This is a genomic window from Candidatus Nitrotoga fabula, from assembly GCF_905221025.1.
Taxonomy (GTDB): domain Bacteria; phylum Pseudomonadota; class Gammaproteobacteria; order Burkholderiales; family Gallionellaceae; genus Nitrotoga; species Nitrotoga fabula.
On the sequence record NZ_CAJNBL010000005.1, the window covers coordinates 172,149 to 228,120 of the forward strand.

Annotated in this window: 61 protein-coding genes and 1 other RNA gene (1 of these 62 running past the window's edge); 32 read left to right on the top strand and 30 right to left on the bottom strand. The window is 47.2% G+C overall.

All coding sequences use genetic code 11. The features are described from left to right. From KJA68_RS01755 to KJA68_RS01770, 4 genes are all read left to right on the top strand, one after another. Positions 1-51 carry the final stretch of a cbb3-type cytochrome c oxidase subunit I gene (locus KJA68_RS01755; RefSeq protein WP_213035191.1) on the top strand. Its footprint begins 462 nt before the window's first position, so only the last 51 of its 513 coding nucleotides appear in the window; its start codon lies beyond the left edge, outside the window; it ends in the stop codon at positions 49-51. Further along, positions 48-587, top strand: coding sequence for a TlpA family protein disulfide reductase (locus tag KJA68_RS01760; protein ID WP_213035192.1), 540 nt, complete (start codon positions 48-50; stop codon positions 585-587). The genes KJA68_RS01755 and KJA68_RS01760 overlap by 4 nt, the downstream gene beginning before the upstream one ends. Positions 588-593: 6 nt before the next feature. Next, positions 594-1,043 carry a hypothetical protein gene (locus KJA68_RS01765; RefSeq protein ID WP_213035193.1) on the top strand — a complete coding sequence of 150 codons (450 nt, stop codon included), beginning with the start codon at positions 594-596 and terminating at the stop codon, positions 1,041-1,043. A gap of 110 nt (positions 1,044-1,153) precedes the next feature. Beyond that, positions 1,154-1,576, top strand: a complete 423-nt coding sequence (locus tag KJA68_RS01770; protein ID WP_213035194.1) for a hypothetical protein — start codon at positions 1,154-1,156, stop codon at positions 1,574-1,576. A 28-nt stretch (positions 1,577-1,604) separates the two neighbouring features. On the opposite strand, the gene KJA68_RS01775 is transcribed toward KJA68_RS01770, so the two are convergent. After that, the gene (locus tag KJA68_RS01775) at positions 1,605-1,814 is read right to left on the bottom strand and encodes a hypothetical protein (protein ID WP_213035195.1); all 210 of its coding nucleotides are present in this window, start codon (positions 1,812-1,814) and stop codon (positions 1,605-1,607) included. A 130-nt stretch (positions 1,815-1,944) separates the two neighbouring features. Then, a complete protein-coding gene (locus KJA68_RS01780) occupies positions 1,945-3,402 on the bottom strand; it encodes a hypothetical protein (protein ID WP_213035196.1) in 1,458 nt (485 codons plus the stop codon). Between the two features lie 236 nt (positions 3,403-3,638). Here KJA68_RS01780 and KJA68_RS01785 point away from each other — a divergent pair, with 236 nt between their 5' ends. From KJA68_RS01785 to KJA68_RS01830, 11 genes are all read left to right on the top strand, one after another. After that, positions 3,639-3,920, top strand: a complete 282-nt coding sequence (locus KJA68_RS01785; protein WP_213035197.1) for a hypothetical protein — start codon at positions 3,639-3,641, stop codon at positions 3,918-3,920. A gap of 71 nt (positions 3,921-3,991) precedes the next feature. Beyond that, entirely contained in the window at positions 3,992-4,198 is a 207-nt protein-coding gene (locus KJA68_RS01790) for a hypothetical protein (protein ID WP_213035198.1), read from the top strand. Between the two features lie 90 nt (positions 4,199-4,288). Next, entirely contained in the window at positions 4,289-5,698 is a 1,410-nt protein-coding gene (locus KJA68_RS01795; protein WP_213035199.1) for a cbb3-type cytochrome c oxidase subunit I, read from the top strand. 35 nt (positions 5,699-5,733) lie between these two features. Beyond that, positions 5,734-6,699 (top strand): cbb3-type cytochrome c oxidase subunit II, encoded by a 966-nt coding sequence (locus KJA68_RS01800; RefSeq protein WP_213035201.1) that lies wholly within the window; start codon positions 5,734-5,736, stop codon positions 6,697-6,699. Between the two features lie 16 nt (positions 6,700-6,715). After that, positions 6,716-7,381, top strand: coding sequence for a hypothetical protein (locus KJA68_RS01805; protein WP_213035202.1), 666 nt, complete (start codon positions 6,716-6,718; stop codon positions 7,379-7,381). A gap of 33 nt (positions 7,382-7,414) precedes the next feature. Further along, positions 7,415-7,549 (top strand): hypothetical protein, encoded by a 135-nt coding sequence (locus KJA68_RS10965; protein ID WP_281412122.1) that lies wholly within the window; start codon positions 7,415-7,417, stop codon positions 7,547-7,549. Positions 7,550-7,678: 129 nt separating this feature from the next. Further along, positions 7,679-7,948, top strand: coding sequence for a hypothetical protein (locus KJA68_RS01810; protein WP_213035203.1), 270 nt, complete (start codon positions 7,679-7,681; stop codon positions 7,946-7,948). 40 nt (positions 7,949-7,988) lie between these two features. After that, positions 7,989-8,267, top strand: a complete 279-nt coding sequence (locus tag KJA68_RS01815) for a hypothetical protein (protein WP_213035204.1) — start codon at positions 7,989-7,991, stop codon at positions 8,265-8,267. Beyond that, entirely contained in the window at positions 8,264-8,752 is a 489-nt protein-coding gene (locus KJA68_RS01820) for a c-type cytochrome (RefSeq protein ID WP_213035205.1), read from the top strand. The genes KJA68_RS01815 and KJA68_RS01820 overlap by 4 nt, the downstream gene beginning before the upstream one ends. Further along, positions 8,749-9,222: a hypothetical protein gene (locus KJA68_RS01825; protein WP_213035206.1), complete on the top strand. Its 474-nt coding sequence runs from the start codon at positions 8,749-8,751 to the stop codon at positions 9,220-9,222. The genes KJA68_RS01820 and KJA68_RS01825 overlap by 4 nt, the downstream gene beginning before the upstream one ends. Then, positions 9,219-10,286: a formylglycine-generating enzyme family protein gene (locus KJA68_RS01830; RefSeq protein WP_213035207.1), complete on the top strand. Its 1,068-nt coding sequence runs from the start codon at positions 9,219-9,221 to the stop codon at positions 10,284-10,286. The genes KJA68_RS01825 and KJA68_RS01830 overlap by 4 nt, the downstream gene beginning before the upstream one ends. A gap of 159 nt (positions 10,287-10,445) precedes the next feature. Here the strand turns inward: KJA68_RS01830 and KJA68_RS01835 are convergent, their stop codons facing one another. Then, positions 10,446-10,730 (bottom strand): hypothetical protein, encoded by a 285-nt coding sequence (locus KJA68_RS01835; RefSeq protein WP_213035208.1) that lies wholly within the window; start codon positions 10,728-10,730, stop codon positions 10,446-10,448. On the opposite strand from KJA68_RS01835, the gene KJA68_RS01840 reads away from it, so the two are divergent. From KJA68_RS01840 to KJA68_RS01860, 5 genes are all read left to right on the top strand, one after another. After that, positions 10,729-10,926 (top strand): hypothetical protein, encoded by a 198-nt coding sequence (locus KJA68_RS01840; protein ID WP_213035209.1) that lies wholly within the window; start codon positions 10,729-10,731, stop codon positions 10,924-10,926. The two genes, KJA68_RS01835 and KJA68_RS01840, sit on opposite strands and share 2 nt — an antisense overlap. 424 nt (positions 10,927-11,350) lie before the next feature. Then, the gene (locus tag KJA68_RS01845; RefSeq protein WP_213035210.1) at positions 11,351-13,954 is read left to right on the top strand and encodes a fused MFS/spermidine synthase; all 2,604 of its coding nucleotides are present in this window, start codon (positions 11,351-11,353) and stop codon (positions 13,952-13,954) included. A 9-nt stretch (positions 13,955-13,963) separates the two neighbouring features. Beyond that, a complete protein-coding gene (locus KJA68_RS01850; RefSeq protein ID WP_213035211.1) occupies positions 13,964-15,286 on the top strand; it encodes a 4Fe-4S binding protein in 1,323 nt (440 codons plus the stop codon). Positions 15,287-15,297: 11 nt separating this feature from the next. Further along, positions 15,298-15,729, top strand: coding sequence for a hypothetical protein (locus KJA68_RS01855; protein WP_246487017.1), 432 nt, complete (start codon positions 15,298-15,300; stop codon positions 15,727-15,729). 46 nt (positions 15,730-15,775) lie between these two features. After that, positions 15,776-16,141, top strand: a complete 366-nt coding sequence (locus KJA68_RS01860) for a hypothetical protein (RefSeq protein ID WP_213035212.1) — start codon at positions 15,776-15,778, stop codon at positions 16,139-16,141. Positions 16,142-16,156: 15 nt separating this feature from the next. On the opposite strand, the gene KJA68_RS11150 is transcribed toward KJA68_RS01860, so the two are convergent. Then, on the bottom strand, positions 16,157-16,507 hold the full coding sequence (locus KJA68_RS11150) for a cbb3-type cytochrome c oxidase subunit I (RefSeq protein WP_478210023.1): 351 nt from the start codon (positions 16,505-16,507) through the stop codon (positions 16,157-16,159). Between the two features lie 743 nt (positions 16,508-17,250). Here KJA68_RS11150 and KJA68_RS01870 point away from each other — a divergent pair. Beyond that, positions 17,251-17,667, top strand: coding sequence for a hypothetical protein (locus KJA68_RS01870; RefSeq protein ID WP_213035214.1), 417 nt, complete (start codon positions 17,251-17,253; stop codon positions 17,665-17,667). A gap of 409 nt (positions 17,668-18,076) precedes the next feature. On the opposite strand, the gene lpxC is transcribed toward KJA68_RS01870, so the two are convergent. The 18 genes from lpxC to rnpB form a co-directional block, all read right to left on the bottom strand. Beyond that, positions 18,077-18,988 carry a UDP-3-O-acyl-N-acetylglucosamine deacetylase gene (gene lpxC, locus KJA68_RS01875; RefSeq protein WP_213035215.1) on the bottom strand — a complete coding sequence of 304 codons (912 nt, stop codon included), beginning with the start codon at positions 18,986-18,988 and terminating at the stop codon, positions 18,077-18,079. Positions 18,989-19,221: 233 nt separating this feature from the next. Then, positions 19,222-20,382, bottom strand: coding sequence for a cell division protein FtsZ (gene ftsZ, locus KJA68_RS01880; protein ID WP_213035216.1), 1,161 nt, complete (start codon positions 20,380-20,382; stop codon positions 19,222-19,224). 89 nt (positions 20,383-20,471) lie between these two features. Continuing rightward, the gene (gene ftsA / locus KJA68_RS01885; protein WP_213035217.1) at positions 20,472-21,707 is read right to left on the bottom strand and encodes a cell division protein FtsA; all 1,236 of its coding nucleotides are present in this window, start codon (positions 21,705-21,707) and stop codon (positions 20,472-20,474) included. 69 nt (positions 21,708-21,776) lie between these two features. Continuing rightward, entirely contained in the window at positions 21,777-22,586 is an 810-nt protein-coding gene (locus KJA68_RS01890) for a cell division protein FtsQ/DivIB (protein ID WP_213035218.1), read from the bottom strand. Further along, positions 22,576-23,523, bottom strand: a complete 948-nt coding sequence (locus KJA68_RS01895; RefSeq protein WP_213035219.1) for a D-alanine--D-alanine ligase — start codon at positions 23,521-23,523, stop codon at positions 22,576-22,578. Before KJA68_RS01895 ends, KJA68_RS01890 begins: the two co-directional genes overlap by 11 nt. Continuing rightward, complete coding sequence (murB, locus tag KJA68_RS01900; RefSeq protein ID WP_213035220.1) at positions 23,516-24,493, bottom strand: UDP-N-acetylmuramate dehydrogenase; 978 nt, start codon at positions 24,491-24,493, stop codon at positions 23,516-23,518. The genes KJA68_RS01895 and murB overlap by 8 nt, the downstream gene beginning before the upstream one ends. Further along, entirely contained in the window at positions 24,490-25,908 is a 1,419-nt protein-coding gene (gene murC, locus KJA68_RS01905) for a UDP-N-acetylmuramate--L-alanine ligase (protein WP_213035221.1), read from the bottom strand. The genes murB and murC overlap by 4 nt, the downstream gene beginning before the upstream one ends. Next, entirely contained in the window at positions 25,905-26,966 is a 1,062-nt protein-coding gene (gene murG / locus KJA68_RS01910; protein ID WP_213035222.1) for an undecaprenyldiphospho-muramoylpentapeptide beta-N-acetylglucosaminyltransferase, read from the bottom strand. The genes murC and murG overlap by 4 nt, the downstream gene beginning before the upstream one ends. Beyond that, the gene (gene ftsW / locus KJA68_RS01915) at positions 26,963-28,126 is read right to left on the bottom strand and encodes a putative lipid II flippase FtsW (RefSeq protein ID WP_246487019.1); all 1,164 of its coding nucleotides are present in this window, start codon (positions 28,124-28,126) and stop codon (positions 26,963-26,965) included. The genes murG and ftsW overlap by 4 nt, the downstream gene beginning before the upstream one ends. Beyond that, positions 28,108-29,520, bottom strand: a complete 1,413-nt coding sequence (gene murD / locus KJA68_RS01920; protein WP_213035223.1) for a UDP-N-acetylmuramoyl-L-alanine--D-glutamate ligase — start codon at positions 29,518-29,520, stop codon at positions 28,108-28,110. Before murD ends, ftsW begins: the two co-directional genes overlap by 19 nt. Continuing rightward, a complete protein-coding gene (mraY, locus tag KJA68_RS01925; RefSeq protein ID WP_213035224.1) occupies positions 29,517-30,602 on the bottom strand; it encodes a phospho-N-acetylmuramoyl-pentapeptide-transferase in 1,086 nt (361 codons plus the stop codon). Before mraY ends, murD begins: the two co-directional genes overlap by 4 nt. 10 nt (positions 30,603-30,612) lie before the next feature. After that, on the bottom strand, positions 30,613-32,055 hold the full coding sequence (locus tag KJA68_RS01930; RefSeq protein WP_213035225.1) for a UDP-N-acetylmuramoyl-tripeptide--D-alanyl-D-alanine ligase: 1,443 nt from the start codon (positions 32,053-32,055) through the stop codon (positions 30,613-30,615). Continuing rightward, positions 32,052-33,581 carry a UDP-N-acetylmuramoyl-L-alanyl-D-glutamate--2,6-diaminopimelate ligase gene (locus KJA68_RS01935; protein ID WP_213035226.1) on the bottom strand — a complete coding sequence of 510 codons (1,530 nt, stop codon included), beginning with the start codon at positions 33,579-33,581 and terminating at the stop codon, positions 32,052-32,054. The genes KJA68_RS01930 and KJA68_RS01935 overlap by 4 nt, the downstream gene beginning before the upstream one ends. Continuing rightward, positions 33,578-35,311, bottom strand: a complete 1,734-nt coding sequence (locus tag KJA68_RS01940; protein WP_213035227.1) for a peptidoglycan D,D-transpeptidase FtsI family protein — start codon at positions 35,309-35,311, stop codon at positions 33,578-33,580. The genes KJA68_RS01935 and KJA68_RS01940 overlap by 4 nt, the downstream gene beginning before the upstream one ends. Continuing rightward, positions 35,308-35,598 (bottom strand): cell division protein FtsL, encoded by a 291-nt coding sequence (gene ftsL / locus KJA68_RS01945; RefSeq protein WP_213035228.1) that lies wholly within the window; start codon positions 35,596-35,598, stop codon positions 35,308-35,310. Before ftsL ends, KJA68_RS01940 begins: the two co-directional genes overlap by 4 nt. Next, complete coding sequence (gene rsmH / locus KJA68_RS01950) at positions 35,591-36,553, bottom strand: 16S rRNA (cytosine(1402)-N(4))-methyltransferase RsmH (RefSeq protein WP_246487020.1); 963 nt, start codon at positions 36,551-36,553, stop codon at positions 35,591-35,593. Before rsmH ends, ftsL begins: the two co-directional genes overlap by 8 nt. Continuing rightward, positions 36,550-36,996, bottom strand: a complete 447-nt coding sequence (gene mraZ / locus KJA68_RS01955) for a division/cell wall cluster transcriptional repressor MraZ (protein WP_213035229.1) — start codon at positions 36,994-36,996, stop codon at positions 36,550-36,552. Before mraZ ends, rsmH begins: the two co-directional genes overlap by 4 nt. 523 nt (positions 36,997-37,519) lie before the next feature. Next, an RNA gene (gene rnpB / locus KJA68_RS01960) (RNase P RNA component class A) lies at positions 37,520-37,872 on the bottom strand. Between the two features lie 331 nt (positions 37,873-38,203). Here rnpB and KJA68_RS01965 point away from each other — a divergent pair. Then, positions 38,204-38,611 carry a tetratricopeptide repeat protein gene (locus tag KJA68_RS01965; protein WP_213035230.1) on the top strand — a complete coding sequence of 136 codons (408 nt, stop codon included), beginning with the start codon at positions 38,204-38,206 and terminating at the stop codon, positions 38,609-38,611. A 72-nt stretch (positions 38,612-38,683) separates the two neighbouring features. Here the strand turns inward: KJA68_RS01965 and KJA68_RS01970 are convergent, their stop codons facing one another. The 6 genes from KJA68_RS01970 to KJA68_RS01995 form a co-directional block, all read right to left on the bottom strand. After that, a complete protein-coding gene (locus KJA68_RS01970) occupies positions 38,684-39,412 on the bottom strand; it encodes an ABC transporter ATP-binding protein (RefSeq protein ID WP_213035231.1) in 729 nt (242 codons plus the stop codon). Positions 39,413-39,451: 39 nt separating this feature from the next. Next, complete coding sequence (locus KJA68_RS01975) at positions 39,452-40,261, bottom strand: ABC transporter ATP-binding protein (protein ID WP_213035232.1); 810 nt, start codon at positions 40,259-40,261, stop codon at positions 39,452-39,454. A 5-nt stretch (positions 40,262-40,266) separates the two neighbouring features. Further along, positions 40,267-41,343, bottom strand: coding sequence for an ABC transporter permease subunit (locus KJA68_RS01980; protein ID WP_213035270.1), 1,077 nt, complete (start codon positions 41,341-41,343; stop codon positions 40,267-40,269). A gap of 19 nt (positions 41,344-41,362) precedes the next feature. After that, a complete protein-coding gene (locus KJA68_RS01985; protein ID WP_213035233.1) occupies positions 41,363-42,286 on the bottom strand; it encodes a branched-chain amino acid ABC transporter permease in 924 nt (307 codons plus the stop codon). A gap of 59 nt (positions 42,287-42,345) precedes the next feature. After that, entirely contained in the window at positions 42,346-43,530 is a 1,185-nt protein-coding gene (locus KJA68_RS01990) for a branched-chain amino acid ABC transporter substrate-binding protein (RefSeq protein WP_213035234.1), read from the bottom strand. 571 nt (positions 43,531-44,101) lie between these two features. Beyond that, the gene (locus KJA68_RS01995) at positions 44,102-44,476 is read right to left on the bottom strand and encodes a c-type cytochrome (RefSeq protein ID WP_213035235.1); all 375 of its coding nucleotides are present in this window, start codon (positions 44,474-44,476) and stop codon (positions 44,102-44,104) included. Between the two features lie 266 nt (positions 44,477-44,742). Between KJA68_RS01995 and lgt the strand changes: the two genes are divergently transcribed. The 10 genes from lgt (at position 44,743) to KJA68_RS02045 (ending at position 54,429) form a co-directional block, all read left to right on the top strand. Beyond that, complete coding sequence (lgt, locus tag KJA68_RS02000) at positions 44,743-45,537, top strand: prolipoprotein diacylglyceryl transferase (protein ID WP_213035236.1); 795 nt, start codon at positions 44,743-44,745, stop codon at positions 45,535-45,537. 618 nt (positions 45,538-46,155) lie between these two features. Further along, entirely contained in the window at positions 46,156-46,761 is a 606-nt protein-coding gene (locus KJA68_RS02005; protein WP_213035237.1) for a cytochrome c3 family protein, read from the top strand. Positions 46,762-46,804: 43 nt separating this feature from the next. Further along, positions 46,805-49,015, top strand: a complete 2,211-nt coding sequence (locus tag KJA68_RS02010; protein ID WP_213035238.1) for a molybdopterin-containing oxidoreductase family protein — start codon at positions 46,805-46,807, stop codon at positions 49,013-49,015. A gap of 93 nt (positions 49,016-49,108) precedes the next feature. Continuing rightward, positions 49,109-49,873, top strand: coding sequence for a 4Fe-4S dicluster domain-containing protein (locus KJA68_RS02015; protein WP_246487021.1), 765 nt, complete (start codon positions 49,109-49,111; stop codon positions 49,871-49,873). 74 nt (positions 49,874-49,947) lie between these two features. Then, positions 49,948-51,312: an NrfD/PsrC family molybdoenzyme membrane anchor subunit gene (gene nrfD / locus KJA68_RS02020; protein ID WP_213035240.1), complete on the top strand. Its 1,365-nt coding sequence runs from the start codon at positions 49,948-49,950 to the stop codon at positions 51,310-51,312. Then, positions 51,312-51,839, top strand: coding sequence for a DUF3341 domain-containing protein (locus KJA68_RS02025; RefSeq protein WP_213035241.1), 528 nt, complete (start codon positions 51,312-51,314; stop codon positions 51,837-51,839). The genes nrfD and KJA68_RS02025 overlap by 1 nt, the downstream gene beginning before the upstream one ends. Then, positions 51,836-52,375 carry a c-type cytochrome gene (locus tag KJA68_RS02030; RefSeq protein WP_213035242.1) on the top strand — a complete coding sequence of 180 codons (540 nt, stop codon included), beginning with the start codon at positions 51,836-51,838 and terminating at the stop codon, positions 52,373-52,375. Before KJA68_RS02025 ends, KJA68_RS02030 begins: the two co-directional genes overlap by 4 nt. 13 nt (positions 52,376-52,388) lie before the next feature. Next, positions 52,389-53,402, top strand: coding sequence for a hypothetical protein (locus KJA68_RS02035; protein WP_213035243.1), 1,014 nt, complete (start codon positions 52,389-52,391; stop codon positions 53,400-53,402). 8 nt (positions 53,403-53,410) lie between these two features. Continuing rightward, complete coding sequence (locus tag KJA68_RS02040) at positions 53,411-54,013, top strand: glutathione S-transferase N-terminal domain-containing protein (protein ID WP_213035244.1); 603 nt, start codon at positions 53,411-53,413, stop codon at positions 54,011-54,013. Continuing rightward, positions 54,010-54,429, top strand: coding sequence for a ClpXP protease specificity-enhancing factor (locus tag KJA68_RS02045; RefSeq protein ID WP_213035245.1), 420 nt, complete (start codon positions 54,010-54,012; stop codon positions 54,427-54,429). Before KJA68_RS02040 ends, KJA68_RS02045 begins: the two co-directional genes overlap by 4 nt. Positions 54,430-54,490: 61 nt before the next feature. On the opposite strand, the gene rpoH is transcribed toward KJA68_RS02045, so the two are convergent. Then, positions 54,491-55,351 carry an RNA polymerase sigma factor RpoH gene (gene rpoH, locus KJA68_RS02050; RefSeq protein WP_213035246.1) on the bottom strand — a complete coding sequence of 287 codons (861 nt, stop codon included), beginning with the start codon at positions 55,349-55,351 and terminating at the stop codon, positions 54,491-54,493. Positions 55,352-55,467: 116 nt separating this feature from the next. After that, entirely contained in the window at positions 55,468-55,626 is a 159-nt protein-coding gene (locus KJA68_RS02055; RefSeq protein WP_213035247.1) for an integrase core domain-containing protein, read from the bottom strand. Positions 55,627-55,972: the final 346 nt, after the last annotated feature.

Consider the following 55,972-nt stretch of genomic DNA (forward strand, 5'->3'; position numbering starts at 1 on the left):
TGGGGATATAACATATACCGCACATGTTTTGGATGGAACCGTTCCAGGTGAAAAAAAATTTAGGCTGGTTGATCCTGTTTTCCTGCCTTGTTTGCGGATGTAACGAGCAGTTCTCGTTATGGGGCATGGGAGGAGAATCCAAGGGGGTCCTGCAAAAGGGGATGCTTGCTCCCAGTCTGCCCACCAAAAAGTTGGCGGATGTCAGCGGGGATATGAGCAAGATGACGACATATCGCCAGCCGGATGCACGTATGTATCAGTATTCATTGGATGAAGCCCTGGCGCTTGGTAAACCCATTGTTCTGGAGTTTGCCACTCCGGGCCATTGCACAGTGTGTGACGGGCAGTTGCAAATACTGAAAGCATTATTGGAAAAATATCAAAATCAGGTGCTTTTTCTTCATATGGATCAATATCAGAATCCGCAGGCATTCAAGGCATATCGCGTGATGGGTGACCCATGGACATTTTTTATAGACAAGAATGGTATTGTGAACGGTGTGCAGCCGGGACGAATGTTGCATGGGGAAATGGAAGCGGGAATCAGGAAGATTTTGATGGCAGGCTCAGAAAAAAGCGCGGGTTGAAATTTCATGAATAATATACATTTCAGCTTAGTCCAGGATCGTCGGGGCATGATGTGGGATTTGTTATTGTATGTTCCTACGGTAATTGCCTTGTTGTCGATGGTGGCGAAATTGTGGTACGGAGGCGATGTAAGTCTGGCTTATTTGTTTTCATTCCTGGCCTGTTTCTTTTTTATTGCCGGTGCAAACCGCATCCTTAAAACACGGTTAATGATTTTGCCGAACGCTCCGGTAGCGATTGAAATTGGTGGGCAGGCAACCCGGGTTCTGATGCGCAATGGAGATAGCGTGGAGTTGCTGAAGGATTTGCGGGTTTTTCCGGATTATTCCGGACGTTCTTTCGGCCTTGCTGGACTGGATAAGTCAGGTCAGCGTGTACAATTTGTATTTCATAAAGGGCAGTTTCGCAGTGTGCAGGATTTTCAGGAAATACAAAGGCTGCTGAAAACCCATTAGCCATTGGTTCTTCCTGAAGAGTCCCGAAAATTTCAGGCCTGGAGCAGGGTTATCATACGAAAACAGGATACGGAATAATCCGCGTTTTCGATTTTCATTTTCCGCAAAGATTGAAGGAGCATGTGCATGGCGCGCGAACAGAACAGGTTATGCTGACAGCGGGTACAGTGTGGGCTGCACTTGCAGTGCAGATAGGTATGCTGCTGGCATTTCGGTACGCAAAAAAACGTGTATATCATGTCGTGACCATGATTGCGGTAATCCTGTTTGATATCGGGATGCCTGTATATCTTTATCTTAACAAGGACTGGTATCGGCGTTTGATCGAAGAAGGAGAAATCGCGTCTTTCTTAATATGGATCCACTTAATGATGCTTGTGCTGATGTACGCACTTTATGTCCTGCAAATTAAAACCGCCTTGCGGTTGCTGCGTTCCGACAACAGCGTGCGCGTGGATCATCGTACACAGGGAAGGGTTGTACTATGGGTACGTGGTCTGGTCATTCTGTCCGGAGCGTTACTGGTAGAATGATTTCCTGAAAGAATAAAGCCAGAAATGGTTATTTAATGCCCTTGCGACGTTGCAGTACATCCCAAAACATCCAGCCGATGGCGATGACACCCACAATACAAGTGACGGTGATAAGCAGTTGTTCGGTTTCCGGGCTGACCAAGCCGCCGACGAGCATATGAACGGCATAGCCTAATACCAGCAAGGAGCTGATGGCCACAACAACATAAATTAAAATTTCCTGCACGCCTTTGTTCATGTTTTCCTCGGATAAATACCCATTTAAATTGCTACATCCCAACCTCCACCTGGCGGAATCTTGCTTTTCCCTTGAAATCACCTGACGGGGCGGGTCAATTCATGTCACCTGGAAAACTTCAGGCCTGCTGTCAGGGCCGGGTTGGGATGACGGCATTCCTGAAATGCAGGAGAACCCCGTCAGGCAGTAATGCGATGGTCTCGATGACATCCCCTCCATGAACGGCCAGATTCCGTGCAAGCGGGGCATTGTCGGCTTGACGCGGGTTAAATAACAGGTGGGTAATGCTGCTCATCATTGCGAGCTGTGCTTCCGGATCCTTTGCGGCAGGCGGTAATGGAAGAGTGTCGCACCTGCATGCAATCATGGTGCGACTGGGCCATTGGCTGGCCACGCGAAAATGGGGGGCAGTTCTTTTACCCTTGCCATTCTCTGCAATTTTGCGCGCGCTTTCGGCTTCATCGGAAATAACCCGGATCAACTGGTCCTCTCCTGAAAGAATGCCAAGCTGGCGAATTTCGTAGTGTTTCCTGTCTGCTCGCATAAATAACGCAGAAAGAATTATGACAGTCAGCAGGATCAGACCGCGCTGCTGTAGGAAATTTTTGCCTGAGCCCAAATGGTGAAACTGCAACAACAAAGGGGTTCCGTAGTACAGAAGTAAACACAACGCGATGATTCCCCATGCTGAATCGCTGCTAGTCGCTCCCACGGCTAAACCGACCAGCAGCATCCGGCCTGTAAAATCGGACCAGATAGCCCGGAACTGTAAGACGATCACAAGGATCAGGGAGATCAGCAACAGGCCGCCTGTAATCCAGCTTGAAGAAGCAACCGGTTGTTCCTGTAGTGGTGAGCCAAGTACAGTAATGGTAAGGCTACTGACTGGGTTCTGGAACCAGTGCACATGATGCCAGCCCTGCAAAAGCAGTAGTGTAAAGAGTGAAATGGCACTGATGCCGATCAGAAAAAATTTTTGCTGTCGGCTATCCAGCGGATCCTTGAGCCATGACCAAAGCAGGGAAAGGGGATAGGCAAGCCCGATGGGATGCAGACTGACACAGAATGCGCTTAGAAGTAACTGGCAAAAATACCACCCACCGCCAGGGCGCGGGTTGCTGCGGTATTCCTTGTTAAGCCATGCTCCGCAAGTAAATGCGGGTAGAAGATAAATGCCGGGCGCCAGGGAATCGATATGTTCGAGTACCGATGGGGATATGATTAGCAGTCCGCTGGCAATTAATGCGCTTTCCGAGTTGAAATTGCGGCGGTTCCAAAGATACAGCAGCCAGATCGAGAGGGCAGTCAAGAAAATGGTCAGCACTTTGGCTGCGAAGACCTGGCCCGTAAAGAGAAAGGCTACAGGCAAAAAAAGCAGGGCGCGTAAATCGGGGGCACCAAAAGTAACGACAGATGCAGCAACCTGGTCCGCCATTGACCAGCCTAATAGCAGAGCCTTGGATCCACCTTCTTCCAGGCTGAACAGGTCTCGTCGTAGCAATAAAATAGTTGCCGCTGCCCAAAGGGATAATGAAAAAAATCCCTGATATTGAGGAGGGATGCGCGACATGAAATGCTTAAAGCTCATAAATATATATCTGATTGCTAGACTGAACTATGCCTTGACAAGGTTTGGCGTAGGGTTTTATTATAACACTGCATTTTTATATGACTGAATTTTTGTAGCTGCTGGGCTCTTGCGCCATTACTGTAGTGTAGAAGGGGAATTCGGTTTAACCTTGAATTTGCTTGGTGAATCCGGATTCTGCGAAAAAAATGAGTAAAGTATCTAAGGCTTTTAGATAAAACCGGGGGGAATGCAACATGCAAAGGAAATCAATACCAGCTAGATCTTTTTGGGTAATTATCATTGCCGGGTTTGTTACTGGCATGGGTAATGGGAGCGTGTTTGGGGCTGCCCTGATGTGCTGGATGGGTCGTGGTGGGTTTGAAGATTGGGGTGGGATGATGATGGACGCGTACGTGCCTACTACATTTAATGGGTTCATGACCTTATGGATGCTGCTTTTTGGTTTGGTGTTTACCTTAATGCTTGCGCTGGGACTGAAACGCCACGATACGATTGAAAATGCTCGTCACGGCTAAATTTAGATCGGATAAGTGTCTGGAGTAATGGGTGCAATGAATATGAAGACCATAAATGAAGGAGGGGAAAAATGCTAGTAATATTTGCGGGGACGTGCTGTATGCTTTTGGCGTTTTCGAGTATGTGGCTGTCTTGGTATGTGCTGATGCCTCACAAGCGTATACATCTGGCGGATGGAACGGATACTTTGGGCGAGGTTCAGGGTGGTACGGTCGGCGAAATCTTGCATGAAGAGTTCGACGCTGTAGTGCATCCTCACAAGGCCTCAAAAAAATAAGCCATTTGCCATCAGGATTGAGATGGTTGGGTTGTCGCTAACAGGGGCAGACAGAATTGACTGCCAAAAGCTAAAGTAAGGAGAAGCGGGATGTTACTTAAGTACTTATTTGCAAAAAACGAGAACATACCGGCTGGTTCGGCCGCTGTGTTTTTCGGTTTTTCTTCCATTATATGGTTCATGATCGGGACCGGGCTGGGTTCTTTCAATGCGGCAAAACTGGCGTTCCCGGATTTTGTCACAGGGGTGGAAATGTTTGCCTTTGGTCATATGCGCCAGGTGCATGTGCTGGCGGTTATTTTTGGATGGATATCCATGGCGTTTGCAATGGCCATGATGTATATCACCCCGGTTCTGGGTAATACGCGGCTCTGGTCCGAGAAGCTGGGCTTGTGGAACTGCTTTATGTGGAACGTAGCCCTGTCTCTGGGTCTGACCCTGATGTGGACCGGTATTACTTCCGGGCGTGAATATTCCGACTTCCCATGGCCGCTTGATCTGGCCGTTGCCGCATTTATCACCATCCCGTTGGCAGTGAATGTCTGGATGACGATATTGAAGCGTCGTACGCAGGGGATCTATACAACGAACTGGTTCTTTGCGGCATCCACATTTATGCTGATCATCGTGTTTCTGGTGGGGAACCTGCCGGAATATTTCCATCTTACCGGCCTGACCGAAGCCTACATGACCTGGTGGTTTGCGCATAATGTACTGGGGCTGTGGATTACGCCGGTGGCTGCAGCGATCGCCTACTACGTGATTCCGAAGGTTACCGGCAATCCGCTGTACTCACACCGTATCGGCCACCTTCACTTCTGGTCGATTGTTGTGTTCTATTCCACTCCAGCCGCACATCACCTGATGTCTGCTCCGCTGCCAGAGTGGCTGAAATCCTTTGCCTCGGTTGAAGGAGTTCTGATTCTTGTGCCTGCAATTGCGTTTGTGTCGAACATTCTTCTGACCATGCAGGGCAAATGGAACATGTTTGTAGAAAACCTGGAAGTGCGTTTTACCGTGGTTGGCGTATTGCTGGCCATCCCGCTGAACATGCAGGGCGGTTTTCAGCAGACTCGTTCCATCAACTGGTATGTGCACGGAACAGCGTGGATGGTTGCGCATGCGCACCTTGCCTTGCTTGGTTTCTCTACCTTCCTTGAGGCCGCAGCTGTGTATCTGGGGTTACAGACATTGATGAAGCGCAAGCTGTATTCCCTGACGCTAGGAAATCTCCACTTCTGGCTGTTGTTGATTGGCTTTAGCATCTACTGGATATCCATGACCATGGCCGGTCTGATTCAGGGCGCGGGCAAGATCTACGAAGTACCATATATTGATGTGGTGATTGCCGAGCATCCTTATATGATCGCGCGCTGGCTGGGTGGCACGATGGTATTTTCTTCCACCATCATCTGGTTGTTCAACATGTGGATGACTGCACGTGCAGGTACAGAAGTTCCTGTCGGTCGCATGCCGCACGAACTGGCCTACGAGCGTTAATCCAATAACATTTATCCAGGGACTGGGAGAAAAAAATGAGATTTAGAGAGTATAAATTTGGTTCCAGAGCATTTGGAGCGGCGTTTGGTTTGTCCATGAGCATAACCTTGCTGTTCCCAAGTTTTGACCTCGCGGCTTCGGTAAGTTCCGAGGCTGGTCTGGAAAAGCAGCTGTCATCCGGTTGGGATTCCGGCTGGCAGACTAAAGACTTCTTCATGGAAGGGAAGAACAAGCCACTGAAGGTTTTGGTTAAAAAAGACCCAAAAACCGGGGAGGCGCTTCAGCAGCCTGTATACGCATATGTTTATCCGGCAGGTATTTCATTGCCTAACGGCGTGACACATACTGCAAATCTGGGGCGTGGCGTGGAGGAGATGAGCGTCAATGAAGGTCGCATCAAGGAGGCCAGGGTTGAAAATGGCGCTGTCTTCCTGATTGAAAAAACGGACAAGTTGCTTACCTTTGAAGATAAGCCACTTGCCTACATGGTAAATGCAACTGCGACAAAAGGCTGGACTCCGGACGATGTGCTGAAGCAGGCTGCGGACACCGATGTCTTCCATGTGGGTGCAGGCAAAACCATGTTTGTAAGAGAGGGGTGCTGGTGGTGTCATACCTTGCTGCCTGAGCAGACCCAGGACTGGCAGGTGTTTGGAGCTCCGCCGATGCTTGGAGATTTCAACGGCGAATCGCCAACCGCATTCGGCTCGGACCGTAAGGGCCCTGACCTGCTGCACGTAGGTTCGCGTAATGCATCCAGGGAATGGATGATGCTACACTTCTTTAATCCAAGACTGGTTCAGCCGCATTCGATCATGCCTCGATTCGATTATCTATGGGGTGAGAAGGATGCAGATGGCAAGACGATCGACTATGCCAAATGGCGTCAGGAGTACGATGAATACCGTGAGGGCAAGCTGGTCAGTGCTCCAGATGTTCCCATGTACGCAAAAGACAGCGAAATCCGCAAGTTGATTGACTTTATCGTTAACCTGAAATAATTAAAGGGGTATAGACATGACATGGGTATTTAATGAACCACTTTCAAGCTTGTCTCAAGCAGAAACGGTGCAGAGAAGCAAAGAACTGTGGGAGGCGGAAGACCTCGGTGGAATTACGGAGGATAATAACCGCTTGCCGGTCCCTGTGGTAGCTCTGGTGCTGTTAACTGTAGCAACAGCATTTCTGACTACATTCCCGTTGTGGGGCCAGCGTCCTACCGCTGCGATTTATGAGGATTATATCAAGGCGATGGATACGCCCGAGATACAGTCCATTATTGAAACGCAGGGCGATGCGGCAGCCATGAAGCGGATTGTTGATATGAACAAGAGCAGTCCGATGGCAGCCCAGTTAGGGCGGCATCCGGTTGACATGGATGATCTGAGGGTGTTGAAACCTCAGATTGAAGAAATCATGAAGCATCCGACAGTTGATTTGAAGGACTATACTGTGGTCTATCCTCAGGTGAAGATTGCCAATTTTGAAGGTAATTTCCGTCCGGATGGCAAGCGTGTGCGTCAGCAGCCCTGGTGGGACAAGGGATATACCATTGACCTGTTCTACCTGACGATGTTTTTCCTTGGCGTAACCATCACGGTCAAGAGATTACCACCGTACACATGGCAGCCACGCCACCATGAAAATGACCGGCGCAAAGGTGAAAGACGTCATAACCCTTGATTTGTTATTAATGTACTCTGAAGGAGGAATAGAATGATCGATTTTGATTATGGACCGGCATGCATGGCTGCTGTGGTTTCGATTGGTTTCCTGGCGCCGTTCTTCTACAGTTTTTTTGTAGATAATTACGATCGCAAGAGTCCACAGATTAAGGCCAATCAGGATTAACGGCTTTCAGCCTGTGCAGTGATTAGAATATGCCGCCAATTGGCGGCATATTCTTTTTGACATTTAACGTTTAGACAAGCGGAGATAACCATTTTTTCATTTCTCGAGAAACCCTATTTTGAAAGCTATTTGAATGCGCTAGTCAGTGCGTCCAATTCTTCAAAACTGGATCTAAGCATTGAAGGGATGCGCAGTCAGCAATTCAGCACTGGAGTATTCTTTTTCATGCTGTTAGGCGTTATAGTATTTTCGGGTATTGTCTTCATGGTAATGTTTGGAAATCATGCGCCGAAACAAATGAGATTGGGCGAAAAGGTGATGTTTGCACTGATTATTGTCGGCATTGTCGTTGCGGTCATTTTTGGTGCACTGCAGATGCTCGGCGGAAATCTGTACTAAGTTTGCTTGAATAGTTACCTAGAGGACGACGGAGGAAAACATGGAAAGTTATTTGCAATCGTTGGATGATGGATGGTCTATTTATTTGTGGCTGGTCGTTGGCGGTCTGATCATCATTGCAGTTGTGTACTGGATACGCTGGGGAATGAAAAACGAACAGTTCGACGAAGATATCAAATATCTGGTTTTTGATGAGGGTGACAGAGAAAAAATGACCCCGCAGGAATTTGCAAAAAGTTGCGAGGTTAAAGCGGCGCAGATGCAAAGCCGTGAGCGCGTTCTAATGCGCCAACAACAAGAGAAAAAACAGGGCAAATGAAGCGAGGTGAAAAGATTCTTTTTGTAATCATCGCGCTGGTTGTTGCAGGGTTTATGGGCCGCAACTTATGGCGCTTGAATACGATTCAGGAAGTCGATAAGGGTATACCCTATTTCAGTACGGCTCCTGCTGCTCTGGAGCGAGCAGCCATGGATGTGTACCGGGAACAAAATTGCAAGGGTTGTCATTCGCTTTGGACTGTCAGGGATTTGATCAAATTTGTTCCGGCGCCGATATTGGATGGGATAGGTTCAATTCGCACAGAGGAATGGCTCTACCAGTATTTTTCAGCCACAAAGCCACAAGAGCTGTTACCTTCGCGTCTCAAGAAGGAATATCAAATGCCTTCCTATGCTCATTTACCGGAAGCGCAACGCCGGCTGCTTGCGAGTTATATGGCAAGCCTAAAAGTGCAGGATTGGTATCTGCAGGAAACTATTAAAGCTGAACAGGAAGTTCTTACAGGTCGGGAGTATCGCCCATGAGCAAATTGCCACCGCTGACGCGCGCTCGCTTTTTAACCGGTTTGATTGCGGTAATCATGGGCTGCGTGCTCAATCATTTCGGTGATCGTTTTCTTGGGGTCAAGATCGAGTTTTATCGGGGGTTGCTCGATTTCAACGTATTGTGGATGGTTGATATGCTGGTCCTCCCTTTTTTTGTGGGTATGCTGGTAGCGGTAATTTTCGGACTTGGTGGTAAATGGCTATGTTACTTTCCTCCATTAATCGAAAAGGCATCCAGCTATCTGGATAGCATGTACATCAGTGGTGTTCCGGATGATGCATTATTACTTCCCTATGGAATGTGGGCTTTGTTTGTTACGGTCGTAATGGCCCTGTCCGGGTTTGGGGGGGTCATCGGTGAACTTGTTGTAAAACGAACTTATGGTCGCAGACCGCGCGAACTGGTATATAAGCAAGCTTCCCGAGACAAAGGGTCGCTTCCCAAATGACCATTCCTCCATCTTCTGGCAGAAATAAAGCATTGTCCGAAAAGGAAGCCGCACTACGCCGGCGCTATCTTTCGGCAACCCTGATTCTATGTTTTGTAATAGTTGGAATAGGTGCAGTTTTGCTTACCCTTACTCAGGGACGGGCTCGCATGGGAGATATGCGTGCCCGTGCAACGTACGATTTGAAGGAGGAGGCGTTACATATACGCGCAGCTGGGGAAGATCTTGTTCTGCACAGGGAGCATGAAGCCAGGAAAAAGCAAGCGGCAGGGTATACCACGGCAGAAATTGAAAATTTTCTTTCCCCGGAACAGTGGAACGAAATTGAAAGCATGGTGATGATTCCAACCGGGAGTTTTTCGATGGGAACGGATATGGAGCGAGCCGACATACAGAATCGTCCCAAGCATGTTGTTCAGGTTCCTGCATTCTGGATAGACAAGTATCCGGTAACGAATGCTCAATATGCCAGATTTGTCGCTGCAACTTCCCATCGTCCCCCCCTGCATTGGAAAAACGGTAAAATTCCTGAGGGTACATTGCTGCGCCCGGTTACCATGGTTTCCTGGCATGACGCAAGCGCTTATGCAAAATGGGCCGGGAAGCGTCTGCCCACTGAGGCGGAATGGGAAAAGGCTGCTCGAGGAACCGATGGTCGGCGCTGGCCTTGGGGCAACAGGATGGAGCCGGATCGCCTGAATACTTATTATAATGTAGGGTCAACGACGGATGTAAACGCATACCCCAGAGGTGCCAGCCCATATGGAGTGATGGATATGGCGGGAAATGTGAACGAATGGACGTCCGATGATTTTGCGCCCTATCCCGGAACGGATGCTCCACCTGATTTGTTTGCAGGAAAAATTGTGCGGCCGACAAGTGATAAGGAAATCGAAATTATTCCGGCGGGTAGAAACTACAAAGTGCTGCGTGGGGGGTCGTGGAAAGGCGATCCATTTTCAACAGCAGTATTTCATCGAAATTTTGCATTTGCGAATTTCGCGTCTGATTTTTTCGGATTCCGTTGTGCAAGCAATCAACAGGTAAAGGGCCATACAGAGTGAGAGTGTATAATTCATTGCGGCATATGGGGATGTTTCTTGCCCTTCTGGTTTTTTCTGTGAAAACAAGTTATGCAGTGGATAGCTATCGCTTTTTGCACGTGCACATTGACACGCTCTGGTATATTTTTCTTTTTTTGTTGTGTATTGTTTTTGTCCCGTTTATTTTAATGGTGTTTCTTTCGTGGCATTACGCGGGATCCAAATCCGATTTAAAAGAACAGCAGATAATTTCAGCAGAAAGAGAGAAATGATAGGCAAGGTATTAAATTGTTTTTGTTCAGGAATAAAGGGTGGGTGGCTCATTGCAGTGGTTTTTGCTTTTTTTGCCGCTATTCCTGCAGCAAAAGCTGTGGATGACCACGGCCAGAAGAGCGATGGCCTGAAGATAATGGAGGCTTTTGAACAGCAGGCAAGCCAGATGAAACCCGATGGGATTTCCCCCATGCAAAAAAAGCAGATGGTAATGTTTTTCCTCGGGGTGCCTTTATTAATTATGCTCCTGATAACCGGTGGGCTGGGAATTGCAATGGGAATTTATGGTAAGCAGGTATTTATGCTGCATATGGTTTCAGCTGGCCTGACTATTACGCTGGCTTTTGTCCATGCAATTTTGGGGATTGTCTGGTTTTATCCATTTTAACGTGAATAAGATTTTACATTGATGTCCCATAACCCGTGATTACCAGATACAAGAACATCATGTTTAATGCTCTTTCATTCTACGTAAAATTTTAGACTGTCTTATCAGCCGCTTAAATTGCGGTACCTTACCCCTTCCCGATGATTCAGCCTTGTATTCCGTTATTACGCATTTGAAATTCCACTATATAGAGCCATGATGCATCCTGAGTTGAGGTACAGGTATTCTCGTGTGTGATCCTTAGCATTCTGGCAAGGAATGCGGCCATGGTATGTCTGGTTGAGATTCATGATCCCATACTTTTCAGGCATTGCACAAAATTTAAACGTTCGAGAGAGATATCTGCACTGGATAGTTTGTTCGGTCAAGGGACAACCAGGATTTGCATATTTTAATTACTGTACCGCAAGGTTAATTCATACAGATGAGAAATTCACAACCAGTCATTCCAAAGCCCGGATACTGGCCGCTTGCGGCATTGTATGGTTTGTTCGGTTTGACTAGTGTGGCATATGAAGTATTGTGGGCGCGTATTCTTTCATTGCAGTTTGGTGTGAGTATTTTTGCCGTGGTACTGACTGTCGCCGCATTTATGGCAGGGTTGGGAGCAGGAAGTCTATTTGCAGTACGCAGGATTAGCCGGATCAGACAGCCGTTGCTATTGCTTGCTGCACTGGAGGGGGGAATTGCAATTTATGCATTTGTATTGCCGTTTATCCTGCAGGTAATTTCACCAGCCATGGAAAATGCAGCGGAACAATTTTCTTTGCTGCAATGGTACGGTTTGGTTGCGGGGGTTGCGTTTTTTCTGCTTTTAATCCCCGCGTTTGTTATGGGCGCGGGATTCCCGCTGATCATTTCCGCACTGGGAAGTGAGCCAAGGCGACTTGGAATCATATATGGATTGAATACCTTGGGTGCTGCTTTTGGCGCATTGTTGCCACTGTGGCTTTTGCCTGCCCTGGGTTGGGCTTTGTCAGTCAGGGTAGTAGCAGGAATCGGGCTATTGGGGGTTGTTCTACTGCTATTGATTTCATGGCGTTACCGTGTAGTGCCGGAAGTTGGCAGGGATTTGCGTGTGGCCCGACCCCGTTTGGTATTTTTGTGCGCATATGCCGGGATTGGCGCGGCAAGCCTGGTTCTGCAGATTGCCTGGACAAGGTTATTCGGGATGGTAATGCTGCGTACCGAGTATGTGTTGAGTTTGATTCTTGCCTCCTTTCTGTTGGGCATCGGGTTGGGTAGCCTGCTTGTACCGCAACGGCACAGACAGGCATGGTTTGTGATCTTGCCGATTGCTGCTGGGGGATTTTCCCTGCTAAGTTTGTGGTTGTTACCGGAGTTTTCGGCATGGGTGGAACGGACAGAGTTTGTTTCGCTGTTTGCAGCATTGAGGATACAAGGGCTATTACTTATTTTAGTGACATTGCCGGTCACGCTGGTGCTTGGAGCCTGGCTTCCTTTGCTGCATAAACGTTCAAATGGCGGTGGGGTATGGTTATATGGAGCGAATTCGCTCGGTGCAGCATTGGGTGCAATCATTGCTGGAACGGTACTCATACCGGGTTGGGGAAGTGCGGCGACAGTTGTGCTGGCAGCTTTGTTACTGCTGATGCTGGGTTTGACATGGGCACAGTCGCGTGCTGCATGGATTGCCCTGCCCATTTTTGTTATGGTGGCGTGGCCGCTAGCCAATTTACCCTCGGTTAGTACATTATTGCCGCAGGCTCAAGCGGGAAGCCGAGATCTATACGTTTATGAAGATGCCATTTCAATGACCCACGTGGTGGAGCAACAGGATGGGCAGCGGGTTCTGTTAACCGATTTGCAGAGAATGGATGCCTCAACTGAGCCAACGGCAGTATACGTGCAGTCCAATCAGGCGCGGCTTCCCTTGTTATTGCATGAACAACCCCGCTCTGTACTATTTCTTGGGTTGGGAACCGGCATATCCGTAGCCGGGTCGCTGGCGTTTCCTGGTTTGGACCGCATGGCCGTTGAATTATCACAGGGTGCGATCAATTCTGCGCGTACCTGGTTTGCACCGTTAAATCAAAATGCGTTACGTCACACCAGGGTGCAGCGGGACGATGCAAGGCATTACCTGAGCGCGGAACAGAAAAGTTATGACGTGATTATTGGGGATGTATTTCATCCGGATTTGGCGGGCTCAAGTTCTTTGTTATCCGTGCAGCAATTTCAGCGCGTGCGCAATCGCCTGAACAGCGATGGCATTTTTGTTCAATGGCTGGCCCTCAATCAATTTGACAGTAAGTCATTGGACATCATTTTTAATAGTTTTCAGTCTGTCTTTCCAGAGGCGCAAATATTTCTTGATGGCATGCATTTAGCTCTGGTTGGCCCAAAACAGAAATTTAAGGGGGCACGGGGGCTTTTGCATAATCTGCAGCGATTGTCTTTAGCCCAGCAGGATGCTGTGACAGCAAGTGAAGGAGGGTGGACGTGGCTCGGGCGTTACTGGGGCCCAATGCCAGGTAGCCGTGGTCAAGTACAGGATGAGTGGTCTCCAGTCATCGAGTTTCATTTGCCTCGCGCTCGTTATGCCGGAGATTTAAACGTTGCATCATTGCTGCAGTTTTTGTTGAAAGTCAGGCCCAATGTGGAAAATGCCGCAAATTTTCTGGAAATTGACGATCAGGATAAAGAAACTTTCGAACGTGCTTATGTTGCAACCGAACTGCTGGCACAGAGTTGGCTTGCTGCTGCGCATGGTTTAACGCAGCAGGCTAATCAGTTGATACACTTTTCTTATCAGGCGAATCCGAAAGACCGCTGGATTGCTTATGCGTTGACTGATAATATGTTTCTGTCTTTAGCTCAGGCACGTGAGCATGGCTTGAGCGAAAAAGAGGCACTGCAGAAAATCTTACGGATGAATCCATATCATGTTGAGGCAGCGCGGGCACTATGGAGAATTGAGCGCCGGGAGGGTGGCAGCCAAGCTGAATTTAGCCGGTTACGTCTGCTGCAATTGAGTCCACTTGATCGCGAAGCCAATATTAGGTGATTATTTGAAATGACTGGGAGTGTCAAATATAAATCTATTTCCAGAATTCCGGTCAAGGTGGTTCTGAAAGCAGCGGGAAAACCTGTCTATTCTGAATTTCGCTGGAAGCGACGCCTTCTGCAATTGCTGGTTTTGTTTCTTGCGGTCTTGATCCCGGCAAGTGGCTTATTTCGGATTGACCCCAGTGCGGCAGCATTTGTTGTGCTTGACAGGCAGATTTGGTTATCTGATTTTTCATTAGTAACCGGGGCCTGGCTATTTTTGGCCAGCAGTTTGATCTTGATGTATTCGACAGCAGGTATGGTTTTTTGTGGTTGGGCATGCCCGCAAAATACTATGTCTGAATGGGCGAACAATCTTACGCACAAGTTACTGGGCAAGCATGCTGAAGTCAGCTTAACGGGTGAAGCGATACGTGTGGCCGGGGCGAAAAATAAGGCATTGAATTGGTTCCTGCTTGGTATATCTTTTCTGGGAGCGGCAATGTTTTTTGCATTAATCCCGCTTTTTTATTTCTATCAACCCAGTGTGGTGTGGTCTTTCATTACCTTCCAGGAAGATGCAAGACTGGCGTCATCGTTGCACTGGATTTATGCCGTATGTGTAGTGATTATTTTCATAGATATTGCAATGATCAGGCATTTCTGGTGCCGTTATGCCTGTATTTACCGAGTTTGGATGCATTCATTCAAAACCAGGCAAACTTTGCGTGTTGCCTATGATGCAAGCCGGAGTAAGGAGTGTGATAAATGCAGCTATTGTGTAAATTCCTGTTTTATTGATTTGGATCCGCGTAAAACCGATGTTTATGATAGTTGTATTAATTGCGGTGATTGCATTGATGCATGTAATCGCATGCATCAAAAACAGGGGGTTCCGGGGTTGCTGCGTTTTGAGATGCTGGAGCGAAAGAATCAGAGTGTGAGTAAACTACATAACGTTGCTATTTCATTGTTTACCCGGATGGGCTGGACGGCTCCTTTTGTAGTGCTGGGTGCATCCATGTTTATTTGGGGACTGTGGTCCTATCAGCCATACCATGTTGTTGTGGGTCATGCGGATGTGCAGCAGGGGCGCTCGGTTCAGGGATATCGTATTGCTCTTACCAATAAACTGTACCATGCAACCGAGCTGCATGTAAAAGTGCTGGGTTTGCCGCAAGGAACTTATCAGCTCAGTGCGGAGAATGTTAAATTGTCAGCGGTCGGACGGGAATCCCTCATGCTTTCCATAGTGAAAGACTTGCCGCGCGGTATATATTCCTTTGTAGTAGAGGTATCTGCAGGTGATGCATGGAAGGGAAGATTTCCTGTTCAACATTTTTCTGAATAAAAAGGATGCTTATGATGGGCAGTCGCACCAGTAAAAACGCACAAAATTTATCAAGGGTAGAAGAGTCGAGCTGGGGTGAAAAAAGAAATGATAATTTTGGGTACGCATCTGATGAAGAACGCTTGGCAAAACGTGGGCTTGAAGATTGGGAGCTGGTTGAAACCATTCCCGAGTCGCAGAAAAAAATCCCTTTCTGGTTTATCGGGGTGACAGTTGCCGTGTTGCTGGTTGCGGTTGGCTTAAGTTTTCCTTTTTGGGGACTTCGGCCAGGAGATAACCGCCCTTGGGTAGACTGGGGGTTCATTGCAGCTATTTTTTATGTTGCCGCAGGTAGTTTTTTTGTTCGTTTTATGGTGAATCTTTATGGCTCCACGCTCGGCGGTCGGCTGGATTCTGATAAAAATTGCCAGGAACCACCCGGTAAATCCGATGCACAAAATTGATCTGTATTTTTTGGTTAACTGGTCATGTGGAATCAGAGTAAAGTGCATGTGTCTCAGTTTGTTGCTGTTGTTAGCGGCATGCAGTGGTGGGGACGGCTCTGCTCCAGATGCGCAACCGCAAATGTGGCAGGGTGCGGAAGTACGGGTTGAGTCCAGGCCTAGTCCTCCACGTGAAGGGGTCAATGAATTTTTGGTGATTGTTACCGGAAAACGTGGACCGGTTCATGACATCATGGTTTCCGTGCGCACGGATACTCATGATTCATGGGTACAGGCAATACAGGATGGGGAGGTCGGCGTCTATCGCCGGGCAGCGAGAGTTGGTACAGGTGGTAGATCCGTGCTGCAGGTACAGATCAAGCGCAATGGAGAGGAGGAAGTGTTGCTGTTTCCGCTGAACGTAGTGCCTTAGGCGGATGCTAGGAGTTTACGGCTTTGTTTTAAGTGTGAGCAATACATTTGCAAGATAAATACAAAAACCCGTTGCCATGATCATTCCTGAACTGGCTACAATGGGACCGTAATAGTGGTGAACTTGTGCCATTGCTTGCAGATCGTTCTGGAGAAGTAAATTTCCTTCCAGAATGCCAAAGACAACCTGTGTTATATAAAAATAGAATACGCCGATGGTGGTCCACCAAAAGGAGTGGTTTATCAGGCGCATCGAATAAATTTCCTTTCCGCTGATAATGGGCAGCAGGTAATACATGGTTCCCATGGCCAGGGTTACCAGTCCCCCGATTAGGTTTATGTGCGCATGCGCTAGTGGGTCAATCATGTGCCCAGGGCCGCCGTACGGGCTGCCAATTGAATCCAGCCAGGTTCGTATGGATGGAACGACTTGCAACATGCCATGTATGGCCCCGAAAAAAAAAGAAACTGTGGAAACCACAAGAAATTTAATCAGATGGGGAGATTCTGTGTTGTTTCGAGACATGGAAGTTACAGTATTAGGCTTCAACAAGAAAGAAACGGTCATATATGAACTGTCATATATGACCGTCCTTGTGCAAAAGAACAGACGGGAAAACGAAGTTTATCGGTTAAACGTATGGAGTCTGTAAAATTTTAAGGGCGAGAATAAAACGTTTACTTTCTTCCTTTACGGGCTTCTTCAATTCGCGCTATACCCATGCCACCAAGAGTAGCAGAGAGGACAATGGCAAACACCCCGAAAATTAAAATTGGAATCAATACTTCCATGATCAAACTCCTTAGTATTGTTGTTTAACAATCATATATTTCCACTACCTACAATTTCATTGTATCGAAAAGAGATGTGTCGTGCAAGCCAAATGCATGGAGTATTCGTGAAAATCGGTATTTTTCCTTAGCATTGCATGCCCGACATTGTACCCATATAATGAGACTCTGAGATTAATATGCTTAATCTTAGGAAGTCTGTCGGCAGATTATAAAATCTCGTTATTAATGTTATAAAACGTAGTGTGCTTACTGCCTGCAGTTTGCTGTCAGAGCCCCAACTGGTTGTCTAAAGACACAATTTTTACATAGAGAAAAATGTCAAACGAAAAGCCTTCGAATGAAAAGCCATTAAGGCCATTAGCTTCTGTTCGGACCTACCCAACGGATAAAAATAATTTGGTTTGTCTTGCATTATCGGATACGGAAGGAAATGAAACTGAGTTCATTGTTAATCCGGATGGATTGAACGCGCTTCTATACCCGGTTCTTGGACTGGCTTCAAAATGGACAAGAGAACTTGGTGAAAAAGTGAAAAGCTGGTCCGGCCCGAAAAATGCGCTTCCTGCGCGGCATGTCGAATTAGTTATGGGCCGAACAGCTTCAGAATGCGCGGTAAGAGTATTTATGGGTGAAATTGAGTTGACTTTTATCGTTCCTATGGATGCTGTACTTCAGGCTACGACCAAGCTAACGCAACAGAACGATAAAGATTCCGGGGCATCAATCCACTAAGTTTTGTAATGGCGGCCTTGGGGCATCATCGCAAAGAGGCTTGAAAACGGTTCCGGGTGTGCAGGAAATTGAAAATCTGTTTTATACGCTGACAATAGATCACTTGTCCCCTGTTTTTCAATCCGGCCAAAAGTTATGTTACATCAGCTTCTCTTAGTGGTGGCAGTTTGACAAAAAGCATTCCAAAATTTAAGAATACTCCGTTGACGGATGAGCATGCAGTTTAATGAAACCGGATGAGAAACTCTAGCAGTGCATGAAAACGGTAATGTGTCATTTCCCCTTCCCAAGTTATCAGCATAAACAGTTAAGGGTAATATACACCCTCTAATCATCCACGTAGAGCCATCCGGTGGTTTTTCTGCGGGGCGGAAGATGGGATCTCTGATGGCAAGAAGATCCGGCAGAGTCAGGCCATTTGCATTTGTAGGCGAAGGAATGCAGGGGCTTCTTCTGTCTTGTTGAAAGTTACGAATTCCCATGCATGTTCGTCTGCAAGCAGGGCACGTAGCAAAGCATTATTGAGTGCATGGCCGGATTTATATCCGTAGAAAGCACCGATCAGTGGATGCCCGAGCAAATACAGATCGCCGATAGCATCCAGAATTTTGTGCTTGACGAACTCATCTTTGAAACGAAGTCCGTCAGGATTAATAACGCGGTATTCGTCCATTACAATGGCATTGTCCAGATTACCACCCAGCGCCAGACCCTGTGCTCGCATATTTTCGATATCGTGCATGAAACCAAAGGTACGGGCGCGGCTAATTTCCTTGATGTAGGAATGTTCTCCAAGGTTTATAGTTATATTTTGGATCGAAGCAGCAAAAACAGGGTGAGAAAAATTAATTGTAAAGGTCAGTTTATATCCGTTGAATGGTTCGAAGCGTACCCATTTTTCTCCTTCTTTGACCTCTATGGTTTTTTTTACGCGGATAAATTTTTTTGCTGCAGTCTGTTCGATGATGCCAGCAGACTGTAAAAGAAAAATAAATGTCCCGGCACTCCCATCCATAATGGGTACCTCTGCGCTGGTTAAGTCAACATAGGCATTGTCTACTCCAAGTCCTGCAAATGCGGACATGAGGTGTTCGATAGTGGCCACCCGTGCCCCGTTTACTTCAAGGCACGTGGATAAACGAGTATCATGTACGGCATGCGCTTCCGCGCGTATTGCTACCGCAGGCATCATATCCATCCGGCGGAATACGATGCCGCTGTTTGCAGGGGCGGGTGACAAGGTAAGATTAACCCGTTCACCTGTGTGTAGCCCTACTCCGGTAGCTTGCACCGGGTTTTTTAATGTACGTTGCTTAACCATGTTGCTTTATAAGCATTATTCCGATTTTTGAATTTTAACATAGTTCAATCGACCAACTGCTTATGCTGATTGTATAAAGCTTTTAAACAATAATATGCATATAAAATCCATTCTTTCGAATAGGTTCGAGTAAATCTTTATTGGGGCGCGCATCGTCCTGAGACCTGTTTTATTGTGATGTGTTTTAGTTTCAGGGCAGTGAGGATGCAGGTCACAAATCTCGCCGGATGCAACTAGTCATTCTGTCTGCGCAGGAAGGATGGGATATCCAGCGTGTCGACTCCTGACTGTCTCATTGCTTCGACTGCTTCGCGGTTGCTGCGTACGTCCCTGCCGCCACGGATTACTGCAGGCAGGTCAGGCTCGCCAGCAAAGACGGTTTCGTTGTGGGTACCTGTGCGAGCTCCATAAACAAGTTCCGGTTTGGATTGTTTGCGCTCCATGGGAGAGCTCAAGCCTGTTGCAACGATGGTTACACGTAATTCGTCTCCCATGCTTTCTTCGAATACAGAACCAACTATAACGGTGGCATCTTCAACGGCAAATCGGACACTGTTGGTAATTTCCCTGAATTCTTTTAGTGTCAGTTTGCTGTTGGAGGTGATATTGATCAGCACGCCGCGCGCGCCTGCCAGGTTGATATCCTCCAGTAATGGACTGGACATGGCTCTTTCTGCAGCACACTTTGCGCGGTCTTTCCCGGAAGCAGTAGCCGACCCCATCATTGCCATGCCATTTTCCGACATGAGGGTACGTACGTCGGCAAAGTCAACGTTCATCAGGCCAGGCACATTGATTACTTCGGCTATGCCTGCAACTGCACCCTGCAAAACACCATTAGAAACGCTGAATGCATCAAGCAGGCTGGTTTCTTCGCCAAGTACTGTCATCAATTTTTCATTTGGCACGATGATAAGCGAGTCTACAAATTTGGATAACTCTTCGATTCCGACTTGAGCCAGGCGCATGCGTTTACCTTCATGAAGAAACGGTTTGGTAACCACTGCCACCGTGAGGATGCCCATTTCTTTGGCAATCTTGGCCACTACTGGAGCCGCGCCAGTGCCTGTCCCTCCCCCCATGCCGGCTGTAATAAATATCATATTCGATCCCTGGATCAATTCGGCGATGCGTTCGCGGTCTTCTTCTGCAGCAGCTCGTCCAACATCCGGAATTGCGCCCGCCCCCAAACCTTTGGTAATCGTGGTACCGATCTGAAGCTGGGTAAGGGCCTTGCTACGGTTAAGTGATTGGACATCTGTATTGATGGCGATGAAATCCACACCTTGTACATTTTTCCCAATCATATGATCGATTGCGTTGCAGCCGCAACCGCCTACTCCCAATACCTTGATTACCGCTTCCTGATTTTGCACGTCTTCAATTTCAAACATTTTTTTCTCCTTATTGTGTAGATATTAATTTAAAAATCAATTGGATACATATGTTTTTTATGATTTTCTTTGCAGATTGAACTGCTCTGCTAAAAGTTTCCTTTGAACCAGTCTTTCATCCTGCCTAGTACATCACTGAAGGAATTTGAACTTAGGCGGGCGGCCTGATAGCGCTGGTGCTGCTCTAAGCCATATAGCAGTAATCCGACTCCGGTTGAAAAACGGGGGGTCTTCACTACGTCAGATAATCCCCCTACGTAACGTGGCAACCCCAGGCGTACCGGCATGTGGAAAATTTCTTCGCCCAGTTCAACCATGCCTTGCATAGTGCTACTTCCCCCTGTGATAACAATACCCGAGGATAGTAAATTTTCGAATCCACTCCGGCGTAACTCGGCCTGGACCAGCATGTATAATTCCTCCACTCGAGGTTCAATCACTTCTGCTAAAGTTTGCCGTGACAACATACGTGCTTCACGCTCGCCGACCCCAGGTACACTGATTGAGCCTTCGTCGGCAAGCTGGCGCAAGGCACAGCCATATTTGATTTTGATGTCTTCAGCATCTGCAGTCGGGGTACGCAAGGCCATGGCGATGTCGTTCGTGATTTGGTCGCCTGCAATCGGAATGACGGCAGTATGGCGAATGGAGCCATCAGTAAAGATCGCTACATCGGTAGTACCTCCACCGATATCTACAAGACAAACACCCAATTCCCTTTCGTCGTCCAGAAGTACCGCTTTACTGGATGCTAGAGGTTGCAGAATAATCTCTTTAACCTCCAGTCCGCAGCGATGGAGACATTTCATGATGTTCTGTACCGCAGCTACTGCGCCGGTAACAATATGTACTTCGACTTCGAGCCTCATGCCGCTCATCCCGAGAGGTTTTTTGATATTCCTCTGTCCATCAATGCTGAACTCTTGTTCAAGAATGTGTAATATCTGCTGGTCACTAGGCAGGCTCAGGGAACTGGCTGTTTCAATTGCACGGTCAATGTCAGCTTGTGCAACTTCTCTGTCCTTAATTTTAACCATGCCATTCGCATTCGAGCTTTTGATATGACTGCCGGCAATGCCGGTGTAAACCTCCTGAATCTTGCAATCCGCCATTAACTCTGCATCGCCTAGTGCCCGCTCGATTGCTGAGACTGTTGCATCGATATTGACAACCATTCCTTTTTTCATGCCTGAAGCTTCGTGTATGCCTATGCCGATTACCTCTATCGCTCCTTCTGATTGTATTTCAGCTACGACAGCGACAATTTTGGAAGTGCCGATGTCGAGGCCGATGATCAAGTTTTTATTGTCCTTGTTATTGCTCATTAAATTTCTCCACTGCTGTAACTTTTCCATGTTGCGGAAACGGTGCATAAATGAATAGTCCGGCTCCTGTTATGAAATATTTCCTATGGAATCTTTTGTCTTTTTTTTCACTTTTTTATTACCTACATACAGATCGTCTGTTACTTCTGCGAGGTGAATGGCGAAGCCATTCCGGTACCGCAAATCCACGTATGTTATTTCGCGGGGCTGCACATTCAGGTTTTGGGTTGGGTGCCCGGTTTCCTGTTGTACCTGCATCAAAGTGTAGGGGTATAACGATATAAATTGTGCAATGCGCTGAGTTGATTGTTCGCGGCCTAATTCCAGCAGAAGGCCGTTGTCCAGGCTCAACCGCCAAGAGCGGCGCGGAGATAAGCTAATTTTTGCAATTCCCCGCCCAAGTTTTGTGAATTGTTTGTTCAATGTGGCATACATTTCAGTTATTTCGGTTGCATCATTGGGTTGTCCCATAAAATTTGGCAGCATTTGATTGGTGCTGGCCGAGAAAATTTCGCCGTGGGTGTTTACTAAATCTGCATTATTCCAATATGCAAGCGCGACATGTTCTTCCAGGGTGATTTCGAGGTGCCAGGGGAAACTGCGACGTATGTTTGCTTTTCGCACCCATGGGATGCTTTCAAAGTTTTTTTGCGTGTCCTTCAGGTCAAGAGTGAAGAAATTACCGTGTAATTTATTTTGTACTATGTTCTTAAGGTGAGCAGGATCTATTTGGACCAGTGGAGAATTAATCGAAACAAATCGCATTGCAAGTACTGGCAAGTGCAATACATAATGTAATAATGCATATGAAAGAAGGGCGAAGCTTATACCGAACAGGAAGTTCGATATCATTCGCAGTAATTCTGGTTTATCCCACATGTGTTAATTCCAGTATGGTTAATACCAGTTGTTCAAAACTGATTCCGGCTTGCCTTGCTGCCATAGGTACCAGGCTATGGTCAGTCATACCGGGTACGGTATTCATTTCAAGCAAATAAGGACGACCGGCCGCGTCCATAAGAAAATCGACGCGACCCCAACCGGCTCCCCCCAGCAGATTGAAACCCTGTAGCGCCAGATTTTGCATTTCGGATTCTTTTTCCTGTGGCAAACCGGAAGGGCACAGATAGCGTGTATCATTGCGGAAATATTTGGCTTCATAGTCATAAAATTCGTTGGCAGGTTCTATCTTGATGACAGGGAGTGCTTTTTCATCAAGAATGGCAACTGTATATTCTCCTCCGCATATAGACTCTTCTGCCATGACAAGTTTGTCATATGTAGCGGCTTCCGAGTATGCAGAGGGTAGCTCTTCGACCTTTTTTACCTTGCTGATACCCACACTGGAACCTTCATTGGCTGGCTTGATGAATAGGGGTAATCCCAGTTGTTTTACTACCGTGGCCGGATCACTGGCGGCATTCAGCATGACATAGGCTGGCACAGGTAATCCTGCAGCTTGCCATATCAGTTTGCTGCGCCACTTGTCCATGGCCAGTGCCGAAGCCAGAACGCCGCTTCCGGTATAGGGGATGTTCATCATTTCCAGTGAGCCTTGGACGGTTCCATCTTCGCCAAAACGTCCATGCAACGCGATGAAGGCTTTTTGGAAACCATCTTCATGGAGTCGATGCAAATCTTGTTCTGCGGGGTCGAACAGATAGGCATCCACTCCACATTTTTTTAGGGCAGTCCATACTGCCCTACCGCTTTTAAGCGAAATTTCACGCTCGGCGGAACGCCCGCCATAGAGAACGGCGACTTTCCCATATTGTGCAGGGAGTAAATATTGTGAGGGAAGTGCTCGGTTAACCATGATTGTTTTTGTAATCGCCAATGATGCGTACTTCAGGGAGCAAGGTAATTCCTGTCTTGTTTTGAACGATTGTCTGTACCCTGTTAATGAGTGTTTCAATGTCTGTTGCGGTTGCGCCGCCTGTATTCACAATAAAGTTGGCGTGTTTTTCTGAAACCTGCGCGTTGCCGATCTGGTATCCTTTTAATCCGCATTGTTCGATTAATCGTGCCGCATAATCTCCCGGCGGATTGCGGAATACTGAGCCAGCATTGGGAAGGTTCAATGGCTGGGAAGCAATGCGCCGGGAAAGCAGGGATTTGATTTCATTGCGAACCTTTGCACCATCTCCGGAAATAAAGTGGAGTGTTGCCCCGACGAAGAATTCTTCCTGGAACAAGGAGTTTTGGACAGGGAGACTGTGGTCGCCGGAATAAATGTTTTTGTTTTTCAATGCAACATGCCGGTAACCGATTTCATAATCGGCAGGTGCTCGTTCTAATAATTTTCCGCTACGCGTGATTGTTTGCACATTTTTTACTACCTTCCAGGTTTCGTTCCCATAGCAACCAGCGTTCATTGCCAGCATTCCGCCCAGAGTTCCAGGTATTCCAGCGAAAAATTCTGCGCCCAGCAGATTATGCTTGGCAGTGAAACGGGCGATTTTGGTGCCGGATATTCCTGCCTGTACATAGACCGATTCAGAAGTTTCCATATGCATTTCGGTGAGCGCTGCATGCAAAAGCAGTACAGTGCCGCGCAGCCCGCCATCACGTACCAGCAGATTGCTGCCTAATCCCAATGCAACAACCGGTTCATGGGTTGGCAGGGTGTGCAGAAAAAAGGCGAGATCTGCCAGATCCGCAGGGCGGTAGACTCTTTCGGCAATACCGCCAGCACGCCAGCTGGTGTGGTTTCTCATGGCGACATTGCTGAATAAGGATCCGCGCAATCCTGTATGGTTAAATTTGATCGGTTCGTTCATATTCATGGATTAAAAGAATTGGCTTTGGCAGCCAGGGTTTTCAGCATGCCCGCTACACCACCAATTGAACCTGCACCCATGGTAACTACCACATCACCGGGTTTTGCCATATGTAAAATGGCCTGGGGTAAATCCTGTATCTGCTCTATGAATAGGAGTGTGTTCTGCCCGGCCAGGCGTAATGCACGCATCAGAGCCCGCCCGTCTGCAGCTACTATGGGAGCTTCGCCTGCAGCATATACTTCGGTAAGTATCACGGCGTCCACTTCGCTTAATACCTTGACGAAATCTTCAAACAAGTTGCTAGTACGTGTGTAGCGGTGGGGCTGAAATACCAGCAGTAAACGCTTTCCAGGGAACGCCCCACGCACGGCATTTACTGTTGCCCGGATTTCAAATGGATGGTGACCATAATCATCAATCAGAGTAACCGTGCCGCCGTTTGCAAGTTGAAGCTCACCATAGCGCTGAAAACGACGTCCAACGCCCTCGAATTCAGCTAACGCGCTAATGATTGCGGTATCTGTTACGCCAATTTCCAGTCCAACCGCGATGGCTGCCAAGGCATTTTGCACGTTATGTCGACCGGGAAGGTTGAGTGTGACGTCCAGGTTGCGAGAAGAGCCATTTTGTCTGCAAAGTGCAGTGAAGATCATCTTGCCGTCCTGGTGGCAAACATTTACCGCGCGGATCTGCGCATCTTCTGCAAAGCCATAGGTCGTAGCCGGCTTGCTGATACCTGACAAAATGTCACGTACGTTGGCATCGTCTATGCACAGCATGACCATGCCGTAGAATGGCAAGTGTTCAACAAAATCTGCAAATGCCTGCTTCAGCCTTAAGAAATCATGACCGTATGTTTCCATGTGATCTGCATCAATATTGGTAATCACGGCCAGGATAGGTTGCAGATACAGAAAGGATGCATCTGATTCATCGGCTTCCACAACAAAGTACTCGCCCGTTCCCAATTTGGCATTCGTGCCTATGCTGTTCAGTTTCCCGCCAATTACAAATGTCGGGTCAAATCCTCCCTTGGCTAAAATGCTTGCGATCAAACTAGTAGTGGTGGTCTTGCCATGCGTACCAGCTATTGCAATTCCATGGCGTAAGCGCATTAGCTCTGCCAGCATCATTGCTCGTGGCACTATGGGGATGTTGCGTGCGCGTGCAGCCATAATCTCGGGATTGTCCGGGCTGACTGCAGAAGACACAACTACTGCATCTGCATTTGCCGAATAATTTTGGTCATGTCCCAAAAAAACCTGTGCGCCGAGTCGCTGCAAACGCTGGGTGATTGGGCTCTCACTCACATCGGAACCACTTATCTGATAACCCAGATTGAGCAACACCTCGGCTATGCCGCTCATGCCGGAGCCACCAATACCGACGAAATGAATATGTTTAATCTTGTGTTTCATCCAGCCTGCTCCATGCATATCTGCGCGACACACCTTGTTGCTTCTGGTTTTGCCAGTTTGCGAGCAGTTTGCGCCATGATTTGAGCGCGTTCCCTGGTGATTCCCTGAAGCAGATTTGCCATTGACTGTGGATTTAATTCGGTTTGTTGCATCAGGATGGCTGCACCGTGGTCGCTTAGAAAATGGGCATTGCTGGTCTGATGGTCATCTACTGCGAATGGATAGGGCACCAGTATGCTTGCAACCCCCGTTGCTGCCAGTTCGGCAATCGTTAATGCGCCTGCACGACAAATTACCAAGTCTGCCCATCCATAGTGCTGCGCCATATCATTAAGAAACGCACGGGATTCGGCTTTTACTGCCGCTTGCTGGTAGGCAGTCTGCACGGTTTCTAAATGTTGCTTGCCAGTTTGATGCAGTACATTGTGGCGAAATTTCTGTGGCAATAATGCTAAAGCCTGGGGTACGCATTCATTGATTGCTTGTGCACCGAGGCTCCCTCCCAGCACAAGCAGATTCAGAACCCCGCTTCGTCCAGAGTAACGTGCTAGTGGTTCAGGTAGTGAGGAAATGTTATCGCGCACCGGATTGCCACACCATTCAGCAGCTGGCAATACGTGCGGAAAACCGCTCATTACTCTTGTAGCTAATCTAGCCAGAATTTTGTTACTCAGCCCTGCAATGGAATTCTGTTCGTGAATCAATAATGGGCGACGCATTAAAACAGCCATGATTCCGCCAGGGAAGGTGATATAACCTCCCATTCCCAGAACAACATCCGGACGGTGGCGCAGTAGTACAGCAGCGCTTTGGCATAATGCAAGCAGAAGATTTAGAGGTAATAATAGCTTACGCAGCATTCCTTTTCCGCGAAGTCCTGAAAATTGCACAGGTGCAACTGGATAACCGTGCTGGGGCACCAGTTCGGCTTCCATGCTATTGGGGGCGCCGAGCCAGATAATGTCCCAATCTCTTGCATGAAGATGGTCAGCTACAGCCAAAGCCGGAAAGATATGCCCTCCCGTTCCTCCAGCCATGATCAGGATCTTATGTTTCATATGGGCAGTCCTTTCACGATTCTTCTGGTTTCCCAGTCGATTCGGAGTAACAGAGCTGCAGCAGCGCAACTGACCACTACGCTGCTTCCGCCATAACTGAGGAACGGGAGGGTTAGTCCTTTCGTGGGTAATATCCCCATGTTAACGCCAATGTTGATTATCGCTTGGACACCAAGCCATACAGCAATGCCCTGTGCGACCAAAGCAGAGAACTGGCGATCCAGATTTGCGGCCTGACGGCCGATGATGAAAGCGCGGATGATCAGGCCGGAAAATAGTAGGATAACTAGAAATACGCCAACAAAACCAAGCTCTTCTGCAATTACTGCGAGCAGAAAATCGGTATGGGCTTCCGGTAAGTAAAATAGTTTTTGCAAACTTCCGCCAAGACCTACGCCAAACCATTCTCCGCGGCCGAACGCAATCAGGGCGTGGCTTAGCTGATACCCTTTTCCGAAAGGATCGGACCACGGATCCATAAAACCCACCAGGCGCTGCATGCGGTATGGGGAGGCGAAAATCAGGGCGGCAAATGCAACTGGAAGGGCGATCAGCAGCCAAGCGAACATTTTGATATTAAATCCGCCAAGAAACAATATTGACATCGAAACAGCACAAATAACCGCGAAAGCGCCCATGTCCGGTTCCATCAATAACAAGCTTCCGACGATTACCATTACGGTAAGCATTGGCAAAAAAGCCCGACCCGGGTGATCTTTGACTAATCCTTTGCGCACTGTGTAATCAGCCGCATAGAGTAGAGAAAATAATTTAATTAATTCGGAGGGTTGCAAATTGATTATGAATAAAGGCAGCCAGCGGCGGCTACCATTCACTTCATGTCCGATGCCAGGAATCAGCACCAGAATTAACAGTGCTACACCAAGCAGAAAGAGGTAGGGTGCCATTGTCTGCCATGTCTGAAGCGAAAACTGGAATACGATGGCGCCTGCAATGACTCCAAGAAAGATATAAAGTCCATGCCGTATCAGGTAATATGCAGGTTGAAAACCGGTGAATCTGCTTGCTTCAGCAGTCGCGATGGAAGCGGAATACACCATGACTAGCCCGAGAGCCAGCAGCGCGATGGTAATCCATACAAGCGCTTCGTCATATTCCACTGACATTTTCGGGTGGTTGGTCATGCTGGAGAGGAACATGCTATCTCTCCTTGTAATGAAGATACGGCAGCGCTAAATACTTCGGCACGATGACTGTAATCGCGGAACATGTCGAAACTTGCGCAGGCAGGGGATAGCAGCACAGCGTCCCCCGGCAACGCTAAGGATGCGCCTTGATGTACTGCATCGACCATATCCTTTGCATGAACAATAGTTACACCGCAATCTTGTAGTACGGCCGCGATTTTGTTTGCGTCACGCCCAATAAGTACAACTGCGCGTGCATGTTGCATGACTGCAGGACGAAGTGGGGTAAAATCCTGTCCTTTGCCTTCGCCGCCAGCGATTAGAACAATCAGGCGCTTTAATCCCTGCATTGCAGCTATGGTGGCACCGACATTTGTTCCTTTTGAGTCGTCGTAAAAAATAATTTCGCCAATTTTTGCAATTGGCTGTACCCGATGTGGCAAACCTCTAAAAGATCGCAATGCGCTCAATAGGGGAGCCAATGGCAAACCCACAGCATGGCATAAGGCTAGTGCGGCCAAAGCATTTGCCACATTGTGCATCCCGGCAACCTGTAGTTCATTGGTGTTCATTACACGCTTTTGGCCATGCAGCAACCAAATGTCCTGACCAGAGGTACTTATGCCCCAGTCATGTTCGGTTGGTGGCGGGGTGTGCAACCCGAAGGTAATTTGTACCCTGTCGGGTAGGGCCATACCAGCACTGTTTTTATCGTCACGATTAAGTACCTGTATACCGCGCTGGGCGTTGTTATTACGGGTATCTTGAAAAATACGTGCTTTGGTGGCTGCATATTCCTTGATGTCAGAATAACGATCAAGATGGTCTTCACTAATGTTGAGTACTGTTGCAGCATCCGCATTGAGCGAGGAGGTGACCTCCAACTGGAAGCTGGAAAGCTCAAGCACCCAGATATCCGGGTGTTGTCCATGGCGTGTCAGCAGCACATCCAGTACAGCCGGGGAAATGTTGCCAGCCATTTCTGTAATTAGGCCTGCTGCACGACACATTGCCCCTACCATACTGGTTACGGTCGTTTTTCCATTGGCTCCAGTGATGGCAATGATTTTAGGAGGACGGTTTTTAGGTAATGACTGGGAAAATAACTCAATGTCTCCCACTATTTGAATTCCGCGGGAGATTGCCTGCACTAGTAGTGGGTCTCGTAATGGGATTCCCGGGCTGATGGCAATCAAGTCTATATCATCGAGCAATTCATTGTAAAACGCCCCACAGTACAATTTAATTCCAGGGAACTGTGTGCGCAGCGTATCTAGTGATGGTGGAAAATCGCGGCTGTCTGCCCCCAGTACCCGGGCACCCTGGACACTAAGCCAGCGCACAAGAGATAACCCGGTTTCGCCGAGACCAAGTACTAAAATTGTCTTGTTTTTTAAATGGATCATCGTAATTTCAGCGTTGTTAGTCCGATTAATACCAACACCATCGAAATAATCCAAAACCGTACCACTACTTGATTTTCTTTCCAGCCTTTCAGTTCATAATGGTGATGGAGAGGAGCCATGCGAAAAATCCGTTTCCCGGTAAGTTTGAACGAAGTTACCTGGATGATTACGGATAAAGTTTCCAGCACGAATACGCCACCCATAATAAGCAGCACAATTTCCTGACGCACGATCACGGCTACTGTGCCGAGTGCTGCTCCCAATGCCAGCGCGCCCACATCTCCCATGAAAACTTCTGCTGGGTATGCGTTAAACCATAAAAATGCCAATCCTGCACCGGCAATTGCACTGCAGAATACTGCCAATTCACTTGCACCTGGGATGTGCGGTATTCCAAGATACTTTGCGAATACTGCATGGCCTGCAACATAAGCAAATATCGCCAGAGCACTGCTGACCATTACTGTAGGCATAATTGCCAGACCATCCAATCCATCGGTTAAATTCACGGCGTTACTCGTGCCAACGATAACCAAATAGGTTAATAGAATGAAAGAGGATGCAGCCAGAGGGAATACAAGATGTTTGAAAAAAGGCATGATCAGATCTGTATGTGCGGGTAGACTTGCGTCTTGCCACAGGTATGCGGCCACGACAAGCGCGATAATTGATTGCCAGAACATTTTTGCTTTTGCGGACAATCCCTTGGGATTGCGGTGTACAACCTTGCGGTAGTCATCCAGCCAGCCGATTGCGCCGTAACTCAAGGTGGTGATCAGAGCTACCCATACGTATTTATTGCTTAGATCAGCCCACAGTAGAGTGGTTATGGCAATCGAGATGAGGATTAACGCCCCCCCCATTGTTGGCGTGCCGGCTTTTATCAGGTGTGTTTGTGGCCCGTCATCCCTTACAGCCTGACCTATTTTATATGCAGTCAGTTTACGTATCATCAGTGGGCCAACCAGAAAGGAAATGAATAGCGCTGTTATTGCTGCCAGCACGGCCCGCAGTGTAATGTAATTGAACACACTGAATAGATGAATATATTGCGATAGCCACTGTGAAAATTTTAGTAACATTATTGTTTTTTTAGTCTTTAGTCGAATCAGTGGAGATGGTTATGAAGGGCTGAGGGATTTCCTGGCTAGCCGCTTTTTTGTTTTTATCGTTCTCCGCAGTGCAATGATGAACTACACGTTCCATGCGCATGAAGCGCGATCCCTTCACTAGCAGCATGGTGTCAGCATTCAGTGTTGTGTCGAGTGCATCGAGCAAATCTTCAATTTTTTCAAAGTGACGTGCATTCATTCCAAATTTTTTTGCCGCATAAAACGAAAGCTTGCCAATAGTCAGTAGCTGATCTACTCCTGAGAGAAGCGCTTCCATGCCAATTTCTTCATGTAGTTGTATAGCGTCTTCTCCCAGCTCCCCCATGTCTCCCAATACCAAGATCTTCTTGCCTGTGAATTGGGCCAGTACTTTCAGCGCTGCCAGCAACGAAGCAGGATTTGCGTTGTAACTGTCATCTATTAATATGGCGCCATGTAGCGCAGCTTTGCGCTGCAACCGTCCAGGTACGCCAGGAAATTTTTCCAGTCCTGCGGTAATTGCTTGAGTTGGTATGTTCAAAGCCAGTGCTGCCGCTGTGGCGGCTAAGGCGTTGTAGATATTGTGCATCCCGGGTACTTGCAGTTGCACATGCAAGATTCCATGAGGTGAGCTTACGCTCATAGAGGCGCTATAAGTTTTTGTCTGCCACTGAATGGCATGCACTGCCTTCTTATTATTCAGGCTGAATTCAATGATATTCTTGTCACCGGACAATTCGCGCCACAGGGGAGCGTGTGCATCATCGGCATTGATGATAGCTGTACCTTGTTTGGTCAACCCGGTAAAAATTTCTCCTTTGGCTTGGGCAATCGCATTTACAGAACCCAGACCGGCTAGATGCGCATTCCCTGCATTATTGATGATGGCGACTTCCGGACGTGCCATTCTCGACAAATATTCAATTTCTCCAGAATGGTTCATTCCCATTTCAATCACGGCATAGCGATGTCTGTTCCGCAATTGAAGCAAAGTAAGTGGCACGCCGATGTCATTGTTTAGATTTCCATGTGTGGCCAGTACGCTTTGATCATTGTTTGTTGCCGCACGTAATATACTTGCCAGCATTTCCTTTACTGTAGTTTTGCCGTTGCTTCCGGTTACTGCTACCAATGGAACCTTGAACTGCGTGCGCCAATATGCTGCAAGAACACCTAATGCTACCCGCGTGTTTTCAACCAGAATCAGTGAGCATGGTGATGGGTTGCAGTGTGAATAGCTGGCCGTACTTGTTAATGCAGCTACTGCCCCTTTTTCTACAGCAGCGGCAATATATGTGGCCCCATTAAAAAATTCACCTTGTAATGCAACAAATAGATCGCCAGTATTGGTCGTACGACTATCAGTGGATACGGCAAGAAATAGCACATCCTGTCCGATAAGCTTACCTCCCAAAATATGGGCTGCTTGGGATAGCATCATCATTCCCATGCCTCCTCACGCCAGGCCAGCAATGCGCGCTGGGCAATTTCAGTATCGCTGAATGGGTATCGAACGCCGTTAATCTCTTGGAATGCTTCGTGCCCTTTGCCTGCAATCAAAACAATATCGGTTGTCTTTGCGCGAAGTATTGCTTCTGTGATGGCTGATGCGCGATCTTCGATGACCTGATATGTGCTGGTTATTTCTGTTTTTTCAGATTGAATGCCAGTCATAATGGCTGCAATAATTTCATGGGGCGTTTCGCTGCGAGGGTTATCACTGGTAATAATGGAAATGTCCGCAAATTTCGTAGCGATATATCCCATCATCGGGCGCTTGCCGCGGTCGCGGTCACCACCACAACCGAAAACGCAAATCAGTTTTCCTCGGCGGGCATCTGTATTTTTATCTCCTATTACTTCGCGCACGGAAAGCAATACTTTTTCCAGAGCGTCCGGGGTATGTGCATAGTCCACTATTACAGTGGGTCGACCGTTAATACTTAAAGTTTGCATGCGCCCGGGCACCGCTCTGACAAGAGATAGTTCGTCCAATGCCCTTTGTAAAGACACACCGCTCGCTAGTAATACGGCCATTACCCCCAATAAGTTGGAAGCATTGAAGCGTCCAATCAAGGTGTTGTGTAGCTCACCACCTCCCCAGCTGGAATGAATTTGCAGGCTAAGTCCTTGTGCATCCATGCGTACTGATCTGGCATAGACCATGCGCAAGCCGAGACGTTCAGCTAGGGAAAGGGCGGTATGGTTTAAGCCATATCCAATCATTTCTACGTTTTTATCCTGCATTTGTTCGGCAAGTTCGGCACCAAATGCATCATCCAGATTGAGGACAATGTATTTAAGTTGTTGCCAATGGAACAGGCGCTGTTTGGCCGCAGCATAACTGTGCATGTTGCCGTGATAATCAAGATGGTCTCGGCTTAGATTGGTAAGGAGAGCCACATCAAAATTTATCCCGCTTACACGCCCTTGTTCCAAAGCGTGAGAAGATACTTCCATCGCAACGGCTTCGGCACCCCTGGAAAGATAATCGGCTAATAATTGGTGCAGTTGGACAGCATCGGGTGTGGTATTCTGGGTAGGCTGCAAATCCGGATGGAAGCCATTCCCCAGTGTTCCGATCAGTGCAGTCTTTTTCCCTAGCGCGCATAGTGCTTGGGAAATCCAGTGACTGCAAGAAGTCTTGCCATTGGTGCCGGTGATGCCGATTACCCACATTTTGCGAGAAGGGCTGCCATATACATGGTTTGCAATTTCTCCGGCTTGTTGTCGCAGGTTGGTGACCGCCCGATTGGGGATATTCCATGACTCATTCCAGTTAAACCCTTGTGCTTCCCAGATAACTGCATTGGCCCCATTCTTAATGGCTTGATTGATGAGTTGCCGTCCATCAGCCCTGTTGCCTGGGTAGGCAACGAAAGTATCGCCCGGGGTAACAGCGCGGCTGTCTGTGGCGAGCTGTCTGACCGGTACGCCAAGAGAGTTCACAAGGTCGGAGTAGTAGCTCATGTTTCCCCCTTAACCATGTAAACTGGAGGCTTTTCCCCAGTGGGTTCAAGCGGTGCATCATTTGGTACATTGAGCTGGCGGAGTGCCGCACTCATGACATTGCTAAATACAGGAGCAGCGACCAAGCCGCCATAATATTGGCCATTGTTAGGTTCATTGACCATTACCGCTATGATCAATTTTGGGTTGGATACCGGTGCCAATCCGACAAATGAGGAAATGTAACGGTTGATGTAACGTCCGTCATCGAGCTTGTGCGCAGTACCTGTCTTGCCGGCTACGCGAAAGCCACTGATCTGGGCCAAAGGTGCTGTGCCGCCTGGAAGTACCGCCAATTCCAGCATGTTTAGTACCTCGCGCGCGGTGTTTTCTGAATATACTTTATTGCCGCTTGCCGGTGCGTCCAGCTTTACCCAAGAAACAGGCTTCAATTCGCCGTTGTTGGCAAATATGGTATAGGCGCGCGCCAGTTGCAGCAGGCTGACGGAAATACCGTGGCCATAGGAAATGGTAGCCTGTTCAATAGGCCGCCATTTTTTGTAATTGCGCAGCCTGCCTGTCGCTTCACCCGGGAAACCGCTTCCAGCGAGCGTGCCGAAGCCGCTTTGATTCAGGCTATGCCAGAAAGTTTCCGGTGGTAATGACAGTGCAATCTTGGCCGCACCTACATTACTTGATTTCTGGATAACCTGTGCCACAGTGAGCGCTGCTTCGGGATGGGTGTCATGAATTTTGCGTTTACCGACTAGCATGACACCGTTTTCAGTATTAATAACGGTTTGTGGAGTAATATTCCCTTTGTCGAGTCCGGTCGCTATAGCAAAAGGTTTAAGTGTGGAACCCGGTTCGAACAAGTCGGTTACGGCATGATTGCGTAGTAGCTGGGGATCGGGCTTCATACGGTTGTTGGGGTTGTAGCTTGGCCAGTTGGCTAAAGCCAGCACTTCTCCGCTTTTTGCATCTAGTACTATAATGGAACCAGCCTTGGCACGATGTTGTTCGACCGCCAGTTTGATTTCCCTGAAAGCCAGATACTGAATCCTGTTGTCGATGCTGAGCACCATGTTGATGCCTGGCTTGGGCGCGCGAATACTGGCGACATCTTCGATAATATGGCCTTTACGGTCTTTAATTACACGTTGACTGCCAACTTGACCGCTAAGCTGTTTTTGAAATGCCAGTTCCAGCCCTTCCTGACCGTTATCATCTACGTTGGTAAATCCAAGTAGGTGGGCAGTAATGTTCCCGTTTGGGTAATAGCGACGATATTCGCGCCGCATCGATATGCCGGGTATCCCCAGTTTCATGACATTTTCAGCCTGTTCAGGGGGCAATTGACGTTTTAAATAAACAAAGTCACGTGCATTGTCGAATAGACGGTTCCTCACATCCTCGACCTCCATGTCCAGTATCCGGGCTAATTGCTCCACTTGTTGCGGAGAAGCCTTCACATCTTGCGGACTGGCCCAAATTGATTCTACAGGTGTGCTGATGGCGAGAGGTTCTCCATGGCGATCTGAAATCATACCGCGATGCGCGCTGATATCAATTACACGGACTGCTCGAGCATTTCCCTTCTGCTGTAAAAAGTGATTCTGTACGCTTTGCAAATAAATAGCACGTATGGTCAATGCACCCATACCGATTAGCAAAATCCCAAATAGCACGCGTGACCGCATTAGCGGCAAAGCTGCTGGTTGTGTGCTCGGTATGTTGCTGGCGTAATTCATGGCGTTATAGAGGATGCAGTCAGGTCTTCAGCACGGATATAGCGAACTTGTAGGGTGTTTGGCAGCTGCATCTGTAATTTTTCAACAGCAATTTTTTCAATTCTCGCTGACATTGCCCAAGTACTCTGCTCAAGCTGTAATTGTCCCCATTCCACTTCCATTTGTTGTGCACGGTCTTTTTCTCTTTTAAATTCCACAAATAATTTGCGTGCTTGATTCTGTGAAGTTACAACCCCTAGTGCGCAAGCAACCACGATTATCAGGAGCGTGAAGTGAAGTCTAGTCATACATTCCTCTCCCCATGCGCTCTGCTACCCGCATTACTGCACTGCGCGCCCTGGGATTGGCCAGGATTTCTTGTGAGGTGGCGCGAATTGCCTTGCCAATCAGACGCAGATTTCCTTGCCTAATTTCGGCAGCACGAATTGGTAAATTTCGTGGTAACTGGTCGCCTTGCGCCATGTCACGCAGAAAGTGTTTTACCATGCGGTCTTCCAGAGAATGGAAACTGATGATCACGATACGTCCACCAGGTTTTAGACAGTCCACGCACTGCGGGAGAACTCGCGCAATTTCTTCGAGTTCCTGGTTGAGGTAAATCCGTATAGCTTGAAAGGTTCGTGTCGCCGGATTTTTCCCTGGTTCGCGTGTCCGCACGGTCTGGGCAATAATTTCGCTGAGCTGGCGCGTGGTGACGATGGGTGCGTTTTGGCGCGCAGCAATAATCGCACTTGCAATCTGTGAAGCAAACCGTTCTTCACCATAATTACGTATCACCTCCTTAAGTAAGCTTTCATTAACATTGGCCAGCCAATTTGCTGCGGTTTCTCCGCTACTGTTATTCATCCGCATGTCCAGCGGGGCGTCGAAACGGAAGCTGAATCCGCGTTGCATTTCATCCAGCTGGGGCGAAGAAACCCCCAAATCGAGCAATACCCCATCTACTTCATTGACTCCCAGCACGTTTAATACCTCTGTCAAGCGCGAGAATTCACTATGTATCAGGGTAAATCGCTTATCGGTTATTGCCTGCCCGGCTGCAACTGCAGCAGGATCCTTATCCAGCGCGATTAAACACCCATGCACATTTAACTTCTGTAAAATCAATCGGCTGTGTCCACCGCGGCCAAATGTGCAATCTATATAAATACCATCCGGTTTTATCTGCAATGCTTCAATGGCTTCGTTTAATAAAACAGTTTTATGTGTAAGTTCAGGCGTGAGGGATATGAAATCGCTCACAGCGTGAATCCCTCTAGTTCCGGGGGAAGTTCGCCTTGTGCAAATGACAGCGTTATTTCCTGTTGTGCTGCCCACTTTGCTTCATCCCATAATTCGAGTTTATTACCTTGGCCAATCAGCGTAACGCGCTTATCCAAAGCTGCATAATTTCTTAAGGCAGGCGAGATCAGTATGCGTCCCGCAGCATCCATTTCGACATCTTCAGCGTATCCGATCAGGCGGCGTTGTAATGCGCGTATGCGTGGGTCAAGAGAAGATAACTTAAGGAGTTTATCGCGGATTGGTTGCCATTCAGGCAATGGGTAGCAGAGCAGACAACCATCTGCATCAGCTGTCAATACAAGTTGATTGGTGAAGTTGGAAAGTAGCATGTCACGATGCCGGGCTGGTATTGCAAGCCTGCCTTTATTATCCAGACTGAGATGTGTCGCCCCTTGAAACATTTTAGCAACCCTCTGTGCAGTATCCCACTAAATCCCACTTTCCCCCACTTTGTTTCACTATATTGAAAAAAACAGACATGGTCAAGTAAAAATTCAAAAATTTTCCTTGTCTGACAAGTAGTTAGTGTGAAATAGCAATGCAAAATTAAATTCTTTAATAAAGAATGGATTGCATAAAAAGGCTAAAGCTATTTATGATGTTTTTCTGTTGGACCGGGAAATGTACTGTTCAGTGTGTTTAATCTGAAGGTGGTATAGGGTGTACTGGATAGGGATTAAAATAAAAAACAATTTGGGGAAGGAAGAGGGGGGTGAATCCAGGCATTCTTAAAAAGAATGGTCTGAATGATGAAACTACCCGAATTTTCACCTGCGGGGTCGCTGTTTTTGATTTTTATGGTTCTGCAGCATTTTGCAGCAAGAATTTTTAAGTATTTTAGGCGTGTAAATCGACTAGGAGCTCCAGGCAGAAAATGCCGGTTTGGCAAACCAAAATCTGTTTTTATAGGTAGGGAAAAAAATCGGGTGAAGCTGGCCGGTAAGCCGGATTCTGTCGTGGATAGTCATTCCTCTAGGCGTTTCGTTACCTGACGCTCAAGCGACCTACCCGCAGGCGACGCGAGCCACGTCATTACCTGCCTATTTGGTCTTGCTCCAGATGGAGTTTACCGTGCCGTCCGTGTTACCACGTCCGCGGTGGGCTCTTACCCCACCGTTTCACCATCGCCGTTTCCTTGTGGAAATTAGGCAGACTATTCTCTGTGGCACTGTTCATCACCTTACGGTGTCCGGCCGTTAACCGGCATCTTGCTCTATGGAGTCCGGACTTTCCTCCCCGTCCTAACATGTGGACGCGGCGACTATCTAGTCAGCTTCAAGGCGAGTTTAGCATGAGTGACAATTTGTTTATGGAATTAAAAATAGGAGAATTGAATTGATAGAAAAATCCGGTTATTTTTTTGTGGAATTTTTGTGCTTACAGGGACAATAGGATGGATGAAAGAATTAATTCGGATAAAAGTATAATACGAGCAGGCAAAATTTCCATTTTCATTTTTCAGACTGGTTGTTCGTTGCTTTGCTATTTAAATGTCGTGTGGTGAGCTAGAATAAGCCATTCAATGGGTAAGGCAAAAATAAAGTTTAAGGTACAGGCCGTTATTGCTATGAAACAAAATGGCTGATGTACACTAATTTAGGAGTAACCATGGATTCAGAGCAGTTTTATGTCAGCGCTTGGTTTGCCCAAGGTGTAGCTTTTGACAATGTCGAGCAGTATGCGGATGCAGTTGAAGCATACCGGCGGGCACTTCGTATCAAACCGGATTATATTGATGCCTGGTATAATTTAGGAGTCTGTTACAGCAACCTAAAAAAATATGGCCTGGCTGTTCTTTCTTACGAGGAGGCAGTTCGGCTTGACCCGGATAGAGCAAGCGCATGGTTTAATCTTGGGGTGGCTTATTATTATCTGGATAAAAGAGACAAAGTACGGGAAATTTATCAAGTTCTTAGAAAACTTGATTTGGCAATGGCCGAAGAATTTTCAAAAGCGGTGTTTACTGAGTTCAGGATTAACCCCAGTGCGCACTTCAGTTCGCCACCTGATATTTAAATTGGCTGGAGTTATATTGCACGAGCGTAAGAAAATATCACCTAGAACAGGTCATCCGGATCCGGGTATGTCCTAGTCTCCCAGATAGGCGCGGCGTACGACATCACTATCCAAAAGGTTGGCCGCATTGTCGGATATGGTAATTAGACCTCTCTCCATGACATAACCGCGTTGTGCTACTTCTAGAGCGAGCCTGGCGTTTTGTTCCACTAGTAGAATAGAGACTCCCTGTGTCGAAATATTGCGAATGGTTTCAAAAACTTTTGCAATCATTTGGGGTGCTAGTCCCATGCTGGGTTCATCCAGCATCAATAATTTCGGACGGCTCATTAATGCGCGTGCGAGAGCCATCATTTGCTGCTCCCCACCAGATAGTGTGCCAGCCAGCTGCATATGCCGTTCGGCTAAACGTGGAAACAGCCCGTAGATATCTTGTAGGTCATTGGCAATCGTACTTTTGTCGCTTCGGCTGTAGGCTCCCATCCGTAAATTTTCTTCTACGGTTAATTGCGCGAATACACCGCGTCCTTCAGGTACTAATGCGAGTCCTTCCCGGATTAATTGATGCGCGGCAACGTGTTGTAATGACATGTCGCGGTAATGTATTTTTCCTGCACTCCATGGAATCAAGCCAGCAATTGCCTTGAGCGTTGTGGTCTTCCCCGCCCCGTTGCTTCCAATGAGTGCTATCAATTCACCAGGTGCTATGTGAAAATTTATGCCTTTTAGAGCATGAATACCGCCGTAAGACACTTTCAAGTCACACACGTGTAGTAGGGGTTTTAGTTCAGGGATGGTCATGAAGTGTAAAGCTGAAAATTCAAAGAGGGTTTTTGATGATCAGATGCATCTTGAAGGGGGTACGGGATCCACTCCTAAATATGCCTCAATAACTTCCGGATTGCAGCGAATCGCTTCAGGTTGTCCTTCAGCGATTTTTTTTCCGTGATTCAACACTGCAAGACGGTCGCACAGGTTCAGGATAAACTTTACATCATGTTCGATGAGCAGTATGGTTATTCCTTTGGCACGTATGGTTTGCAGCAACTCTTTCAGGTTCGCGGTTTCAGTGGCGTTCATGCCTGCCACAGGTTCATCCAGAGCAAGAATCTTGGGCTCGGTAGCCAATGCACGAGCAATCTCTAGCCTGCGTTGTTCGCCATAAGATAGATTTTTGGCCAAAGTTTGGTATGGACGGTTGATACCAACGTAGCTAAGTAGACTACAAGCATATTCTATGGTTGCTTTTTCTTCGCTGCGAGCTGTAGCATTGCGGGTCAGCGCTCCCCAGACACCGCTGTGTGTGCGTAGGTGACGACCAACCATGACATTTTCAAGTATTGTCATATTGGAGAACAGGCGGATGTTCTGGAATGTGCGAGCAATTCCAGCTCGTGCCAATACATGCGGTTTGCTGTTGCCGTTGTATTTGATATTATTAAAAGTGAACTGTCCCCTATCCGCTTGATACAGCCCTGTCAGGATATTAAAGAGTGTAGTTTTGCCTGCGCCGTTTGGTCCGATCAACCCATAAATTTCACCGTGCCGGATATGAAGAGAAACTTCGCAAAGTGCGGACACGCCTCCAAATTGTTTGGTTATTCCAGATAGCTCAAGCAGACTAGTGTCGTGTTTAAGGGATGGGTACATATTATTTAGCTATCCTGTTGCGCGCGCGCAATGGTTCCTGTGTTAGCAGTTAGTTCGCTTTTGCGCTGATTTGAAGGCCACAGTCCTGCAGGCTTCCATAGCATGACTATGATCAGTGTCAGTCCGAATAACAGCATGCGTAAACTTTCAGGATCAACAAGCGTCTTTCCGAACAGGAGTTGTTGTGCAGGCCCTGAACCATGGCGTAAAGCCTCGGGTAATGCCACCAAGAGCATGCCACCCAGAAGGACACCTCTGATGTTGCCCATGCCACCGAGTACTACCATGCATAACACGGTAATGGATTCTGTCAGGCTAAAACTTTCGGGGCTGACAAATCCTTGGAAGCCAGCAAACAAGCCACCCGCCAAACCACCGAATGTTGCTCCCATAGCGAATGCCAATAGCTTGATTTTGGCAGCGCTGATACCCATTGCTTTTGCAGCGATTTCGTCTTCGCGAAGTGCTACCCAGGCTCGGCCAATTCGGGAATCTTGTAGGCGCAGTGAAATAACAATTACCAGCAAGGTGAAGCCAAGGAACAAATAATAATGCAGATGAACAGGGGAAAATACCAGCCCGAATATTTCATATGTTTTGTTTAATGAAATTTCGCCGATATGGATCGGGTCGATCATGCTGATCCCCTGGGGGCCGTTGGTGATGTTGATTGGTGCGTTCAGATTATTTAGGAATATGCGAATAATTTCTCCAAAACCCAAGGTGACAATGGCGAGGTAATCGCCACGCAGGCGCAATGTTGGAGCTCCCAGTAATACACCGAATATGCAGGCTAACAGGGCCCCCAGTGGCAGAACGATCCAGAAAGGCAGATGTAGGCCTAATTGCGGCGAGTTGAGCAAAGCATAGCAATATGCGCCCACTGCAAAAAAGGCAATATAGCCAAGATCGAGCAGCCCTGCATAACCGACTACGATATTCAACCCTAATGCCAGCATGATGTACAGCATTGCAAAATCTATAATGCGCACCCAACCACGCCCGAACAGCGCATCGGTAAAAAATGGCAATATCATTAGCACAATGGCGATTATCACTATTCCCAGCCATGGGCGTATCATGTTGCCGTTTGGAAAAAATTTAGGCACGTTCAGCAATACGTCCTCCAAATAATCCAGAAGGGCGGAAGATCAGTACTGAAATTAATACAAAGAAAGCAAATACGTCCTGGTAATGACTGCCAAGAAAACCACCACTTAGATCGCCAATGTAACCTGCCCCCAGGCTTTCAATTAATCCAAGAAGTAATCCCCCCATCATGGCTCCGCGCATGTTGCCAATGCCACCTAGCACTGCCGCAGTGAAAGCTTTGAGTCCAAGAATGGAGCCCATATAGTAGTGCACGATGCCATACCTGGCGCTGATCATCAGACCTGCCACTGCGGCTAGGCCGGAGCCAAGCATGAAGGTGATAGCAATCACTTTATTGGTATTTACTCCCATCAGAATAGCGGCAGTTGGGTTTTCGGCGACGGCACGCATTGCGCATCCCAGTCGGGTCTGATGTACCAATAGCAATAATCCTCCCATCATGATTAGAGCTACCAGGACAATGAGTATCTGTACTTCGGTGATGATTGCCCCGAAAAATCTGTGAGAATTATTGGGTAATATCGGTGGGAAGGCGAGATACTCTCTTCCCCAGATTATCATCGCCAGGTTTTGTAGCACGATGGAAACGCCAATTGCGGTGATCAGTGGAGCAAGACGAGGTGCTTTGCGCAGCGGGCGATAAGCGATCCGTTCAATACTGTAACCCAAAGACATGCACACTGAAACTGAAATAATCAGGCTGAACAGCAATACAAGTTGGGGGGGTAAGCCAGAATTGATTAGCAGTTGTACTACGGATAAGGCTACCATTGCTCCAACCATTACAATTTCGCCGTGGGCGAAATTGATCAGCCCGAGAATGCCGTATACCATGGTATATCCCAAAGCAACCATGGCATACACGCTTCCTTGTACATAACCATTTATGATCTGTTGTAACAATGTGTCCACTGTTTACTCGCGAGAAAAAATGGCATACAGGATGCTGATCTTCATGAATGTATCCTTTCTCAGTCTTGAGATGCTATCCCGTCTTCATTTATGGTTTGTAGTGGTTGCCATTTTCCCTGTCTGACTTGGTAGAGGGTTACTGAGCCACCTTTGATATCTCCATTTTCTTTGAAGCTGATGTTTCCGCTGATACCTGCATGAGTAATTTTTCCAAGCTCGGATAAGTATTTTTCAGGTTCGACTGAGGCTGCTTTTTGCATTGCAGCGATCATTACATTTACAGCATCATAGCAATAGGGTGCATATTGCTGAATGGGTTGTTGATACTTAGCCATATAGCGTTGGGAGAAATTGCTGCCTCCAGGCATTTGCTCAAGTGGTAAGCTAGGCTGTGAAGCATAAACACCTTCGGCAGCATCACCGGCAAGCTCGATTAATTTTGGGGTAAAACCACCATCACCCATCACAAATTTAACATCGAGACCGAGCGATTTGAGCTGCTTGGCCATGGGTACGCCCTGAGGGTCCATGCCGCCAAAAAATATGAGATCCGGGTTTTTGCTTTTGATTGAAGTCAGCACCGCAGTAAAGTCTACGGCCTTATCGTTGGTGTATTCACGGGCAACAATTTGTCCGCCGTAGGATTTCGCGGATCGTTCGAATTCGTCTGCCAACCCCTGTCCATATGCTGAACGGTCGTCTATCACCGCGATTTTCTTTGCTTGCAGGGTGCTTGCGACAAATTCTCCCAGGGCTCTTCCTTGCTGCCCATCGTTGGCAATTACGCGAAAAGTGGTTTTAAGGCCTTGGGCAGTATAATTGACCGCTGTTGCAGAAGGAGATATCTGGGGAATGCCATGATTGCTGTAAATCCTGGAAGCTGGGATTGATGTCCCGGAATTGAGATGGCCTATTACTCCATTTACATTTGCGTCTGCAAGTTTTTGCGCAACGATGGTGGCAGTTTTCGGGTCAGCTTGGTCATCCTCGCTGATTAATTCGAAATGCACCTTTTTATTGTTGATAATAATCCCTTTGGAATTTGCATCTTCTATTGCCATGCGTGCGCCGTTCTCGCTGTCTTTGCCGATATGAGCTTGTGGACCGGTCAGGGGTGCAACAACCCCAATTTTTACTATTAATTCGTTATTCTCCTTGTGTGCAGGGGCTTCTGACTTCCCGCATGAAGCAAGTAAGATAAGTGATGCAATAGCTGAATACAAAGAGGTTTTTTGAATTGACATGGTCGGTTTAACAGAAAATTGAATTATAAAAATTAATTTGTAAGGGATTATATTTGCGTTAACGTCGCATATCCTGAAAGAATAGGCATGACACCGTGATGTATGAGCGTGTTTATTATAATATTATTTGTTTAAAGATTGATTTCATTTATGCAAGTGTGCAAATTTTCATGCATAAAATTATAATTACCTCTGGCTGGGATGGGGGTAATCGAGGAAGTGGAAATATGGTGGTCTTGTCCAGAGTAATGGAGTTAGGAAGCATTCAATCGTGGTTTCCCAACCTGGGACTTCCTGATTTTCTTTAAGAAATGCGTGTCGGGTTTTGTTTCCGGGATTATTATTTTTTGTTTCGTCCGGTCATAATGAATGTTTCATGGGACTTTATGTCAATCGAGTTGCGATTGAACGTCAAAATTAACGCCAGTGAAAAATAAAGCCAGCATTGGCTGGCTGTGCGGTCTTTCACATACAATCATCAACACTGCTCAAGGCTTTGTCGGATGCTTGTAGATGAACCGGGCAGGAATCGGGAATAACCGATCCCTGCCCGGCTAAGTTGCAATCTAAATTACTTCGCTAAACCCAATACGAATTTAACCAGTGTGTGGATGTCGGCATCGCTAACTTTAGGCGAGTTGGCAGTCATCGGGATGCTGCCCCAGTTGCCACTACCACCTTTAGCTACCTTCATGGCCAGGCCATCTTCCAGAGACATTTTCTTTGCACCAGCAGCAGCGCTGCCAGTAGGCGAATAAGCGTACTCTGTTGCGCCCTTGTATTTTTTCGAAACATCCATCCAAGCTGGTCCAACCAGTTTAGAGTCAATCTTGTGGCAAGCGGTACAGCCGCTTTTTTTGGCCAGTTCTGGCATATCTGTTGCTAAAACACTACCTGCTGACATCAGGCCTGCTACCGCAATCATGCTAACGATGATAGATTTCATTTTTCTTCAGCTCCATAAAATTTAAGTGTTTCTTCAAAAATATAATTTTAGACATTGCTGTCCCTGCCATTTTAACTAACTCAACTATGTTTGCAAACTGTAAACTGCAGGCAGTGTTTCCAATAACGCATATCTGTAATTGCACGTTGACAGTGGGTATGGATTGCAGGGTTCAGAATGGTTGGCTGAATGTCAGATTTAAGGTGTGCAATTAATTAACGTATAATAAAAAAATTGGCAGTTAACGAAATTAAATTTGCTTAAACATGTTCACGCATCCGCAGTTCGATCCGGTGGCTATACAAATAGGCCCATTTGCGGTGCACTGGTACGGATTGATGTATCTGCTGGCATTCATGTTGTTTTCATGGCTGGGCAAGTTGCGTATCCGCACCCTTGGTCGCCCCGGGTGGGATGAAAAATTGATAGATGATCTTTTATTTTATGGCATTCTGGGTGTTGTTCTGGGTGGAAGGCTGGGCGAAGTTCTATTTTACAATCCTGGTTATTATGCCTCTCGCCCCCTTGAGATTTTTGCGGTCTGGCAGGGTGGGATGTCATTTCATGGGGGGTTGTTAGGTGTGCTACTGGCAATGGCGCTTTTTGCGCGCAGGCATCACTTACCTTGGCTACAGTTAATGGACTTCATTGCTCCGCTCGTCCCTTTGGGCTTGGGGGCGGGAAGAATCGGCAATTTTATAAATGCTGAACTCTGGGGACGTCCGACAGATGTGGCGTGGGGTATGGTGTTTCCTAATGTGGATAATTTGCCGCGTCATCCCTCCCAGTTGTATGAGTTTGCTCTAGAGGGTCTGGTTTTGTTTGTCATCTTATGGCTATATTCGTTGAAGGCTCGTCCGGTTGGAGCGATTTCAGGTCTGTTCCTGGTCGGTTATGGTGGCTTCCGTTTTTTGGTTGAGTTTACCCGTAACCCTGATGACGGGATTTTTGGACTAATGAGTTTTGGTGTGAGTATGGGGCAATGGCTTAGTTTGCCAATGGTAATTGCCGGGATCGCACTGTTGTTTAAGGCGGAACATCGATCCGGTCCAGCAAAGTAGTGGCCTGGAACAAAATTTCAGGTAATGGAAATAATGCATTTTCATTTTAATGGCTGCTAAATTTCCTATTCAAATTGCCTGCTCAATTTTCATTGCGGTAAAGTAAATCGAGACCCAGAAATTCGAGTATACACCGGGGGAGAAGTCATGATTTCATGGGAAAATTAAATGTGTAAAATCTGTGGCTTGCTTCAGATGACTTTTGTTTTTGGGTGCAGGTTTTACATTTCCTGCAATTACCCTCTTGTTGTTTTGAACAGGGGGTGAGTATAATCGCAACCGGACATTACTAACCGGGACTGTCAGTCTTTACAGAAGTTATTCAATCTTAAGAGTATTTGGATTTTGATTGTGAATACGCTTTGGTAGGAAATGGCTTGCCGAGTTTTTTGTACAGTTGACTTTGCATTCCAAACTGGACATTATTAAAAAGTTTTGTCACGCCTAGTCTTTGTTTAAGAAGTTTAGGAATGGGTACGTATTAAAAAGTATGTAATTGCTATAGAGCTTAAAAGCTTTCGTTATTAAATTACCTGCACTTTTATTTGATGTTGCTTGCCGGCGAAAGTTCCGCACGGCGGTCTAATTGTTTGTTGTTTGTTGGGGGAGGTACTTGCGATGTATCGTTTTTTACGTTTGTCCGTTCTGCTTGTAGGATTAATTGCGGCCGTTGGCAGTGTTGCCGTCCATGCGGCACAGCCCCTTACCACAGCTGATGACTTGGGTCCTGTGGTTGATCAGCCTATAGAGTTTCCGCATGACCGTCACGCAGGTGACGCTGCGAAAGGTGGTATGCAGATAAATTGCATGTACTGTCATACTTATGCGCGACGCAGTAATGTGGCCGGTATTCCACCGTTGCAGAAATGTATTGGTTGCCATCGGAGCATTGAGTCGGTACGAGAGACTCCGCGGATCAAGAAGTTATTCGAGTATTGGGAGGCAAAAAAGCCAGTACCCTGGAAGAAAGTGCATGATTTGCCGGATTTTGTGCGGTTCAACCACGAGCGCCATATCCAGCGGTTTGTATTTGCGCAGGAAAAGCCAGTGCAAGAGGCATGTGGGTATTGCCATGGCGATGTAAAGACAATGACGGTTGCACGTAGGCAAAAACCGTTATCCATGGGATGGTGTGTGAGTTGTCACCAAAAGGATCATCCTGTAAGTGCAACATCTACGAAAACGACTCACGGCCCGAACGATTGCTGGCAGTGCCATAAGTAAACGCCGGCTTCATAAAGATAAAGAATTCCAAGAGGTATCAGCAATGATTGAAAACAGTTTTAATCGGCGAGATTTTCTGAAGGTATTGGGGTGGGGGGGTGCGACTGTTGCTTTAAGCGGTTGCGGCAATACTTCAGTGGAGGATGGTAGGGAGTATGTTACGTCTTATGTAGAGACGGCAGACTATATTATTCCGAGTATTGGAACCTATTTTAATTCGACCTGCGCACAGTGTGATGCTGGCTGCGGAATTATGGGGCGGGTTAGGGAGGGACGAGTATTAAAGCTGGAAGGAAATCCAGATTCCCCGATTAATAGTGGAAAAATGTGCGGGCTGGGTCAAGCTGGGGTACAGGCGCATTACAATCCTGATCGTGTTCGTGAGCCGTTGTTGCGAAACGGAGACAAAGGGGAGGCGATCACTTGGGAAAAGGCGCTGCAACTGGTGAGTGAAAAAGTTGCGTCCGCCAACCCGGGAAGCGTAGCTTTCCTGACAGGGGGGGTGAGTGGGCATGTAAAGGTTTTGCTGAAAAATTATCTGGATGCGATTGGATCAGATCAACATTATGTTTATGAGGCAGTTGCGCCGTCTGTAGTGCGTGCAGCAAACAAGAAGGCATATGGAGTGGAAATGCCGCGCCTTCGTCTGGACAGAGCTAAGGTTGTTGTTTCCTTTGGCGCGGATTTCTTGGGTACTTGGGTTTCGCCAGTACATTTTTCCCGGCAGTATGCAAAGTTCCGCAAGGGGGTTAATGGGGAGCGCGGGGTGCTGGTGCAGGTGGAATCAAAGATGACAATAACGGGCGCGAATGCAGATCGCTGGCTCGCAATACGTCCTGGTACCGAAGGAATTCTTGCATTGGGGCTGGTTAATGCACTGAGTGCAGCAGGTTTGACTGTCCCGGCTGAGGTGGCTGCTGCTGTAAAAGATTATACGCTGGATCGGGTGAGTAATGATACTGGTGTATCGGTTGAGCATATAGGTAAGCTTACCGCTCTTCTGAAAGATCGTAGCCCAAGTCTGGTGATTGCAGGTGGTGCCGCTGAAGGGTATGCGCACGGCTCACAGAATGCTGCTGCAGTTGCATTGCTGAATCAGGTGCTGGGGAATGTGGGCAAGACCGTTGAAGCGCCGGCCAGTATGCCATTCCCACAAATGGCGCCAATTACCGGTAATCGTTCTTCATTGCAGGCGCTGAATGATAGCATCGCACAGGATGGGGTTAAGGTGCTGTTTAATTGCGGTGCAAATCCAATTTATTCTGCGCCGGCCTCCATGAATATGAAGGAGAGCTTAAAGAAGGTGCCGTTTAAGGTTGCATTCGCGCACTATATGGATGAAACGGCAATGGAGGCGGATTTGGTATTGCCGTTAAATTCTTCCATGGAAGGTTGGGGGACGGTTGTGCCAGAATATTTTGCAGAAGGCGCACAGCTGAACATACAGCAACCCCTGATGGAAAAATTACATCCTGGGACGCTTGGGATGGGAGATGTTCTGCTTGCCTTGTTGAAGCAGCGTCGGCCGGCTGAATATAGTGGCTATGAAGATTATTACGCATATCTGAAAAATGCGATGGTGGCGATTAAGGGAGCGCTGGGTGGAGAAAATGAAGATGATGATGTTTTTTGGGACTCAGTTTTAAGTCAAGGTGTTGTGAAGCTGACAAGTTCTTCTAATGCTTTAGTCAGTAGTGCATCTGCAGCAGGGCTCCAGTTGCCTCCTCCTGCTGTAGAAGACGGAACGTACCCTTTGCGCTTGATTCCGGCTGTGACTCCCAATATGCGGGATGGCCGTCATGCGAATGAACCATGGTTGCAAGAGTCACCAGATCCTTTGACCACTATTGTTTGGGATAGCTGGGTGGAGATGCATCCAAAGACAGCGGCCAAACTGGGTGTTGTTGAGGGGGATATCGTCGAGGTTGCATCTAAGAATGGGGCAATTAAAGGGCAGGTATATGTGTATTCCGGCATTCATCCAGACGTGATATCAGTTCCTCTGGGTTATGGACATGAGGCAATGGGACGGTATTCTAAGGGGGTTGGTGCGAATGCTTTCAAGATCCTGGATCCGGTATTCGACCAGCAAACCGGTGAGCTGGCTATGTACGAGACACGTGTTAAGGTTACCAAGGCTGGCAAGCGCGTAATTGTAGTTAAAGATGAGGGGCCTGCTGGAGGCAATCAGAGTGGTAGAAGAATCGCCCTAAGAATGGCATCGGGCAAAGTAAATCTTGCAGAGGAGGTGTAAAAGGTGTCAATTACCAACTTATTACAAAATTGGTCTGATTTCCGCCAACAGCATCCGTCGGATGAAAGGCCTCATCAGGAATATAAGTGGGCAATGAGCATAGATTTGGATTTATGCACAGGCTGTAATGCCTGCAGCGTTGCATGTTATGCAGAGAATAATTTGCCTGCAGTTGGCAAGGAAAAATTTTCTCATGGACATTCTCATCATTGGTTGCGAATTGAACGGTACTGGCACAATGAGGATCGTGAGTATGCTGATCAGGGGGCGCAATTTCTGCCTATGATGTGCCAGCAATGTGAGGCGGCCCCTTGTGAAACGGTGTGTCCAGTCGGCGCGACTAACCATACTGCGGATGGTTTGAATTCGCAGGTTTACAATCGTTGTGTTGGTTCCAGGTACTGTAATGCAAATTGCCCATACAAGGCACGGTATTTCAACTGGTACGATTATCCGACAACAGCCGATGTATGGCCGGCACCGATGGAACAGCAGCTTAACCCGGATGTTACTGTGCGCGGTAAGGGCGTGATGGAGAAATGCACTTTCTGTGTACAGCGACTGACTGTGGCAAAAAGCAATGCGCGAACCGAAGGCAGAAGTGTGCATGATGGTGAGGTGCAGACTGCTTGCCAGCAAGCATGCCCGACTGGAGCAATATCCTTTGGTAATTTGATTGATCCAGAATCAAGGGTTGCAAAGCAGTGGGAAAAGCAGCAGGTCAAATTAAATCATGACAAACAAGCCAAGGATGCAGTACATGACGGCGATAAGTTGCGCGGCTACCGTATTTTGGAAAACTTGCGTACCTATCCATCGGTCATGTATTTAGAGCAACTGCGGGAAGGTGCTATCTAAACGCGAAATGAGTGGCCGTAGCAAATGCGGCTCCAAATTGCTAGCGCACAGGCATAAGGGGAGGAAATAAAGTAATGGGAAAAGATATACGCGAGGATATAGCTTGGGCGCAGATCAACAAAGATGTGCTCAAGAGCCTGGAGAACCCAAAAAAGTTGTATTGGGTCATCCTGTTGATTGCGATCGCGATGGTGGGAGTTGCGGTCGGCTGTGAAATTTACCAATACCAGACGGGTATGGGGGTGTCCAACAAGAGCAATTCGCATGTATGGAGCCTTTACATAGCGACCTTTATCTTCTGGATCGGGATGAGCCATTCAGGCACATTATTATCGGCAATTTTGCACCTGATGCATGCGGACTGGCGTAAGCCCATATATCGGTTTGCGGAAGCGATGACTACTTTTTCCTTGATGACGGCGGGTCTGTTTGTTCTGGTTCATCTGGGTCGTCTGTGGATGGTTTATTATGTGATGCCTTACCCTAACGAACGATGGGTATGGCCTAATTTCCAGTCACCGCTGGTATGGGACATGTTTGCAATTGCTACATATCTTAGTTCCTCAGTGATTTTTCTTTATGTTGGAATGATCCCGGATCTGGCAATATGTCGCGACAATATCCATGCAGGCTGGCGCAAAAAACTGTATACCGTACTATCGCTTGGCTGGGAAGGGACGGATCGTCAGTGGCGTAATTTCCGTATTACATATTTGACGATAGCCTGTTTTCTGATTCCTCTGGCTGTATCGGTGCACTCAATTGTGGCTTCGGATTTTGCCATGTCAAACATGCCAGGCTGGCATGTTACTTCCTTCCCGCCATATTTTGTGGCAGGGGCATTGTATTCAGGCTGTGCTGCGATCATAACGCTGTTCGTGATCCTACGGTACGTGTTCAAGTTTGAAGAATACATGACCCTTCCGATAATGAGGAAACTGGTACGCCTGACATTTGCCATCGCAATGGTATGGACGTACCTGAACCTAATCGAGTTTTCTTCAGTATGGTATGGACATGACCAGACTGCTAAGGATCAGTTGATTTTCAAGGCAACTGGTCCGTATGCACCCTATTTCTGGGCAATGATCTTCTTTGGTTCCATCTTGCCACTGCTGCTTGCATTTAAGCGGTTCCAAACACATCTGCCATTGCTGTTCGTGGTGTCAATATTCCTTAATGTAGGAATGTGGCTGGAGCGCTGGATGATTATAGGACCGAGTTTTGCTCATGGACACTATCCTTGGACTTGGGATCATGATCAATGGCCTAGCCTGGTTCAATGGGGCATCGTGTTTGGCAGCTTTGGTTGGTTCACATTGTTGTTTATGGTGTTCTGCAAGGTGTTCCCATCCGTTTCTATGTATGAAGTCAAAGAAATGGTTTATCACCGGACCTTAGCGCTGAAGAACAAACCTGCTGTGAAGGGAGAACATTAATGAGCCAACGTCATTTACTGGCATTGTTTAACGATTTTGATGAAGCAGTAGCAGCAATTTCTGAGTTGCGTGCAGCGAATATCAAGGGATTTGATTTTGACGATCTCATATTAAAGTCTCCGATCGAGCATCCTGAAGTAGAGACGGTGCTGGGGGATAGGCCTATTAAAGTGCAATGGTTTACCTTGGCCGGAGCATGTATGGGTGGTTTGTTAGCTTTTACCTTGGTTGCAAGTGCCCAGGCAAACTTTTTTTCCCAGATAAAGGCAGGAAAGCCCATTGTCCCCCTACCACCAGATTTTGTACTGACTTATGAGATGTTCATTCTTGGAGGGGTGTTTATCACGATTCTGGGTTTCCTGATTTGCGCGGGCTTACCTGCAAAACGTTCCCCTTTGTATAGTGCCAAGGTATCCGAGGATCAAATCGGGATACTGGTAAAGGGGGATGAAGCAGCGGTAACAGCTTTTAAGGCGATTTTTACCAAGCACAAGGCACTTGAAATCCAGGAAGAGGCGGGAAAATGATGAAACTACCCTTGGCAATAACATTATTTTTAGTACCAGTAGTTGCGCAAGCCTGGCCTTGGTCCCATGACCAGGCGAATCAGATTAGCGTTAAACCGCAAGAAAGCGTGGATGAGAAAAATCCTGGCATGAGACCTTTCCCAAAAAATTCGGTACCTGTGCCGGGTACTAAATCTGTAGTAAAAGATATGGCGGCTGCAGAAAAACTTACAAATCCAATTCCAGCAGATGAAAAATCAGTAGCCTATGGGGAAAGGATGTTCAAAATTTATTGCACCCCCTGTCATGGGATGTCAGGTAAGGGGGACGGGTTGGTTGGTGCAAAACTGCTGCTCAAACCCTACGATTTGACGGCAGATCAGACGAAAGAACGTTCTGATGGATTCATTTGGGGTTATATGACATTCGGTGGTGCGGTTATGCCTTCGTATGCAAATGATCTGTCGGTTAAGGAACGCTGGCACGTGATTAATTATGTGCGCAAGGTACTGCAACAAGGCCAATCCGGCGAATCGGCAACGCCTCCAGTCAGATAAGGGAGTACAGTAAATGATTTCTTATAGCAATTGGTCGGTTTTGACAGTTAGTTTCCTGGTGGTGCTTTATTTGGCGCTTGGAGGAGTGACGCTGAGCGCGGTGCTACATTTGGTTGGAGCGCAATGGCGCTATGAAGTTCGTCGGCTGGCTGTTTCCTTGTATGCACTTTTCCCACTGGCATTTTTATTGCTGATCATTCTTTTGGTTGGCGGTGAAAATACTTTTCCATGGTTAAGTTCTGCGCATGAACCGGGTCATCATTTGCCAGGATGGCATAATTACACTTTCTTGGCTGCTCGTCAGATACTGGGATTGGCTTTTGTGATGGCTTTATTCTGGATATTTATTAAGCGGCAGGAAGTCAGTGACCGAAGCAAGCAAGATTACGATAATTTTCATAAAGTTGCCTGCTGGATTCCATATGTATTCGTTTTATATGGAACCATGGTTGCCTGGGACTTTGAAATGACAATGGTTCCTTCCTGGCATAGTGCAATCTACGGAATGCAGCACTTCATAAGCAATTTCAATATGTTCATGTCATTCCTTGTTATATGGATTTACTACCTGAACACACGAAATAAATTGGTTCGTCCAGTAGAAGGCTATGTTTATAATTACCTGGCGCAAATGATGCTCGCGTTTACTCTGTTATTTATCTACAGTTTTTTTGCGCAATATCTGGTTATCTGGTACGCGAACCTTCCAAGTGAGGTTGACCGGGTGATGGGGATGCAAAATGGCGACTATAGTTTCCTGTGGTGGTCGCTGATAACCTTGAAGTTTATTATTCCATTCAGCGTGCTTGCCATGCGCCCTGCACGTCATTCTCCGTGCATCATACTTGCGGTGGCGACAAGCATCATAGTGGGAACCTTGTTTGAGCGTTATATCTGGATTGCGGGGGTAAACGGAACCGGAACGATTCCATTCCTGGCTTTCATAGTAACAGCGTTAGTGGTTGGTAGCATTGCTTTTATGTTGGTAAGGGCAAATCTGGTCCGAAACAAATTAATTAAGGTTTGAAACATCATATGATGACGCTATATTCGGGAACTACAGACCCGTTCAGCCAGCGCTGTCGTATTGTATTGTATGAGAAGGGAATGGAGGATTTTCAGGTTATAGATGTAGACATCTATAACAAGCCGGAAGATCTTGCTGCAATTAACCCATATAATATGGTTCCAGTTCTGGTTGAACGTGATTTGGTATTGTCTGAATCGAATATTATCAATGAATATATCGATGAGCGGTTTCCCCATCCACAGTTGATGCCTGCTGATCCAGTAATGCGGGCGCGTGCCAGGCTTTTTTTGCATCGGTTTGAAAATGAAATGTTTTCTCATATTCAATTAATTGAAACCGGCACCCAAAAAGTTGCTGAAAAATCAAGGATTGCTTTGCGAGACAATCTGACTCAGATCGCACCTATTTTTGCTAAGCAGAGATATATGTTGAATGAGGAGTATTCCATGTTGGATGTTGCCATAGCACCTTTGTTATGGCGATTGGAGCATTACGATATTCAGCTGGGTAGGGAAGCGGCACCGCTTATGAAATACGCAGAAAGGATCTTTTCACGTAAAGCATATATTGATTCTATGACACCGGCTGAAAAAGCGATGCGAAAGTGAATGAATTTTCAATAAAATCTTATTTGCTTCGCGCGATTTACGATTGGTGTACGGACAATTCCTTAACGACTTATCTTGCGGTTAAAGTGGACGAATTCACACGAGTCCCCATGCAATATGTTAAAGATGGAGAAATCGTGCTTAACATCAGTATGGATGCGGTGCACAACCTTCAGATAGGAAATGATGAGCTGACTTGTTCAGGCCGTTTTGGTGGTGTAGCGTTTGCGCTTTCAGTGCCGATAGATGCGGTTATTGGTATATTTGCAAAGGAAACTGGTCAAGGTTTGGTGTTCCGCGAAAATGAATTTGTAGCAACACACCCAATTGGACGGAGTAATGCTTCTAATCGAGAAAAGCCGGGATCAGACGCACCGAAACCCGGCTCAAGATCTCATCTTAAAGTTGTTAAGTAATAAACTTTATGAAAATTAATTTTTAATTTATTAAAGAGAAAGTTAGTTGAGCTACCTACGGTTATTTCTGAGATAGAATAGCAAATTGCATTTTCGCCATTGCTTTTTGTTCAATTTGACGAATGCGTTCGGCTGAAACACCAAATTCGTTTGCTAAATCATGTAATTTTGTGCTTTCTCCTTCGCGAAGCCAACGCGCCTCGATGATACGCCGGCTTCTATCATCTAGACTGGCCAGAGCGCGCGTTAAACCAGAAATTTGTTGTATTTCAATTTGTTTTTGTTCTAGAACGCGTGATGGTTCAGTATTTGCAGGAGCAGCCAGGTAAGTTATTGGTGCAACACTACTCTCATCTCCCTCATTTGCAGCAGGCTCTAGGGTTACTTCTTGCCCGTTAAAACGAGCCTCCATCTCTAGAACTTCGTTCGTGCTTACATTGAGTTGATCTCCAATAATGCTAGCATCTTGATGTCTCAGTGGTCCAAGTTTGCGTGTCATGCTGCGCAGATTAAAAAACAGCTTGCGTTGAGCTTTGGTGGTTGCAATTTTTACCAAGCGCCAATTACGCAAAATATATTCGTGCATTTCGGCACGTATCCAGTGAAGAGCAAAAGATACTAAACGGACGCCATGCTGAGGGTTGAATCGTTTGACCGCTTTCATTAGTCCTATATTTCCTTCTTGGATTAAATCAGCTTGAGGTAACCCATAGCCTGCGTAACTTCGGGCGACAGATATTACAACACGCAAATGTGACAAAATTAACTGACGGGCCGAATCCAGGTCGTTGTGCTCATTAAGGCGGACAGCCAAGCCAAATTCTTCTTCCTGTGTTAGCAAGGGGAAGCGATTTACGGTTTGAATATAGCTCTCGAGGCTGCCTGCAGTTGAAGGTATGGGCAAATTTATATTGTGATCCATCAAATAATCCTCCTAATGTTTTTATTTTAGCACTCTATTGGTATGAGTGCCAGACTGTTTCTCCCGTCAATACATGTTGCACTGGTAATTATCGCGCAAGAAGTCGAAAGGAAATTTCAACCCGAGACCGTAATGGGGCGCTCGGGGTTGAACCAGACCAGATAGTCGAGCAGTTTATCGTTGAACCGGTCAATGTCGGTGAACAGCAGTTCTTCATGGTAGGTGATGAATTCGTGTTGCAGGCTACCGTTAAAGCGCTTGACATGTGCGTTCATTTTGGGCGTTTGGGATAGGTCAGTCAGCGGTTTGTTTTATTTTTGGTAATTTTTGTGTCGGAGGCGGCCTCGAATTCGCAGCCATTGTCCGATAACACCCGCTCGATGGGATACGGGAAACAGACCTTGTATAGTCACCACAGACCAGAGGCGCGCATGCTGCTTTTACTGGCCGACGCTGCCACCAAAGCGAAGCGGCTGTGGAGATTGGTGAAGGTGCTGATGTAGTGTATGAGCCCATCGCGTTGTAGTTTATTCGTATCCACGCCGACACAGTTCCCGGGATAGTCTGCCTTTGAACTCTTTGGGCTTACGCTCTTGCGCCGCCCTGTAGCGGTTTATCTTA

Bases quoted from the DNA above. Each gene is read 5' to 3' on its own strand.
- KJA68_RS02010 (WP_213035238.1), top strand. From the start codon at position 46,805: ATGATTGAAAACAGTTTTAATCGGCGAGATTTTCTGAAGGTATTGGGG.
- KJA68_RS01775 (WP_213035195.1), bottom strand. From the start codon at position 1,814: ATGAACAAAGGCGTGCAGGAAATTTTAATTTATGTTGTTGTGGCCATC.
- KJA68_RS02015 (WP_246487021.1), top strand. From the start codon at position 49,109: ATGAGCATAGATTTGGATTTATGCACAGGCTGTAATGCCTGCAGCGTT.
- KJA68_RS01845 (WP_213035210.1), top strand. From the start codon at position 11,351: ATGAGAAATTCACAACCAGTCATTCCAAAGCCCGGATACTGGCCGCTT.
- KJA68_RS01870 (WP_213035214.1), top strand. From the start codon at position 17,251: ATGTCAAACGAAAAGCCTTCGAATGAAAAGCCATTAAGGCCATTAGCT.
- murD (WP_213035223.1), bottom strand. From the start codon at position 29,520: ATGATCCATTTAAAAAACAAGACAATTTTAGTACTTGGTCTCGGCGAA.
- KJA68_RS01995 (WP_213035235.1), bottom strand. From the start codon at position 44,476: ATGAAATCTATCATCGTTAGCATGATTGCGGTAGCAGGCCTGATGTCA.
- KJA68_RS01780 (WP_213035196.1), bottom strand. From the start codon at position 3,402: ATGAGCTTTAAGCATTTCATGTCGCGCATCCCTCCTCAATATCAGGGA.
- lgt (WP_213035236.1), top strand. From the start codon at position 44,743: ATGTTCACGCATCCGCAGTTCGATCCGGTGGCTATACAAATAGGCCCA.
- KJA68_RS01820 (WP_213035205.1), top strand. From the start codon at position 8,264: ATGAAGCGAGGTGAAAAGATTCTTTTTGTAATCATCGCGCTGGTTGTT.
- mraY (WP_213035224.1), bottom strand. From the start codon at position 30,602: ATGTTACTAAAATTTTCACAGTGGCTATCGCAATATATTCATCTATTC.
- KJA68_RS01965 (WP_213035230.1), top strand. From the start codon at position 38,204: ATGGATTCAGAGCAGTTTTATGTCAGCGCTTGGTTTGCCCAAGGTGTA.
- KJA68_RS01895 (WP_213035219.1), bottom strand. From the start codon at position 23,523: ATGGTTAACCGAGCACTTCCCTCACAATATTTACTCCCTGCACAATAT.
- KJA68_RS01930 (WP_213035225.1), bottom strand. From the start codon at position 32,055: ATGATGATGCTATCCCAAGCAGCCCATATTTTGGGAGGTAAGCTTATC.
- KJA68_RS01850 (WP_213035211.1), top strand. From the start codon at position 13,964: ATGACTGGGAGTGTCAAATATAAATCTATTTCCAGAATTCCGGTCAAG.
- KJA68_RS02005 (WP_213035237.1), top strand. From the start codon at position 46,156: ATGTATCGTTTTTTACGTTTGTCCGTTCTGCTTGTAGGATTAATTGCG.
- KJA68_RS01890 (WP_213035218.1), bottom strand. From the start codon at position 22,586: ATGTGGGATAAACCAGAATTACTGCGAATGATATCGAACTTCCTGTTC.
- KJA68_RS01815 (WP_213035204.1), top strand. From the start codon at position 7,989: ATGGAAAGTTATTTGCAATCGTTGGATGATGGATGGTCTATTTATTTG.
- KJA68_RS02035 (WP_213035243.1), top strand. From the start codon at position 52,389: ATGATTTCTTATAGCAATTGGTCGGTTTTGACAGTTAGTTTCCTGGTG.
- KJA68_RS11150 (WP_478210023.1), bottom strand. From the start codon at position 16,507: ATGATTGACCCACTAGCGCATGCGCACATAAACCTAATCGGGGGACTG.
- KJA68_RS01935 (WP_213035226.1), bottom strand. From the start codon at position 33,581: ATGAGCTACTACTCCGACCTTGTGAACTCTCTTGGCGTACCGGTCAGA.
- KJA68_RS02025 (WP_213035241.1), top strand. From the start codon at position 51,312: ATGAGCCAACGTCATTTACTGGCATTGTTTAACGATTTTGATGAAGCA.
- KJA68_RS01790 (WP_213035198.1), top strand. From the start codon at position 3,992: ATGCTAGTAATATTTGCGGGGACGTGCTGTATGCTTTTGGCGTTTTCG.
- KJA68_RS01805 (WP_213035202.1), top strand. From the start codon at position 6,716: ATGACATGGGTATTTAATGAACCACTTTCAAGCTTGTCTCAAGCAGAA.
- ftsZ (WP_213035216.1), bottom strand. From the start codon at position 20,382: ATGTTTGAAATTGAAGACGTGCAAAATCAGGAAGCGGTAATCAAGGTA.
- lpxC (WP_213035215.1), bottom strand. From the start codon at position 18,988: ATGGTTAAGCAACGTACATTAAAAAACCCGGTGCAAGCTACCGGAGTA.
- mraZ (WP_213035229.1), bottom strand. From the start codon at position 36,996: ATGTTTCAAGGGGCGACACATCTCAGTCTGGATAATAAAGGCAGGCTT.
- KJA68_RS02040 (WP_213035244.1), top strand. From the start codon at position 53,411: ATGATGACGCTATATTCGGGAACTACAGACCCGTTCAGCCAGCGCTGT.
- KJA68_RS01855 (WP_246487017.1), top strand. From the start codon at position 15,298: ATGATGGGCAGTCGCACCAGTAAAAACGCACAAAATTTATCAAGGGTA.
- ftsL (WP_213035228.1), bottom strand. From the start codon at position 35,598: ATGACTAGACTTCACTTCACGCTCCTGATAATCGTGGTTGCTTGCGCA.
- ftsW (WP_246487019.1), bottom strand. From the start codon at position 28,126: ATGTTCCTCTCCAGCATGACCAACCACCCGAAAATGTCAGTGGAATAT.
- KJA68_RS01860 (WP_213035212.1), top strand. From the start codon at position 15,776: ATGTGTCTCAGTTTGTTGCTGTTGTTAGCGGCATGCAGTGGTGGGGAC.
- KJA68_RS01765 (WP_213035193.1), top strand. From the start codon at position 594: ATGAATAATATACATTTCAGCTTAGTCCAGGATCGTCGGGGCATGATG.
- KJA68_RS10965 (WP_281412122.1), top strand. From the start codon at position 7,415: ATGATCGATTTTGATTATGGACCGGCATGCATGGCTGCTGTGGTTTCG.
- nrfD (WP_213035240.1), top strand. From the start codon at position 49,948: ATGGGAAAAGATATACGCGAGGATATAGCTTGGGCGCAGATCAACAAA.
- KJA68_RS02055 (WP_213035247.1), bottom strand. From the start codon at position 55,626: ATGAACGCACATGTCAAGCGCTTTAACGGTAGCCTGCAACACGAATTC.
- KJA68_RS01990 (WP_213035234.1), bottom strand. From the start codon at position 43,530: ATGTCAATTCAAAAAACCTCTTTGTATTCAGCTATTGCATCACTTATC.
- murC (WP_213035221.1), bottom strand. From the start codon at position 25,908: ATGAAACACAAGATTAAACATATTCATTTCGTCGGTATTGGTGGCTCC.
- KJA68_RS01795 (WP_213035199.1), top strand. From the start codon at position 4,289: ATGTTACTTAAGTACTTATTTGCAAAAAACGAGAACATACCGGCTGGT.
- KJA68_RS01830 (WP_213035207.1), top strand. From the start codon at position 9,219: ATGACCATTCCTCCATCTTCTGGCAGAAATAAAGCATTGTCCGAAAAG.
- ftsA (WP_213035217.1), bottom strand. From the start codon at position 21,707: ATGAGCAATAACAAGGACAATAAAAACTTGATCATCGGCCTCGACATC.
- rpoH (WP_213035246.1), bottom strand. From the start codon at position 55,351: ATGGATCACAATATAAATTTGCCCATACCTTCAACTGCAGGCAGCCTC.
- KJA68_RS01940 (WP_213035227.1), bottom strand. From the start codon at position 35,311: ATGAATTACGCCAGCAACATACCGAGCACACAACCAGCAGCTTTGCCG.
- KJA68_RS01835 (WP_213035208.1), bottom strand. From the start codon at position 10,730: ATGGGGGAAATCCCATCGGGTTTCATCTGGCTTGCCTGCTGTTCAAAA.
- KJA68_RS01975 (WP_213035232.1), bottom strand. From the start codon at position 40,261: ATGTACCCATCCCTTAAACACGACACTAGTCTGCTTGAGCTATCTGGA.
- KJA68_RS01980 (WP_213035270.1), bottom strand. From the start codon at position 41,343: ATGATACGCCCATGGCTGGGAATAGTGATAATCGCCATTGTGCTAATG.
- KJA68_RS01800 (WP_213035201.1), top strand. From the start codon at position 5,734: ATGAGATTTAGAGAGTATAAATTTGGTTCCAGAGCATTTGGAGCGGCG.
- murG (WP_213035222.1), bottom strand. From the start codon at position 26,966: ATGAAACATAAGATCCTGATCATGGCTGGAGGAACGGGAGGGCATATC.
- KJA68_RS01840 (WP_213035209.1), top strand. From the start codon at position 10,729: ATGCAAAAAAAGCAGATGGTAATGTTTTTCCTCGGGGTGCCTTTATTA.
- murB (WP_213035220.1), bottom strand. From the start codon at position 24,493: ATGAATATGAACGAACCGATCAAATTTAACCATACAGGATTGCGCGGA.
- KJA68_RS01785 (WP_213035197.1), top strand. From the start codon at position 3,639: ATGCAAAGGAAATCAATACCAGCTAGATCTTTTTGGGTAATTATCATT.
- KJA68_RS02030 (WP_213035242.1), top strand. From the start codon at position 51,836: ATGATGAAACTACCCTTGGCAATAACATTATTTTTAGTACCAGTAGTT.
- KJA68_RS01970 (WP_213035231.1), bottom strand. From the start codon at position 39,412: ATGACCATCCCTGAACTAAAACCCCTACTACACGTGTGTGACTTGAAA.
- KJA68_RS01825 (WP_213035206.1), top strand. From the start codon at position 8,749: ATGAGCAAATTGCCACCGCTGACGCGCGCTCGCTTTTTAACCGGTTTG.